General features: G+C 57.5%; 42 protein-coding genes, 2 tRNA genes and 2 pseudogenes. 20 read left to right on the forward strand and 26 right to left on the reverse strand.

Features of this window, described 5'->3' with window-relative positions; genetic code table 11:
- Positions 1-240: 240 nt before the first annotated feature.
- The 9 genes from trxB to rpmH all read right to left on the reverse strand — a co-directional run bounded on the left by trxB (position 241) and on the right by rpmH (position 7,157).
- The gene (gene trxB, locus BMAGN_RS06995; protein WP_022860231.1) at positions 241-1,224 is read right to left on the reverse strand and encodes a thioredoxin-disulfide reductase; all 984 of its coding nucleotides are present in this window, start codon (positions 1,222-1,224) and stop codon (positions 241-243) included.
- A gap of 62 nt (positions 1,225-1,286) precedes the next feature.
- The gene (locus tag BMAGN_RS07000; protein WP_022860232.1) at positions 1,287-2,759 is read right to left on the reverse strand and encodes a ParB/RepB/Spo0J family partition protein; all 1,473 of its coding nucleotides are present in this window, start codon (positions 2,757-2,759) and stop codon (positions 1,287-1,289) included.
- A 2-nt stretch (positions 2,760-2,761) separates the two neighbouring features.
- Complete coding sequence (locus BMAGN_RS07005) at positions 2,762-3,706, reverse strand: ParA family protein (protein WP_022860233.1); 945 nt, start codon at positions 3,704-3,706, stop codon at positions 2,762-2,764.
- A gap of 50 nt (positions 3,707-3,756) precedes the next feature.
- Positions 3,757-4,536, reverse strand: a complete 780-nt coding sequence (locus BMAGN_RS07010) for a 16S rRNA (guanine(527)-N(7))-methyltransferase RsmG (RefSeq protein ID WP_022860234.1) — start codon at positions 4,534-4,536, stop codon at positions 3,757-3,759.
- Positions 4,537-4,680: 144 nt separating this feature from the next.
- Entirely contained in the window at positions 4,681-5,214 is a 534-nt protein-coding gene (locus tag BMAGN_RS07015) for a Jag family protein (protein ID WP_022860235.1), read from the reverse strand.
- 104 nt (positions 5,215-5,318) lie between these two features.
- On the reverse strand, positions 5,319-6,329 hold the full coding sequence (gene yidC, locus BMAGN_RS07020; protein WP_022860236.1) for a membrane protein insertase YidC: 1,011 nt from the start codon (positions 6,327-6,329) through the stop codon (positions 5,319-5,321).
- On the reverse strand, positions 6,326-6,646 hold the full coding sequence (gene yidD / locus BMAGN_RS08175) for a membrane protein insertion efficiency factor YidD (protein WP_081640925.1): 321 nt from the start codon (positions 6,644-6,646) through the stop codon (positions 6,326-6,328). The genes yidC and yidD overlap by 4 nt, the downstream gene beginning before the upstream one ends.
- Positions 6,646-6,999 carry a ribonuclease P protein component gene (gene rnpA, locus BMAGN_RS08180; protein ID WP_081640926.1) on the reverse strand — a complete coding sequence of 118 codons (354 nt, stop codon included), beginning with the start codon at positions 6,997-6,999 and terminating at the stop codon, positions 6,646-6,648. The genes yidD and rnpA overlap by 1 nt, the downstream gene beginning before the upstream one ends.
- A gap of 23 nt (positions 7,000-7,022) precedes the next feature.
- Positions 7,023-7,157 (reverse strand): 50S ribosomal protein L34, encoded by a 135-nt coding sequence (gene rpmH, locus BMAGN_RS07025; RefSeq protein ID WP_026502121.1) that lies wholly within the window; start codon positions 7,155-7,157, stop codon positions 7,023-7,025.
- A 338-nt stretch (positions 7,158-7,495) separates the two neighbouring features.
- On the opposite strand from rpmH, the gene dnaA reads away from it, so the two are divergent.
- The 8 genes from dnaA (at position 7,496) to BMAGN_RS07065 (ending at position 19,438) form a co-directional block, all read left to right on the forward strand.
- Entirely contained in the window at positions 7,496-9,334 is a 1,839-nt protein-coding gene (dnaA, locus tag BMAGN_RS07030) for a chromosomal replication initiator protein DnaA (RefSeq protein ID WP_022860238.1), read from the forward strand.
- 537 nt (positions 9,335-9,871) lie between these two features.
- Positions 9,872-10,999, forward strand: a complete 1,128-nt coding sequence (gene dnaN, locus BMAGN_RS07035; RefSeq protein WP_022860239.1) for a DNA polymerase III subunit beta — start codon at positions 9,872-9,874, stop codon at positions 10,997-10,999.
- Positions 10,999-12,210: a DNA replication/repair protein RecF gene (gene recF, locus BMAGN_RS07040; RefSeq protein WP_022860240.1), complete on the forward strand. Its 1,212-nt coding sequence runs from the start codon at positions 10,999-11,001 to the stop codon at positions 12,208-12,210. The genes dnaN and recF overlap by 1 nt, the downstream gene beginning before the upstream one ends.
- Positions 12,207-12,686 (forward strand): DciA family protein, encoded by a 480-nt coding sequence (locus BMAGN_RS07045; RefSeq protein WP_022860241.1) that lies wholly within the window; start codon positions 12,207-12,209, stop codon positions 12,684-12,686. The genes recF and BMAGN_RS07045 overlap by 4 nt, the downstream gene beginning before the upstream one ends.
- Positions 12,687-12,880: 194 nt before the next feature.
- Positions 12,881-14,926, forward strand: coding sequence for a DNA topoisomerase (ATP-hydrolyzing) subunit B (gene gyrB / locus BMAGN_RS07050; protein WP_022860242.1), 2,046 nt, complete (start codon positions 12,881-12,883; stop codon positions 14,924-14,926).
- Positions 14,927-14,964: 38 nt separating this feature from the next.
- Complete coding sequence (gene gyrA, locus BMAGN_RS07055) at positions 14,965-17,622, forward strand: DNA gyrase subunit A (protein ID WP_193345730.1); 2,658 nt, start codon at positions 14,965-14,967, stop codon at positions 17,620-17,622.
- 139 nt (positions 17,623-17,761) lie between these two features.
- Complete coding sequence (locus BMAGN_RS07060; RefSeq protein WP_022860244.1) at positions 17,762-18,277, forward strand: DUF3566 domain-containing protein; 516 nt, start codon at positions 17,762-17,764, stop codon at positions 18,275-18,277.
- 39 nt (positions 18,278-18,316) lie between these two features.
- Positions 18,317-19,438: a VanZ family protein gene (locus BMAGN_RS07065; RefSeq protein ID WP_022860245.1), complete on the forward strand. Its 1,122-nt coding sequence runs from the start codon at positions 18,317-18,319 to the stop codon at positions 19,436-19,438.
- 26 nt (positions 19,439-19,464) lie between these two features.
- On the opposite strand, the gene trhA is transcribed toward BMAGN_RS07065, so the two are convergent.
- From trhA to BMAGN_RS07080, 3 genes and pseudogenes are all read right to left on the reverse strand, one after another.
- A complete protein-coding gene (trhA, locus tag BMAGN_RS07070; RefSeq protein ID WP_051126664.1) occupies positions 19,465-20,178 on the reverse strand; it encodes a PAQR family membrane homeostasis protein TrhA in 714 nt (237 codons plus the stop codon).
- Positions 20,179-20,328: 150 nt separating this feature from the next.
- Positions 20,329-21,675: an NADP-specific glutamate dehydrogenase gene (gene gdhA / locus BMAGN_RS07075; RefSeq protein ID WP_022860247.1), complete on the reverse strand. Its 1,347-nt coding sequence runs from the start codon at positions 21,673-21,675 to the stop codon at positions 20,329-20,331.
- A gap of 100 nt (positions 21,676-21,775) precedes the next feature.
- A pseudogene (locus BMAGN_RS07080) lies at positions 21,776-23,152 on the reverse strand (MFS transporter); the annotation flags it as partial.
- Between the two features lie 271 nt (positions 23,153-23,423).
- On the opposite strand from BMAGN_RS07080, the gene mscL reads away from it, so the two are divergent.
- Together mscL and BMAGN_RS07090 are read left to right on the forward strand one after the other, a co-directional pair.
- The gene (gene mscL, locus BMAGN_RS07085) at positions 23,424-23,906 is read left to right on the forward strand and encodes a large conductance mechanosensitive channel protein MscL (protein WP_022860249.1); all 483 of its coding nucleotides are present in this window, start codon (positions 23,424-23,426) and stop codon (positions 23,904-23,906) included.
- 337 nt (positions 23,907-24,243) lie between these two features.
- Positions 24,244-25,263 carry a glycoside hydrolase family 43 protein gene (locus BMAGN_RS07090; protein WP_022860250.1) on the forward strand — a complete coding sequence of 340 codons (1,020 nt, stop codon included), beginning with the start codon at positions 24,244-24,246 and terminating at the stop codon, positions 25,261-25,263.
- 116 nt (positions 25,264-25,379) lie between these two features.
- Here BMAGN_RS07090 and araA read toward each other — a convergent pair whose 3' ends face one another.
- The 4 genes and pseudogenes from araA to BMAGN_RS07110 all read right to left on the reverse strand — a co-directional run bounded on the left by araA (position 25,380) and on the right by BMAGN_RS07110 (position 31,054).
- Positions 25,380-26,897 (reverse strand): L-arabinose isomerase, encoded by a 1,518-nt coding sequence (gene araA, locus BMAGN_RS07095; protein WP_022860251.1) that lies wholly within the window; start codon positions 26,895-26,897, stop codon positions 25,380-25,382.
- 56 nt (positions 26,898-26,953) lie between these two features.
- Positions 26,954-27,646, reverse strand: coding sequence for an L-ribulose-5-phosphate 4-epimerase (locus BMAGN_RS07100; protein WP_022860252.1), 693 nt, complete (start codon positions 27,644-27,646; stop codon positions 26,954-26,956).
- A gap of 34 nt (positions 27,647-27,680) precedes the next feature.
- A pseudogene (locus tag BMAGN_RS07105) lies at positions 27,681-29,310 on the reverse strand (xylulokinase).
- Between the two features lie 313 nt (positions 29,311-29,623).
- Positions 29,624-31,054: a sugar porter family MFS transporter gene (locus BMAGN_RS07110; RefSeq protein ID WP_022860254.1), complete on the reverse strand. Its 1,431-nt coding sequence runs from the start codon at positions 31,052-31,054 to the stop codon at positions 29,624-29,626.
- A gap of 720 nt (positions 31,055-31,774) precedes the next feature.
- On the opposite strand from BMAGN_RS07110, the gene BMAGN_RS07115 reads away from it, so the two are divergent.
- Positions 31,775-32,737: an NAD(P)-dependent oxidoreductase gene (locus BMAGN_RS07115; RefSeq protein WP_022860255.1), complete on the forward strand. Its 963-nt coding sequence runs from the start codon at positions 31,775-31,777 to the stop codon at positions 32,735-32,737.
- Positions 32,738-33,147: 410 nt separating this feature from the next.
- Here BMAGN_RS07115 and BMAGN_RS07120 read toward each other — a convergent pair.
- From BMAGN_RS07120 to arfA, 7 genes are all read right to left on the reverse strand, one after another.
- Positions 33,148-33,220, reverse strand: a tRNA-Ala gene (locus tag BMAGN_RS07120).
- 25 nt (positions 33,221-33,245) lie between these two features.
- Positions 33,246-33,319, reverse strand: a tRNA-Ile gene (locus BMAGN_RS07125).
- Between the two features lie 120 nt (positions 33,320-33,439).
- Positions 33,440-34,474: a LacI family DNA-binding transcriptional regulator gene (locus BMAGN_RS07130; RefSeq protein WP_238548779.1), complete on the reverse strand. Its 1,035-nt coding sequence runs from the start codon at positions 34,472-34,474 to the stop codon at positions 33,440-33,442.
- Between the two features lie 180 nt (positions 34,475-34,654).
- Positions 34,655-35,548 (reverse strand): carbohydrate ABC transporter permease, encoded by an 894-nt coding sequence (locus tag BMAGN_RS07135; protein ID WP_022860257.1) that lies wholly within the window; start codon positions 35,546-35,548, stop codon positions 34,655-34,657.
- A 1-nt stretch (position 35,549) separates the two neighbouring features.
- Positions 35,550-36,464: a carbohydrate ABC transporter permease gene (locus BMAGN_RS07140; RefSeq protein ID WP_026502123.1), complete on the reverse strand. Its 915-nt coding sequence runs from the start codon at positions 36,462-36,464 to the stop codon at positions 35,550-35,552.
- Between the two features lie 139 nt (positions 36,465-36,603).
- On the reverse strand, positions 36,604-38,004 hold the full coding sequence (locus BMAGN_RS07145; protein ID WP_022860259.1) for an ABC transporter substrate-binding protein: 1,401 nt from the start codon (positions 38,002-38,004) through the stop codon (positions 36,604-36,606).
- A gap of 80 nt (positions 38,005-38,084) precedes the next feature.
- Entirely contained in the window at positions 38,085-39,617 is a 1,533-nt protein-coding gene (gene arfA / locus BMAGN_RS07150) for an arabinosylfuranosidase ArfA (protein ID WP_022860260.1), read from the reverse strand.
- Between the two features lie 313 nt (positions 39,618-39,930).
- On the opposite strand from arfA, the gene BMAGN_RS07155 reads away from it, so the two are divergent.
- Positions 39,931-40,596, forward strand: a complete 666-nt coding sequence (locus tag BMAGN_RS07155) for a M48 family metallopeptidase (RefSeq protein ID WP_022860261.1) — start codon at positions 39,931-39,933, stop codon at positions 40,594-40,596.
- A gap of 81 nt (positions 40,597-40,677) precedes the next feature.
- Here BMAGN_RS07155 and BMAGN_RS07160 read toward each other — a convergent pair whose 3' ends face one another.
- A complete protein-coding gene (locus BMAGN_RS07160; protein ID WP_022860262.1) occupies positions 40,678-41,163 on the reverse strand; it encodes a Dps family protein in 486 nt (161 codons plus the stop codon).
- Between the two features lie 297 nt (positions 41,164-41,460).
- Complete coding sequence (locus tag BMAGN_RS07165; protein WP_022860263.1) at positions 41,461-41,859, reverse strand: DUF3073 domain-containing protein; 399 nt, start codon at positions 41,857-41,859, stop codon at positions 41,461-41,463.
- Between the two features lie 129 nt (positions 41,860-41,988).
- Between BMAGN_RS07165 and trpS the strand changes: the two genes are divergently transcribed.
- Positions 41,989-43,086 carry a tryptophan--tRNA ligase gene (trpS, locus tag BMAGN_RS07170; RefSeq protein ID WP_022860264.1) on the forward strand — a complete coding sequence of 366 codons (1,098 nt, stop codon included), beginning with the start codon at positions 41,989-41,991 and terminating at the stop codon, positions 43,084-43,086.
- A 95-nt stretch (positions 43,087-43,181) separates the two neighbouring features.
- Here the strand turns inward: trpS and BMAGN_RS07175 are convergent, their stop codons facing one another.
- The gene (locus BMAGN_RS07175) at positions 43,182-44,684 is read right to left on the reverse strand and encodes a threonine/serine exporter family protein (RefSeq protein ID WP_022860265.1); all 1,503 of its coding nucleotides are present in this window, start codon (positions 44,682-44,684) and stop codon (positions 43,182-43,184) included.
- A 395-nt stretch (positions 44,685-45,079) separates the two neighbouring features.
- Between BMAGN_RS07175 and BMAGN_RS07180 the strand changes: the two genes are divergently transcribed.
- The 7 genes from BMAGN_RS07180 (at position 45,080) to BMAGN_RS07210 (ending at position 57,512) form a co-directional block, all read left to right on the forward strand.
- Positions 45,080-47,842: a phosphoenolpyruvate carboxylase gene (locus BMAGN_RS07180; protein ID WP_034250467.1), complete on the forward strand. Its 2,763-nt coding sequence runs from the start codon at positions 45,080-45,082 to the stop codon at positions 47,840-47,842.
- Between the two features lie 1,663 nt (positions 47,843-49,505).
- A complete protein-coding gene (gene malQ, locus BMAGN_RS07185; RefSeq protein WP_026502096.1) occupies positions 49,506-51,659 on the forward strand; it encodes a 4-alpha-glucanotransferase in 2,154 nt (717 codons plus the stop codon).
- Positions 51,660-52,170: 511 nt separating this feature from the next.
- Entirely contained in the window at positions 52,171-52,989 is an 819-nt protein-coding gene (locus BMAGN_RS07190) for an HAD family hydrolase (protein ID WP_022860149.1), read from the forward strand.
- 249 nt (positions 52,990-53,238) lie between these two features.
- A complete protein-coding gene (gene dnaK, locus BMAGN_RS07195; protein ID WP_022860150.1) occupies positions 53,239-55,101 on the forward strand; it encodes a molecular chaperone DnaK in 1,863 nt (620 codons plus the stop codon).
- The gene (grpE, locus tag BMAGN_RS07200) at positions 55,101-55,781 is read left to right on the forward strand and encodes a nucleotide exchange factor GrpE (protein WP_022860151.1); all 681 of its coding nucleotides are present in this window, start codon (positions 55,101-55,103) and stop codon (positions 55,779-55,781) included. The genes dnaK and grpE overlap by 1 nt, the downstream gene beginning before the upstream one ends.
- Before the next feature lie 76 nt (positions 55,782-55,857).
- Entirely contained in the window at positions 55,858-56,892 is a 1,035-nt protein-coding gene (locus tag BMAGN_RS07205; protein ID WP_022860152.1) for a DnaJ C-terminal domain-containing protein, read from the forward strand.
- Between the two features lie 5 nt (positions 56,893-56,897).
- Positions 56,898-57,512 (forward strand): heat shock protein transcriptional repressor HspR, encoded by a 615-nt coding sequence (locus BMAGN_RS07210; RefSeq protein WP_022860153.1) that lies wholly within the window; start codon positions 56,898-56,900, stop codon positions 57,510-57,512.
- The last annotated feature ends 159 nt before the right edge of the window (positions 57,513-57,671 follow it).

The following is a 57,671-nucleotide window of genomic DNA, read 5'->3' on the forward strand; positions in this document are numbered from 1 at the left end:
GCAAAACCAACACTCCACCGGCGTGTCGCACACAGCAAACCCGCACCAAAAACCCAGCAAACTTGGAGAAAAACGACCAGCTTCTGCATTTTGAGACACCAACCCCGGCGTGTCGGTCTCAAAATCCAGAAGGAGATGCAAAAGTACATCTCAATACGAGGCACACCTCAATAAAAGAAAACAAGTGTGCATCAATAAAGAGCAAAGGCGGAGAACCTTCCACAGGTTCCCCGCCTTTATCTACTCCAGATTGTTCAGCGCAGCCAGATTGTCCATATATGCCTGGGCATCAAGCGCGGCACGGCAGCCCATACCCGCAGCAGCAACGGCCTGCATGTACTCATGATCGGCGCAGTCACCGGCCGCGAACACGCCTTCAATCGACGTGCGCGTGGAAGCGCCGTCCACGGTAATGTATCCGCGATCATCCATCGCCAGACCGCTATCGCCCAAGAACGCGGTAGCCGGCTCGTGGCCAATCGCCACGAACACGCCCTGTGCGGGCAGCGTCGCGATCTCCTCGGCATGGTCTTCCCCGGACACGCCTTCCGGAAGCGTGCTTTCCAGCGTGACGGACGTTACCGCGGCGCCATCGCCGTTAATGGACGTCACTATGGAATTGAGCACGAAATCGATCTTGTCGTTCGCCATGGCGCGCTCCACCATGATCTTGGACGCGCGCAGCTCGCCGCGACGGTGCACCACCGTTACGGACGACGCGAAGCGGGTCAGGAAAATGGCCTCTTCCAAGGCGCTGTCGCCGCCGCCGACCACTACGACGGGCTTGTTGCGGAAGAAGAATCCGTCGCAGGTCGCGCAGTACGAGACGCCCTTGCCCGAATAGTCGATCTCGCCGGGCACGTCGAGCTTGCGATACGCGGCACCCGTCGCCACGATTACGGAACGCGCGGAGAACTCAAGTCCTCCCGAGCAGTACACCGTCTTTACTGGACCGTTCAGATCCGCGGACATCACGTCTTCATACAGGATTTCCGCACCGAAGCGCTCCGCCTGGCGCTGCATGTTCTCCATAAGGTCGGGGCCGAGAATACCGTCCGGGAATCCCGGGAAATTCTCGACTTCCGTAGTATTGATCAGCTGACCGCCGGCCGTGAGCGCGCCCGCGATGACCAGCGGCTTGAATCCGGCGCGACCCAGATAAATGGCGGCCGTATATCCTGCCGGACCGGATCCGACAATAATGACCTGACGTAATTCACTCATGGGACTTACAGTACGGAACTTTCTGAAAATAATCTGAAAATTCCGTACTGTTTTCTCACGGCCTATTCCTGGGGCATGAGCATGGAGACGATACGTTCCATCTCTTCCGGAGACGAGAACACGATTTCGATACGACCGTGCTTTTTCGATCCCTTAATCGAGACTTTCGTGCTGAATCGGCTCGACAAATGTTCCGGAATTGGCGATGCGGCCCACGGATTGTGACGATTCGCCTTGGGCTTCTTCGGCTGGTCGCTTTCCGCGGCCTTCATCGACACGATCTCTTCCACGGATCGCACGGACAGGCCCTCGTCAATAATGCGGGCGGCGAGCGCCTCCATGTCTTCGTCGGTAGGCAGTCCCAGCAGCGCACGCGCGTGGCCCGCGGACAGTTTGCCGGCGATCACGTCTTTTTGCACGGAAGCCGGCAGGTTCATCAGGCGTAGCGTGTTGGCGATTTGCGGACGCGATTTGGAGACGGATTTGGCGAGCTGCATTTGCGTGAGCCCGAATTCGTCGATCATCTGCTGGTATGCGGCGGCCTCTTCGAGCGGGTTGAGCGCTACGCGGTGCAGATTTTCGAGCAGGGCGTCGCGCAGCATATAGTCGTCGGCCGTGGTCTTGACGATCGCGGGGATCATGGTGAAGCCGGCGAGCTGCGATGCGCGCCAACGACGCTCGCCCATGACGAGTTCGTATTTGCTGTCCAGATGGTCGGTGTCGGCGTTGGCGTGCGCACGGGCCTGTTCAATTTGGTCGGCCGGGCGTTCCCGTACGACGATGGGCTGGAGTACGCCGACTTCCTTGATGGAATTGGCGAGTTCCTCAAGTTCGTCGGTATCGAAGACGGTTCGCGGCTGGTAGAGGTTCGGTCCGATGTCCTGTACGTTGAGTTCGACTAAATAGCCGCCTGCAACGGGTTGCAGTTCGGGTTCCTCATCCGAGTGCCCATCCTTCGATTTCGCGTCTTGTACGGCCTTCGGAGCGCTTGTGGCGGCGTGCTGGCCGGCGGCCTCGCTTTCGGTCGGCGCCGTAGCGATGCCCGCGCGCTTGAGATCTTCCTTGGTGAGCACTGGCGTACCGTCGAAGAAGACGTCGCTCGGGTGGCTCGCATTGTCGATGGCCGGCATGATGGCCCTATGCGAAGCGTGGTGTTCCGACTGTTCGACGGGGCGATGTTCGGCGGCTTCCGGCTGCAGCGTCATGGGACGCGCCAGCGTGGATACCGTGTCCGCATTGCGGCTCATGGTGCCCATGGAAGGGATCGTGGAGCTTAGCGGCGAGATCGGCCCTGCCGGGGCTTCCTGCGCGGCACCTTTCTTGGCGGCCGCGTTCTGCTGAACGGCCGGGACGGCCGGTGCAGGTTCGCGCACAATGGCGGTTTCCTCAACAACCGTACGTGCCGGCGTACGATCCACCTTGATTTCGGCTACCGCGGGCGCGGCCGGTTTCGTTGTCGGCTGCTTGATCTGTTCGCCCGGCAATGCCGGAAACAGTGCGCCCAGTCCCCTGCCTAAACGTGATTTTGTTGCCATGATCAGTTCTCGTTCCTTCTCATGTCAATGGTTTCGAGCACCACATTCGAACGGTTGTTGATTTCCAGCGCGGCCTCGCAGTATGCGAGCGCGCCCTTGCCTCGCGGATCGTACTTGATGACGCTTTGGAAGAAGCTCGGCGCTTCCGACACCTTGACCGTACGCGGAATGGTGGTGTCGAGCACGATGGACGGATAGTGGTTCTTCACTTCCGCATACACCTGCTGACTGAGCAGCGTGCGCTTGTCGTACATCGTCACGAGCATCGTGGAGACGAGCAGCGCCGGATTGAAGTTCTGCTGGACCAGTCCGATCGTGTTGATGAGCTGTCCCAAGCCTTCCAGCGCGTAATACTCGGCCTGGATCGGGATCAGCATCTCGTTCACCGCGCACATTGCGTTGATGACGAGCAGGCCGAGGCTTGGCGGGCAGTCGACGAACACGTAATCGTAATGCTTGTCCGACTGCGCGAGGAATTCATCGAGCTTTTCGCGCAACAAGTTGTTGCGGTTGGGCATGTCCGCAAGTTCAAGATCGGCGCCGCTCAAATCGATGGAGGCGGGCACCACGTCAAGATTGTCGTAGTCGGGGCACGGTTGCATGACTTCCGCGATCGTGTTGCGTCCTTCAATCACGTCGTATACGGACGGCACTCCGGAAGTGTGGTTCACGCCCAACGCCGTGGACGCGTTACCCTGCGGATCCATGTCGATCACGAGCACTTGCAGGCCGCCCTGCGCCATGGCAGCAGCCACGTTCACGGCCGTAGTGGTTTTGCCCACGCCGCCCTTCTGGTTGGCCACGGCAAGGCGGCGCGTGCTGGCCGGCTTGGTGAACACCGCTTGGCGCAGCTGCTCATAGCGCGACGATTCGTCTGCGATTTCCGCACCCAGCGTTTCCGTGTCGCCACCGAAAATGCGTTGAATGGTTTGTGCGGCACTTTCCATGCCGGAAACGTTTCCTTGTTCAGCCACGAACAGGCCCTCCTCTGTAATGCTTATTTCTTGTCCACAATCACCACATGCGTGGGTTCAAGCCCTGGAGCGACTTGCGCTTCCAGCACACGCGCATGCGTGCCGCCAGCCTTGGCAATTTGCTGAGCGGCCTTTTCGATTTCCGCGGGAGCGGAACGTCCTTTTAACGCGATGAGCTCGCCATGGGGTTCCAGCAACGGCAACGTCCAACCGGCCAGTTTCGTCATGGGCGCCACGGCGCGGCACGTCACGGCCGCGTACGGATGGCGGGCCACCTTGCGCACTTCCGGCGACACGGGCACATTGGCTTTGCCGCCACGGTTGTGGCGCTTGCCATGGGAAGGGCCACCATTGCGCGCTTCCTGCAGCGCGGCGATCACTTCATCGGAGCGGGCGCGCAGCACCGTCACATTTGACAATTCCAAATCGTCCACGCACTCCTGCAGCCACGCTACACGGCGTTCCATCGGCTCGATCAACGTAAAGGAGACGTCAGGCAGCATAATGGCCGCGACAATACCCGGGAAGCCGCCGCCGCTGCCGACATCGGCGACAGTCTTGAACCGGCGGTTCTCCACGGCTTCCTTGATGAACGGCACGACGGCCGCCGAATTGAGCAGGTGACGTTCCCACAAAATAGACATGTCGCGCGGGCCGATCAGGCCGCGAACTTGGCCTTCCTGTTCCAATTTCGCATGGAATGCGCGCATTTTGGGAAGACTGTCGCCAAAGACCTGCTCAAGCAGCGGCGACGCATCCAATTCGTCTTCCACAGGTTGGGAAGATTCGAGTTCACTAGTCATAAGCAGCTATCTTACAATGTTTCACAACAAGTTCCACACGCATGGCGCCATTGCAAATATCAATGCGTACGCAAAAGGGCCGCGACACGCATCGCGACCCTTGCATTGGTGCTTTCGGCACGGGCGCCGCCCACGGCGACCGCCTTACTCCTCGATGAAGTCCTCTTCGAACTCTTCCTCGGCGTCCTGATTCTGCTTCATGTACACCGTCACATAGCGGTGCGGCTCTTCGCCGTGCGAACGCGACTTGAGACCCTCGTCACGGACCACGTCATGCACCACCTTGCGCTCGAACGAGTTCATGGGCTTGAGATCCACCGCTTCGCCCGTTTCACGCACTTCATCTACGGCATCAAGCGCCATATCGCGCAGCACCTGGCGCTTGCGCTTCAGGAAGCCATCCACGTCCACGATCAGATGCGAACGCTCTCCCGTGCGCTGCTGCACGGCCAGACGCGTCAGCTGCTGCAGCGCGTCCACCACTTCGCCGCCGCGGCCGATCAGATGCTTGATATCGGTATCGTCGTCCGCGACAATCTGGACCATCGGGCGGCCATTGCGGATGCCCATCTCGATGTCACCCTCGTAATCGGCAATGTCGAGCAGGCCTTCCAGATAATCGGCGGCAATGTCAGCTTCTTCATTGAGCTGATCGACTGTCTTGTCTTCCTGAACCATACGTACTCCTTACGCGTCCTTAACTGGCCTCAAGTCTACGTCAGGAACGCGCTATACGGGAAGTGAACGTCCCATAATCTTCATTATGGGACGTTCGTGCTCACTTATTTCTTTTTATTACGATTCTTGCGCTTGGGCTGCTCGCGCTGGAATCCCTGGCTGGCCTTGCGTTCACTCTCTTCGTGGGCCTTCTCCAAGGCTTCCTCTTCGAGCGACGGACGGCCGGCCTTGGCGCGGCGGCGGTTCTCGTTTTCGTAATCGCGCTTTTCCTTGGCTTCCGCGGCCGGGGAACCCGGCGTCGGGAACTCGTGGATCTGCCACTCGGAACGGATCAGGTTGCAGATGTTGTTCGCAAGCCAGTAGATCAGCACTGCGAACGGCATGGCCACACCCGAGAAGATGTACATGATCGGGAAGATCCACAGCATCATCTTCTGCATGCGCTCCGTCTGCTTGTTGGAAGCGGCGGCAGCGGTGTTCTTCTTCATCATGTTGAACTGCATGTACCACAGGCACAAGCACATGAGCACCACGAACACCACAATAACGGCCTTGGCGCCGCCATGGGCCGTGACGAAGGTGTCGGTCACGCGCGTGCCGAACAGCGTGGTGGCGGAGAAGTTCTTCGCCGTTTCCACGTCAAAGGCGCCCAACGGATGGCGCTGGCCGCGCGCAATATAGGGGATGGCGCTCAGCACATAGAACATGCACATGAACACGGGGCCCTGGATCAACATCGGCAGGCACGAGCCGGCGGGGTTGACCTTGTTGTCCTGGTAGAGCTTCATCGTCTCGCGCTGCATGGCGTCGCGGCTGGCGGGATCGTTCTTGCCCTTGTACTTGTTCTGGATGCGCATCATCTTGGGCTGGATGGCCTGCATCTTGCGCATCGACTTCATCTGCTTGTAGAACAGCGGGAATACACACGCCTGGACCACAATCACCAAGAAAATAATGGACAGCACCCACGAAACACCTACCGCCGGCATACCCAGCAGCATGAGGAACTGGTGGAAGATGCGCATGACCCATGTCATCAACCACTCAATAGGGGTCAGAATCTTGTAAAGCCAACCCCAAAATCCACTGTCCAGCATGAAAGTCTGATTATTCATGGAGTGACGTCTTCTCCTTCGTCAGGTGCCACGAGCGAGGTGTAACGAGGCTCCTCATGAGCCTTCGACCACGAAAAACGGTATAGTACAGAAAAATGTTGGGGCACATCATCGACCCCACCCAAGCTCCATGGACGGCACCGCAGCACACGCAACAGCGCCAAAATACTGCCGCGCCATGCGCCAAATCTACGCACCGCCTCGATAGCGTAGTTGGAACAACTCGGATAATACTTGCAGCAGGCCGGCCTTCCAGCGGAAATATGACGCTGGTACCAGCGAATCATATCGATTGCCACACGGGCCGGCGCCGTCATCACTGTCGCTCCGACTTACGTTGCACCGCACTGAACAGTGCGGCGACTTGCGCATCCAATGATGCAAAAGAAGCATGAGCGGCGCTTGGTTTGGCGCGCATCACGAGATCACAGTCTTCAGGAAGCTCATGCTCATAGCGCTTCGCCAAAACGCGAAAACGACGTTTTACCATATTGCGCGTTACCGCATTACCCACGGCCTTTGAAACAGCTAATCCCATTCTGCGCTGTGGAGCCGTGTTGCCGCCGCGATCCGGATGCACCACATAATGCAGCACAATATTGCGATCACTCACGCGACGGCGATGTTTCAATACGGCCACAAATTCGCGATGGCTCGTTAGCCGTTCCACTGTAATAAATCGATCTCCGTAGATCAGGCGGACAGAACCTTGCGGCCCTTGGCGCGACGACGGTTGATCAGAGCGCGGCCGGAACGAGTGCGCATGCGCTCGCGGAAACCGTGCTTCATGTGACGACGACGATTGTTCGGCTGGAATGTCCTCTTCATAATTAATGCTCCCGGTTAATTTTAGCCATGCTGATGCACGGCTCCTCATGAGTCAAGCTCTACCAAACTACTATTACCCATCCCCTAGATTCAAATTTTGCGACACCATGTGGCGCCCGGAGGGGCGCATATGTCCGCGAGTTTCGGGCATGTCCTGACGGACATGGCAATCGTCGATCGGTGGAAAACAGCGGTATTCCAACGATTTTCAGCATGTGGACGAATAGCGTTGGCAAAAGTTTTCAACACGCACAGGTGTGGATAACTTCTAAGAATAAGAGTAAATATAATGTGTTACTTATTTCTTGAATGTTATCCACAGCAGCGAAGGATGAACCATGGCCGATGACATGCTCGATCCCGCCATAGCGGCCAATCATATCTGGAGCGACGCCCTGGCGTTCCTTCGTAGCGACCGACGCGCCAATCTGACCGAGCGCGACAAGGGCTGGCTTGAAGGCATTATGCCCGAAACGGCGTTCGGTTCCACGATCGTGTTGTGTGCCGAAAACACCACGACCATGGAAATGCTGCAATCCAAACTTTCCAAGCCGCTGTTGCAGGCATTGTGGATCGCCAACGGCAAGCCGATCACGCCGGCATTCAAGATCGTCTCGGACGAAGAATTCTCAAGGCTCAAGGCGTTCCGCGAAGAAACGTTGGAATCCAAGCCGCATACCCCGTCCACGCCTCCGGACACGTTGTCGTCCGTGCCAAATGAGACGCCGATGCAATCCATGGCTTCCATGCCATCGATGCCGGCCATGCAGCCGGTACAGCCGATGATGCCCATGATGCCGATGCAGGACTTCCAGCAAGTTCAAAATGTTCAGAATGTTCAAAACGGAGCGGCATTCGCGCCGGCCACGGCACCACAAGTTCAAAATCAGCAACCCGAACAGCTGACCTTCGCCAGCGCGCTTGAAGAGGAAGAGCCGGAGGAATCCCCGCTGTCCTCGGTGTACAAGGATTCCGCATATTCCAGCAAATCGTATGTGACGCGCCATTTGCCGAGCCCCATGCAGGGCGAATTGCCTATTGCGGCGGCCGGCCCCATGCCCGAACAGGCACGCCCGCGACCGATGGGCGCCAACAATTCCCAGATCCCGAACATGGATCCCGTGACACATTTGAACAAGTCGGCCACGTTCGACACGTTCATCCGTGGAGAGTCGAACAAGTTCGCCTATACCGTCTCTTTGGCCGTGGCCGAAGGCACGGGCCGCGCCGAGTTCAATCCGTTGTTCATCTACGGCCACTCGGGACTCGGCAAAACGCATTTGTTGAACGCCATCGGCAACTACGCGATCGAATGTGCCCAGGAAGCGGGCGAGGAACTCAGCGTACGCTATGTGACCAGTGAAGAATTCACGAACGAGTTCATCGAGTCCCTGCAGTCGGGCACGAAGAATTCAAGTTTGACGAGTGAGTTCAACAAGCGCTACCGCAGCGTCGACATCCTGTTGATCGACGACATCCAGTTCCTCTCCGGGAAGGAGCAGACGCTGGACCAGTTCTTCTATACGTTCAATTCCCTGCAGCAGGCGGGCAAAAACATCGTGATTACCTCCGATGTGGTGCCCAAGAACCTCAAGGGGTTCGAGGACCGCTTGATTTCCCGCTTCGAGCAGGGCCTCACCGTGGACGTGCAGCCGCCGGACCTCGAGACGCGTATCGCCATTTTGCAGAGCATTTCGGCGGGCAACTACATGAAGGTGCCCGATGAGGTGCTCTCGATTATCGCCGAGCGTTTTACGAGCAATATCCGCGAGCTCGAGGGCGCGTTGCGCCGTGTGACGGCGCGAGCCAATCTGAGCCATATGCCCGTGACGCCGGAGCTGGCCGAATTGGCACTCCAGGACCTGCGTACCAGCGAAGTGGAAGTGACGCCGGCCCAAATCATCAACCAGGTGGCCACATACTTCCATCTGACGTTTGACGACATCATGGGCAAGGCGCGTCAGCGCAACGTGGTGCTCGCACGCCAGATCGCCATGTATTTGACGAACGAGCTGACGAGCAAGAGCCTCAAGGAGATCGGCCGCGAGTTCAACAAGGACCATTCCACGGTCATTCATGCCCGCGACGTGATCAGCACGCGCATGGCGGATAAGCAGGAGATCTTCAAGTACGTCAACGAGCTGACCGCCCGCATTAAGCAGGAGGCCGACGCCTAGACGCTGCCGCCATCGGAATTTTTACGGTAGAAGTGCGCCCTGCGCACGCTCCGCATGCCTGTGCAACGCGTTGTGATTGCACCCCGTTTTGTGTCGTTTGAGGATAAAACCATGCCTTCTAAGATGTGCACACGACACTCCCGGAACAACTTTTTGAAGATTTTTTATCCACACGCTATGCACAAATGGCCACTTTTCGTGGGGATAACGTGTGGATAAACGGCCATTTACAGTGAACAACTTGTGTGAAAAACACGAAATGAGGTGCATAACTTTTTCAAGATTTTGAGGGTGTGAATAAATCGGCACTTTATGCACACGGTTTCCACCGTCTATGCACAATTGAAAGTTTTCCACCTTGTGTGTATTTTCAACGCCTCATCACGGTTTTCCACATTATCCACAGGCCTTATGATGATGATGACTTTACTTAACTTACGTTCATCAACATTCAGCCGAACGCAGCTTCCCGAACCATGTTTCTTACCAGCAGCGAACTTTGTAGAATAGCTCTAACAACACGACGAAAGAGGAATCATGAAAGTTGAAGTCAATTCCACCTCCCTTGCGGATGCGGTCGCATGGGCAACGCGCGCCCTTGACAACAGGCCAAACAACCCGATTCTGGCCGGTATCAAACTGGAAACCGTAGATGGATTGCTTCAACTCTCCACGTTCAGCCTCACCATGACCGCACGCGACCGCATTGAAGCGGGCGTCGATGAAGACGGCACCGTGGTCGTGCGCGGCAAGATGCTGTCCGACATCAGCCGCATGCTGCCTGGCGAAAAGACGTACTTGGCCACGGAAGGCTCACGTTTGCGCATCACGTCCGGCAAATCCACGTTCTCGCTGCAGCTCATGCCTGTCGAAGAATATCCGGATCTGCCCCAGCTGCCGCCGCTGGTTGGCGAAGTGGATGCCGCCACTTTCGCGCAGGCTGTGAACCAGGCCAATGTTTCGGTCGCGCCGATTGACGGCCCGCGTCCTGTGCTCAGCTGCATCCGCACGCAATTCGTGGGCAATACCGTCATCATGTCTTCCACGGACCGTTTCCGCCTCTCCCGCGCCATGGTTGAATGGGAACCGGCCGATGCCGAAGTGGACGTAAGCGCCTTGATTCCGGGCGACCGTCTGCGCGAACTGGCCCACTCCCTTGACATGCATACGACCGTGAAAATCAGCTTCGATCCTCAGAATCCGAAGCTCGTGGGCTTCGAAAATGGCGGCCGCGTCTCCACGCTGCAGCTTATTGAAGGCGAATTCCCGTCCGTCGACCGCCTGTATGCGGACGAATATCCGATCCACGCCGTGATCAACCGCCAGGATCTTCTGGACGCCATCAAGCGCATGTCGCTGGTCACGGGCCAGAACGAGTCGCTGCGCATGACGTTCACGAACGAGGAAGTGACGCTTACCGCAGGCAACTCCGAAGAGGCGCAGGCCAACGAAATCCTTGACGTGGATCTTGACGGCGAGGACATCACGCTCGCGTTCAATCCGAACTACTTGCAAAACGGTATCGCGGCTATCAGCGAGCCATACGTGCGCATGAAGATGACCACTCCGATCAAGCCTGTCGAATTCGACGGCCAGGAGAGCAAGGATAGCGACGAATCGATGCAGTACCGCTACCTGCTCGTGCCGATGCGCATCGGAAACTGATGGTCATTACAAAACTCGCATTGGACCACTTCCGGTCGTGGGATCACCTGCTTATCGATCTTGCGGCCGGAGTGACCGTATTCCAGGGCGCCAACGGACTGGGCAAAACGAATATTGTGGAAGCCATCGAAGTGCTCTCCACGGGTTCCAGCCACCGTGTCTCGAGCACGACGCCGCTTATTGAACGCGGGCAGTCCGTCGCCACGATCCGCGCCAATATCGTGGAGGACACTGATACGGAACCGGAGCCGGCATCATTATCGGCTCATAAAAGTTCCGAACAAACCGAAAATTTGCCGCAGACGACGCTGGAATTGTCGCTTCGATTAAAAGGCGCGAACCGCGGCCGCGTCAACAGTGGACAGTCCCTATATATGAGGGATATTGTGGGCCGCATTCCCAGCGTGACGTTCGCTCCCGACGACCAGCAGCTCATTAGTGCGGAACCGTCCAGGCGCCGCACGTTCCTCGACCAGGCCTGCGCGCTGCTCAATCGGGAATATGTGGGGCTGCACCAGCAGTTCACGAAAGTTGCGCGCCAACGCGCCGCCCTATTGAAAACGCTGGGATCCACGGATCCGGCCGATCCGCGCCATAGTGGCGCGCTGGGAACGCTGGAAATCTGGACGGGTCAGTTCATCGCGCTGGGCATGGAACTGACCAAACAACGCGCGGCCGTCATTGAACTCTTGAACCAGCCGTTCTCGCGCCTGTATACGCAATTGTCGAACGGCAACGGCGTTGCGGGACTGTCTTATGAGCCGTCTTTTGCGGAAGTGCTGGAATATGAGCAGCCCCAACCCGAGATCAGCCGCCATTTCCAGCGACTGTATGCGGGAGAAAGCGCGCGCGGCATCAATCTGATCGGGCCGCAACGCGACGACATGACCGTTACAATCGACTCGATTCCCGCCAAGGAATTCGCCTCGAACGGCGAAATGTGGACGCTCGCGCTCGCACTGAAAATGGCGCTTGTGGAACTCGTGGAACAACGATTCCAGACACGTCCCATTGTGATTCTTGACGATGTGTTCGCCCAGCTGGACGAGAACAGGCGGCAGAAAATCCTCGAATTCGCCTCGCGCCAGGACCAGGTGTTCATCACTGTGGCGGCGGCCAGCGATATTCCTGCCATAAGCGAGCTCGATCATGAAGGCGCTCCCATTCGCGTGATCGACGTAGAAGCGCTGAAAGAAGGCGAAGCGCAGTGAACAAGGCTCCAGTAGCGGACCTGCTGCATCTGGACGAGCGCAAACTGCCGGCCATGGTATTCGAACAGCTCGCGCAACGCGTCGATTTTACGGACCGTCTGCGCGAGCAGAACGAAGAGGCGTTCGAGAACTTTGGCAAACGCGGACGGGAGCCCAAAACTGTCGGTAGCACGCTGAACGCCATGTTTTCGGGCGAAGGATGGATGCAAAAGCTCGATGTGGGCGCGTTATATGGCAACTGGCCCCAGATTGCGGGACCGGACATCGCCGCGCATTCGCGCATCGTGCGCGTGGAAGAAGGAACGCTGACCATTCGCGCGGACAGTCCCGCATGGCAGCAGCTATTGCATAGCATGGAAACGCAATTCGTGGAGGCCTTGCGCACGGCGGTCCCCCATTTGAACATAGAACATGTGGTGGTGCTCGGGGGCCTCCAGCAGCGCCGTCGATCCCGCTACTCGTCGCGATTTTCGTAAAGCTAGCGCAGTGCCAAGGAGTCACCCCCTACGAGTAAGATCTTTAGCATACTAGTTAAACGCCTGTAGAGGGCGTTTATTTGCGTTTAAGGGCATATCGCCCACGTAAATGACCCTCTTGGGGATGCTTAACGCAGAAAGGAATCTCTGTGGCAGAATTTGCATCAGATCCTGTAGATCAATCTAACGATCCTATGGATCAGCTGAGCGAAACAGTTCAGAACGCCCAGCTTGACGATACGCTTTCCCCCAACCATTATGACGCAAGCGATTTGCGCGTTCTGGAAGGCCTTGAAGCGGTTCGTATTCGTCCAGGCATGTATATCGGCTCGACGGGCCCGCGCGGTTTGCACCACTTGGTCTATGAGATCGTGGACAACTCCGTGGATGAGGCGCTTGCCGGTTACGCGTCCCATATTGAAGTGACTATTCTGCCTGACAACGGCATTCGAGTAGTGGATGACGGCCGTGGCATTCCGGTCGATGAGGTGCCGGGTGAAGGCATTTCCGGCGTGGAAACCGTGATGACGAAGCTTCACGCGGGCGGCAAGTTCGGTGGCGGCGGCTACGCCGTGTCCGGCGGCCTGCACGGCGTGGGCATTTCCGTGGTAAACGCCCTGTCCACGCGCGTGGAAATTGAAGTGCGCCGTCAGGGCTACCACTGGACGCAAACCTATGTCGATCAGCATCCGGTGGCTCCGCTGGAGCGTCGTGAGCCCATGCGCGAAGGCGAATCCACGGGCACGTCCGTGACGTTCTGGCCGGACGCCAAGATTTTCGAAACGACGATCTACGATTTCGAGACGCTGCGTAGCCGTTTCCAGCAGATGGCGTTCCTGAACAAGGGACTGAAGATCTCCCTGACCGATTTGCGCCAGGAGGATCTGGCTGCCGATGAAATCGCCACGGAAGACGCCAACGACGCACAGGAGCTGCATCAGAGCGTCACCTACCAGTATGCCAACGGTATCAAGGATTATGTGGCATACATGGTCAAGGTGCGCAAGTCGCAGCCGATCGAGCCCGACGTTATCGATTTCGAGTCCGAAGACCTGGCTATTGGCATTTCCGCCGAAATCGCCATGCAATGGACGAACGCCTACTCCGAATCCGTGCACACCTTCGCCAACACGATCGCCACCACGGAAGGCGGCACCCACGAAGAGGGCTTCCGCGCCGCGTTGACGAGCATGATCAACCGCTACGCGCGCGACAAGGGCATCCTCAAGGACAAGGATGACAACCTTTCGGGCGACGACGTGCGTGAAGGCCTTACCGCCGTCATCTCGGTCAAGCTCACAAATCCCCAGTTCGAAGGCCAGACGAAGACGAAGCTCGGCAACTCCGAAGCCAAGGCCTTCGTGCAGCGCGTGATGAACGACAAGTTCGGCGACTGGCTCGATTCGCATCCCACCGAGGCCAAGAACATCATTCAGAAGGCCATGGAAGCTTCGCGTGCGCGCATGGCCGCCAAGAAGGCCCGCGAAAACACGCGCCGCAAGTCGATCTTCGAGTCCGCCGGCATGCCCGACAAGCTCAAGGATTGCCAGTCCAACAACCCGGCCGAGTGCGAACTGTTCATCGTCGAGGGCGATTCGGCAGGCGGTTCCGCCATCCAGGGCCGCAACCCGATCACGCAGGCCATTTTGCCGTTGCGCGGCAAGATTTTGAACACGGAGCGCGCAAGCTTCGAGCGCATGATGAAGTCGGACACGATTGAATCGCTGATCACCGCCGTGGGCGGCGGCTACGGCGAGGACTTCGACCTCGACAAGGTGCGCTACCACAAGATCATCATCATGGCCGACGCCGATGTGGACGGCGCCCATATCGCCACGTTGAACTTGACGCTGTTCTTCCGCTACATGCGTCCAATGATCACGGCCGGCTATGTATACGTGGCCATGCCTCCGCTGTATCGACTCAAGTGGACCAAGGGCGCCCACGACTTCGTGTATACGGACGCCGAACGCGACCGCGTGCTGGCCGAAGGCAAGGCCGCGGGCCGTCAGCTGCCCAAGGGCGAAGGCATCCAGCGCTACAAGGGCTTGGGCGAGATGAGCTATCAGGAACTGTGGGAAACGACCATGGATCCGGAACACCGCATCTTGAAGCAAGTCCATATTGAAGACGCGATTCAGGCCGATGAGACGTTCTCGATGCTCATGGGCGATGAAGTGGAGCCGCGCCGTCTGTTCATTCAGCGCAACGCCCACAACGCTCGCTGGATTGACGCCTGATTTTTGAACTATAAGGAAACAAAGTGGCAGACGAATCGATGAATAATAGCTCGAATGAGCAGTTCCTGCCCGACGGTTCGATGGAACCGTTGAGCCCGCAGGAAAGCGACAATACCGATTACGGCCTGATGAAGGGCGAACGCATTCAGCCTGTGGATCTGCAGGACGAAATGCGCCAGTCGTACCTTTCGTATGCGTTGTCCGTAATCGTGGAACGCGCGTTGCCGGATGTGCGCGACGGCATGAAGCCCGTGCACCGCCGCGTCATTTACGCCATGTATGACGGCGGATACCGTCCCGACCGCGGTTACAACAAGTGCTCGCGCGTTGTCGGCGACGTGATGGGCAAGTACCATCCGCACGGCGACTCGGCCATCTATGACACGCTTGTGCGTATGGCTCAGCCGTGGTCCATGCGTTCCGTACTCGTGGACGGACAGGGCAACTTCGGCTCCCCGGGCGACGACCCGGCCGCCGCAATGCGTTACACGGAATGCCGTATGGCGCCGCTCGCCATGGAAATGGTGCGCGACATTGACAAGGACACCGTGGACTTCGTGCCGAACTACGACGGCAAGACGCAGGAGCCGACCGTACTGCCGGCCCGCTTCCCGAACCTGCTTGTCAACGGTTCTTCGGGCATCGCTGTCGGTATGGCGACGAACATCCCTCCGCACAACCTGCGCGAAGTGGCCGAAGGCGTGCACTGGGCTCTGGAACATCCGGAAGCCACGCGCGAAGAGCTGCTCGAAGCGTTGCTGCAGCGCATCAAGGGACCGGACTTCCCCACCGCCGCAACGATTTTGGGCCACAAGGGCATTGAACAGGCCTACCGTACGGGTCGTGGCCTGATCACGATGCGCGCCGTGGTCAACACGGAAGAGATCAAGGGCCGCATGTGCCTAGTCATTACGGAGCTGCCGTACCAGGTCAACCCCGACCGCCTTGTCGCCTCGATCCGCGAGGCCGTGCGCGACGGCAAGATCCAGGGCATCGCCGATATGCGCGATGAAACCTCGGGCCGTACCGGCCAGCGCCTCGTGCTCGTGCTCAAGCGCGACGCCGTCCCGAAGGTCCTGCTCAACAACCTGTACAAGCACACGCAACTGCAGCAGACCTTCGGCGCCAACATGCTGGCGCTGGTCGACGGTGTGCCGCGCACGCTGAGCCTCGACGCATTCATCCGCCATTGGGTGACGCACCAGCTCGACGTGATCGCCCGCCGTACCGCATACCTCAAGCGCGAGGCCGAAGAACGCGACCACATTCTGCAGGGCTACCTCAAGGCGCTCGACATGATCGACGAAGTCATCGCGCTGATCCGCCAGTCGCCCGACGTCGACCGCGCTCGTACGGGTCTGATCGATCTGCTTGACGTGGACGGTGTGCAGGCTGACGCCATTCTGGCCATGCAGTTGCGCCGCCTGGCCGCGCTGGAACGCCAGAAGATCCTTGACGAGCACGAAGAGCTCATGCGCAGGATCGCCAACTACAACGACATCCTCGCGCGTCCGGAACGCCAGCGCCAGATCGTGGGCGACGAACTCGACGAGATCGTGGCGCGCTATGGCGACGAACGCCGCACGCGCATCCTGCCGTACTCGGGCGAGATGAACGTGGAAGACCTTATCGCTGAAGAAAACGTGGTAGTCACGCTGACGCACTCCGGTTTCATCAAGCGCACGAAGGCCGACGAATACCGTTCCCAGCACCGTGGCGGCAAGGGCATCAAGGGCGCCAAACTGCGCGAAGACGACGTGGTGGACCACTTCTTCCTCACGAGCACGCACAACTGGCTGCTGTTCTTCACGAACATGGGCCGCGTGTACCGCGTCAAGGCGTACGAGATTCCGGAAGGATCGCGTGATTCCAAGGGCCAGCACGTAGCGAACCTGCTGCAGCTGCAGCCTGACGAGAACATCCAGGCCGTGCTGTCCATTCCGAACTACGAAGTGGCCAAGTACCTCGTGCTCGCCACCAAGTCCGGCAAGGTCAAGAAGACGCGCCTGTCCGAATACGACTCCCCGCGCCAGGGCGGCCTTATCGCCGTGCGCCTGATGACCGACGAGAATGGCGAGAATGCCGACGAACTCATCGGCGCCACGCTGTGCAACGTGGAAGACGACATCATGCTCGTCTCCAAGCACGGCATGAGCCTGAAGTTCAAGGCCGACGACACGCAGCTGCGTCCTATGGGCCGCCAGACCGCCGGTGTGCAGGGCATGAAGTTCCGCGATGGCGACGAATTGCTCGCCATGGACGTCATTCGTGACGACATGGACGACGAGGATCTGCTCGTCGTGACAAGCGAAGGCTTCGCCAAGCGCACGGCCGTGGACGAGTACCGTCTGCAGGGCCGTAACGGTTATGGTGTGAAGGCCGTGCAGCTGACCGACGAGCGCGGCGAACTTGTGGGCGCGCTTGTGGTCCGCGAAGAGGACCAGGTCATGGCGATCATGAAGTCCGGCAAGGTCGTACGCTCCGACGTGGCCGAAGTCCACAGGACCGGCCGTACCACGCAGGGTGTCACGTTTGCCAAGCCCGATGCAGGGGACGAAATCATCTCCATCGCACGCAACGCCGAACTGGACGACGATTCCGAAGAGTCTGAAGAATCCGAGAAAAACGCCACGCCGGAAACGGCGGCCGTGACGGATTCCGCGACAACCGAATCGACCGCGGCAGCGGCCGAATAAACCGGCTGCGTTTGTAACACCGCGGCCATATCACATAGAGCGCCTCTGTGGCAACGCTGAGGCGCTCTATTGCGCTCGTTGTACAATCAACGCATGACTGTAACGCTGGGACCCCAGTAAGCGATAAGGAGCAGTACAGATGAGTGAGAACCTGGAACATAAGTCGGCTGACGCCCACAACCATCCCCGAGTGGCCCGTTCCGCCTCAAATCAGCCATTGATTGCGGACAAGGACCGTCCAGAAGAGAACAAGCCGATCCGTTCCGCGGGTCGTTCCTCGCAGAAGAAGCCCCATGCGCGCCGTATGAATCTTTCGATTACGCGCTTCGACGCGTGGTCCGTGGCCAAGGTGACGTTCATGCTTACGTTGGCGGGCGCAATTATTCAGATTGTGGCGGCGACGTTGCTCTGGTCGCTGCTGAAAATGGTCGGCGTATTCGACCAGGTGTCCCAGATCATTTCGTCCGCCGGCCTTGATTCGGCCGGACTCAATCTTGCGAACGTGTTCTCGCTCCCGACAATTTTGAGTGTAGTGACCATTTTTTCGATTGCCGAAATGGTGCTGATCACGATTTTGGTCACCATTTTTGCGCTGTTATATAACGTCGTGAGCAATTTGGTGGGTGGCGTGCATATGACGCTTGGCGATGACTGAGCCTTAGTTATCCACTAATACTAAATACTGAAATATTTCATGATTGCGTATGTGGAGCTGTTTAGCTCGTCATTCAAGCTGGCGCTGACGCTGTGGCCCATTATTTCGTTGGTTCTCACACTGCCGATTCTCGCGTTTATTTACCACCGGAACCATGTGTTGAGCTGGGGTTCTATGGTTACTGCGTACGTCAGTGTACTCTATGGGGTGGGCCTGCTGACCTTTACGCAGTACCCCATGCCGGACGATCCGACGCTCTACTGTTTTACGCATCATAAGCCGCCCCAGCTCAACATATTCGCCTTTATTCCGCAGATTCTCTACGGCGGCATGAACGACATTTTGCAATTGCTGCTCAATGTGATGTTCTTTCTGCCAATGGGATTCATGCTCTACCGCTGGGCCAAATGGCGCTGGTGGATCGCGATCCCGTTCGCATTCGGATGTTCGGTATTCATTGAAACGACACAGCTTACAGGCGTATGGGGGTTGTATCCATGCGCGTACCGGCAGTTCGATGTGGACGACATGCTGACCAACACGCTGGGCGGTGCGCTTGGCTACGGCATTGGCACGATCTATACGAAGTTCGTGCCGCAGCGCATTACGGCCACGCCGGGAACCGTGACACAGCCCGGGTTCATCCACCGCATGGTGTCGCTGATTATCGATTACCTGTTCTGCTTTATCACGTACTTGGTATGCAGCTACGGCTTTATCTGGGCGTTTTTCGAATGTGCGCGCAATAACCTGGACGGCACCTACTCACTCGGACCGCTGCTGGTTGACTTGAGCATTACGCGCAAGGGCGCGATTGGCGTGGCCATAGTCGCGTTCCTGATATTTGAAGTATGGATTCCTGCCGCCCATCGCGGAAGGTCGTTGGGCGCCATGTATACGCATATGACGTTCGAAACGAAGGAACGGCACGGTTGGACGCGCGTACTGTTCTATGTGATTCGTTCGATTATCATGGGCGCGTTGTTCGTGCTGGCCATGATCGGCAACCATTGGTTCTGGACGGTGTGGCTGTTCCTGCTCGTGTTCTATATCTTCGCGCGCAAAATGCCATGGGATTATGTTCCCGGAACAGTGCTTCCCGAACCTCCTACCCTGCACGAAACGGTGGAAACCTCCCCAGTGGAGTCCACGGAAGAATAGTGCGGGCGCAATAGCGCGGAAACACGTCACCTCATGGCGCATACGACCATGAACAACGCGATCACATGGCATGCGTAACCGGCCACCGTACCCAGATGGAACAGCTCATGGTAGCCGAACCATGCGGGCACAATATTGGGCTTGCGAATGGCGAAGCACACGGCTCCCCCAATATAGGCGGCGCCGCCGCAGACCACGAGAATCGTCGCGACGGGACCGATGTAGGGCGAAGTCCAGAACAGGTTCAATATGGTGACAGGCGCAAGTCCCAGCACGCAATACACAATCGTGAACAGCCAGTCGAGTCCGTCCGGCCAAATCAAGTGGGCGATAACGCCCACGCCTGCAACAATCCAAATAATCAACAGGTACGTGATGCGTACGGTACGGTTCGTAATCGCGAACAAAAATGGCGTGATCGTACCCGCAATAAGCAAGAAAATATTGGAATAGTCGAGCCGTACGAGAATACGGTCGGCCTTGACGGGAACATGGCCATGCGTCATATGCAATGCGGCGCTCGTACCGAACAACAGCATCGCCGTGGCCGCATATATGGAAATGGCCGCTTTCATGGCGCCCGCCGGCGCCAAACAGATCAGTACAATCGACGCGCCAATGCACAACGGGAATGTGCACAGGTGGATCCAACCGCGCATTTTCGGCTTTTCGTCGCGCATGGCCTGGAGTTCGCGTTCTTCTGCGGTCGCGGGTGTTGCATTATTCGTAGTACGTGCCATGCAAGCAAGCATATGAACGTTGCCTGAGTGCCGTCTGGTTTTTCATTCTGGGAAAATTGCCAAGAAAAAACCGGATGGCGCAGATTGTGATCCGTGCCATCCGGCTGCCTTATCGGTTCAATATGTTTCGATAATTCGCAAATATTGAACTCAGATAATGCCTTCCGCGACCATCGCGTTGGCCACCTTGATGAAGCCCGCGATATTGGCGCCCATCATGAGGTCGCCCTCATGGCCGTACTGCTTTGCGGCGGCCAGCGATTCGGCCACAATCGATTCCATGATGCCCTGCAGACGCTTGTCCGTTTCCTCGAAGGTCCAGGAAAGGCGGTAGGAATTCTGGCTCATTTCCAGTCCGGAAACAGCCACGCCACCCGCGTTCGCGGCCTTGGCCGGGCCGTAGAGCACGCCGTTGTTCTGGTAGACGGCAATGGCTGCAGGCGTGGACGGCATGTTCGCGCCTTCGCACACCACCGTGCAGCCGTTGTCTACGAGAGCCTGCGCATGCGGCTCGTCGATTTCGTTCTGTGTGGCGCACGGCAATGCGATATCGCACGGCACGGTCCACACTTCGCTGCAGCCCTCGTGATATTCGGCGCTCGCCACACGGTCCGCATATTCCTTGATGCGGCCGCGGTGCTCGAGCTTGATGTCCTTGACAATGTCGAGGTCGATGCCGTTCGGGTCGTAAATGTAACCGTTGGAATCGGAGCACGTCACGACGTTGGCGCCCAGTTCTTGGGCCTTTTCAATGGCGAAGATGGCCACATTGCCCGAGCCGGACACCACTACGGTCTTGCCGGCGAAGGAATCGTTGCGCAGTACGCGCAGCGCTTCCTGCGTGTAATAGCACAGGCCGTAACCCGTCGCTTCCGTGCGGGCCAGGGAGCCGCCGAACTCGAGGCCCTTGCCCGTCAGCACGCCGGCGAACTCGTTGCGCAGACGCTTGTACTGGCCGAACATGTAGCCCACTTCACGCGCGCCAACGTTGATGTCGCCGGCCGGAACATCGGTGAACTGGCCCACATGGCGCTGCAGCTCGGTCATGAAGGACTGGCAGAAGCGCATGACTTCGGCATCGGAACGGCCCTTCGGATCGAAGTCGGAACCGCCCTTGCCTCCGCCCATCGGCAGACCAGTCAGCGAGTTCTTGAAGATTTGTTCAAATCCGAGGAACTTGATGACGCTTTCCGTGACGGTCGGATGGAAGCGCAGGCCGCCCTTGTACGGGCCGATCGCGGAATTGAACTGGATGCGATAGCCGCGGTTCACTTGTACATGACCCTCATCGTCAATCCACGGCACACGGAACTTGATCACACGTTCCGGTTCAACGAGGCGCTCCAGTACGCCGGACTTCTCATATTCCGGGTGATCCTTGAACACGGGTTCAATGGTTTCAAATACTTCCATAACAGCCTGCAGGAATTCCGGCTGTTCCGGATCGCGTGCCTCGACCTGGGCGTATACGCGCTTGACATACTCGTCAGTGAGCATTGCTCCCCTTTTCTATAGTGGTAGCCGATTTATAAACCAGCGCCATTGTAAAAAGAAAAGCTGGGATTCACTAGCGATTTCCCGAAAAGGAAGTAAAGATCTAGTGGTGGTGGACCACGTGCACGCTGCGGATCGGATGCTTGTCAATATTGATAATCGAGGAGAAGCACGCGAAGATGATCCATGCAACAGGCATTGTGACGAGCATGATCATGTAGAACATCGACATTGGCGCCACGGCGAACAGTACGCCGCCGATCAGCGGGCCGATGGACATGCCCAAATCGATACCCATGTAATACGTGGTGTTTGCCATGCCGCTGCGCGCCTTGCCGGCCACAAGCACGGCTTGGGACTGCGTGACGGAACTCATGATGCCGTATCCGAACGCCATGCCGATCGCGGCGATCAGCATGATCCAGTCGTTCTTCATCACCGTCAACGCGAGCAGCATGACCACGTCGCCGATACTCGACATGATCAGGAAGAACAGGAACGACTTGGTGTCGAACCAGTTGCGCATCAGCACACGCAACATCAAAATGGCGATGGCGTACAGCGGGAAGAACAGGCTGGCGGACACGGGCAGATGGCGGCCCGCGCAATATTCCACAAGGAACGCCTGGTTGGCGAAGTACGGAATGGCGAACATCATGAAGATGACGGCGATCGGAATAACGCGCGTTTCCACGAAACGGTTGAGACCGCGCGGCTGGGCGGCAGCGGCATCCGCAGTGTCAGTAGCTGCCGTATTTGCTGCGGCGGAACCGGGTTTCGTAATCGTAATGGGACGCTCGGAAGGCGGATTGTCAAGGAACTCGCGCGTCACATCTTCCATGGCCGTCTTGAGCGGCTCGGGCTTCGTAATGCGTTTGAGCAGCGGCTTGCCGGGATCCTTGACAAATATTACGGAAACAACCATGAACGCGGCCATGACGGCGGCGATGATATACGTCCACCGGAAGCCGATCGTCTGCGAGCAACGGATGCCGATGGCAGGTCCAATGGCCTGCGCGATGGCGTTGGTCATGCCATACAGGCCCATGCCGGCACCCATGCGCGAAATCGGCAGCAGCATGCTGAGCCATGTGGCCAGGCATACGGAGCCGCAAGCGAAGCCCAAGCCGTTGAGCACACGCGCGGCCATAAGCACGCCTTCATTTGGCGAAAACGCATACGCCAGATCGGCGACGGCATAGAGGATCGCACCAATAAAAGCGAGGCGGCGTTTGTTGGTTTTGTCGGCGAGATTGCCGGCAATTGGACGGCAGAACAGCGAGGTAAGCGACATCAATGCCGCGATCAGGCCCATGACGAATCCGTTGGCGCCCATGGACCCCGCATACCCGGCGATAATGGTCTGGCCGAGCATGTTCGAGCACATGAAGAAGAACGTGGCAATCATAATGAACACCACGTCATGGCTCAATAATTTTTCTTGCGGGGTTTCTGTAGCTGTTTTCGTGGCAGTCTCCTTGTTCGCAACATCTCCTTCTAACGTAAAGTTCTTGGCGGACGACTATCCATCAACATTCAGCCGCGTGTTGCAACAGTAGGCCAATACTTGACTAAAGACATATTTGCTTCGCATTGCGCTCTAGGCGTGATTTTGCTTGATTTTTGGGACTTTCGTCACATGAGACGCGCAAACGAATTACACTATTCAACAATTCCCTCAAAGCAAAGTTCTGTGCTGAACTCTGCTGTCGCACAAGCGATGTGGGTTACATACAAGAAGAGAGATTCTCATGTTTGACGGATTTAAGAAGTTTATTGCGCGCGGCAACATGGTGGATATGGCTGTCGGTGTTGTCATGGGCGGCGCGGTCACCGCTGTGGTCACGGCCATTGTGGAGGGCGTCATCAACCCGTTCATCGCTATGATTTTCGGCAAGCCGAACATGGACAACCTGCTGGCCTTCACGTTCAATGGCGCCACGGTGTCCTTCGGCAAGGTGCTCACCTCCCTGATCAACTTCCTGATCATCGCCGTCGCCGTGTATTTCTGCATTGTGATGCCGATCAACAAGCTGCGCGACATTACCGAGCGCCAGATGGCCAAGCTGCGTGGCGACAAGGGCGATGTGGCCGCTGAAGAGCCGGCCATCAGCCCTGAAGAGCAGACCGTTATCCTGCTGCAGGAGATCCGCGATTCGCTGGCTGCCCAGCAGACCGCTCCGGCAGACGTTCCGTCCGCTGTGCAGAACGCGGTAAAGCCCATCGAAAAGTGATGTAAGCACCTGCTGTTGTTTTCTTGTTCAGTCCCGTTTTCGAGCGGGACTTTTTTATTGGGATTTTGCAGGGGATATATTGGTGCGACCCCCTATCCCCTTCTGCATTTTGCGACAGACACGCCGCGGTTCATGTCTCAAAATGCAGAAGGAAAAGCAAAAGGGAACGCAGAAGAGGCTCCCAATCGGTTGAACGCGCTCGATTCGACACTTAGTTCAACGTTGTATATGATACTGAGAGCGCTCACAGTTGAAGTGGCGCACCTATTTTGGTGTCAATTGTCTCAACGATGAGCAGTCGGCAAATGCACATCGTTGTCGAATATAAGGAGCGACCGTGAGTCTTCTTCCCAACCCGATCGTGCTGCAACGCGCGGATCCGTATGTCTATAAAGACGGATCATCCTACATTTTTACGGGGTCCTACCCCACTTATGACCGTATTGCGTTGCGCCGCAGCGACACACTTTCCGGACTGCAGCAAGCCGAGGAAGTGACAATTTGGCGCAAGCATGATTCCGGACCGATGAGCCACCTGATCTGGGCTCCCGAAATCCATCGTGTGCACGGACAGTGGGTCGTCTATTTTGCGGCAGCCCCCAGCGCGGATACACACGCCGACCATGGCACGTTCCAGCATCGCATTTTCTGTCTGACTTGCGACGACGAGGATCCGCTTACGGGAACGTGGACGGAACGCGGCCAAGTGGACACGGGAATGGAAAGTTTCGCGCTTGACGCCACCTGTTTCGTTCATCGCGACGGTCATGAATATTTGATCTGGCCACAGAAAGATCCGCAGATCGAAGGCAATTCGAATCTCTATATCGCACGTATGGCCAATCCATGGACGCTCGATTCGGCGCCCGTCATGATCGCGCAACCCACATACGACTGGGAAAAAGTGCGATTCACCGTAGAAGAGGGACCCGCGGTACTGCGGCACGGCAATCGTATTTTTGTCACGTTCTCCGCGTCAGGAACGGGCCCCGAATATTGCATGGGACTGCTGTCCATTTCGCAGGACGACGATCTGTTGGATGCTGGAAACTGGCGCAAATCCGCCACTCCCGTCTTCAGTTCCGACGAGACGGTACGGCAATTCGGTCCCGGCCACAACTCGTTTACGCAAGATGAGGACGGCAATGACCTGCTGATTTACCACTGCCGCAATTATGTCGAGATTCTCGGCGATCCCTTGTTCGATCCGAATAGGCACGCCTATGTGGGGCGCATCAGGTGGCGCGAAGACGGCACTCCCGATTTCGGGTCCCCATTGATGGCGACGCGCTGGACGCCCGCGACCACGCAAGTGCTGCCGCCCGACGGCGTGCTGGAAGTGGACGATTCGATCTAACGCCTATTGAAGGCAATACGGGCAATATAAAAGGGGAAGCGACCTGCGGACTGCCGGCGCTTCCCCTTTCGACTATTCAGTTATATTGAGCTGCAGCTACTGATATCTCGTGGCGATCAGTGCTGGTTGTTGAGGCGGTGGAAGATCTCGTTGATCTCCAGGTCGCGCTCAAATGCGGCAGGAGTGGTGTCCTTGTCGATCGTGGCAAGTTCCACACCGGCGATGCGGGCGAAGTCTTCCCAAGCCTCGCGGCCGACGGAAGTCGTCATGCAGGTGTGGTGCGAAGCGCCCGAACGCAGCCAGCACTCGGCGGAAACCTTGAGGTTCGGTTCCGGAGCCCACAGTGCGCGTGCGCACGGCAGTTCCTTGAGCTCGCCGTCAGGCTCGACCACGTTCACCACGTTCATCGTCAGGCGGAAGCGCTCGCGCACGTCGGCCATGGACACGACCACGGCGTCGTCCTTCGGGGCGGCCGTGAACACGAGGCGAACCGGATCGGCCTTGCCGCCGATGCCCAGCGGGTGGATCTCCAGCTTTGGCTTCTCGATGGTGCCGATGGACGGGGAAACCTCGAGCATGTGGGAGCCCATGATCTTCTCGTGGCCCGGCACGAAGTTGTAGGAGTAGTCCTCCATGAGGGAAGCGCCACCCTCAAGGCCGTAGCCCATCACGGCGCCAATGCGTACGAGCACGGAGGTCTTCCAGTCGCCTTCAGCGGAGAAGCCGTAGCCATACTCCGAAGGCAGACGCTGTGCGCCTACGCCCGGCAGCTGCGGCAGCGTGCCAAGATCCTCGAAGTTGTCGACGGCGGCCGTGCAGCCGTTGGCCTTCATCATGTTGATCATTGCGGCCTCTTCCTTGGCGGCAATGAACAGCGAATCGTAGTCTTCGTCGAGCAGACGCGGTTCCACGTCGTACTTGGCCTTGTAGTCCTCGATGATGGCCTTGACCTGATCATCTTCCACGGCGTCGTATGCGGCGCACAGGTCATTGACGGACCACGTGTTGATGGAGGCGCCGAACACGCGCTCGGCTTCGGTCTTGTCGCCTTCGGTCACGGCGACGTTACGCATGTTGTCGCCCCAACGCATGACCTTCATGTTGTTCGAAGCGTCCCAGCCGGCGCAAGCGCGGGCCCAGGTGCCGATATGCTCGGCGACTTCCGGATCCGTGTAGTGGCCGACGACGACCTTGCGCGGAATGCCCAGACGGGTAAGGATGTAGCCGAACTCGCGATCGCCGTGAGCGGCCTGGTTGAGGTTCATGAAGTCCATGTCGATGGTCTCCCACGGAATCTCGAAGTGGTGCTGCGTGTTGAGCTGCAGTAGCGGCTTCGTAAGGACTTCAAGGCCGCGGATCCACATCTTGGCCGGGGAGAACGTATGGCACCAGGCGATCACGCCGATGACGTTCGGGTTGGCCGAGGCTTCGATCATGAATTCCTTGACGCCGTCGGAGGACTTCAGCGTCGGCTTCAGCACGATCTTGACGGGGATGGAATCCGAAGCGTTGAACGTGTCCACGATCTCGGCGGTCTGCTCGGCGACCTGGCGCAGGGCCTCTTCGCCGTACAGATCCTGGGAACCTACTCCAAACCAGATTTCCTTGCCTTCAAATGGGTTTTCCATTGCCATGATTTGGCTCCTTACTTTCTTTTTCTTTTTCTTCTTTGAAAAAAGTTGCATGCGGCTCAGTGCTGGCCGTATACGTTCTGGTAGCGGTCGTTGAGCTTGTCGATGTCCTCTTGCGGGATCGGGATGATCTCGCCCAGCTGGCGGGCCGCCCACATCGTGTGCGCGACCTCCTCGGTCATCGCCGCGGCCTTGACCGCGCCCTCCGCGTCCTTGCCGATCGTGAACGGGCCGTGGTTCTGCATGAGCACCGACGGGGACTTCGGATACTTCTTGAGCGTCTCGACCACGCCCTCGCCGATCGCCTCAGAACCGATCAGGCGGAACGGGCCCACCGGCACCGGGCCGCCGAACTCGTCGCCCATCATCGTCAGCCCGCACGGGATGTTCTGGCCCGTGGCAGCCCACGCCGTCGCGTATGTGGAATGCGTGTGCACCACGCCGTACACGTCGGGCATGTGGCGGTAGATGTACGCGTGGGACGCGGTGTCCGAGCTGGGCGCTTCCGAACCGTCCACGACGTTGCCGTCCAGATCGCACACGACCATGCTCGAGGGGGTCAGGTACTCGTAGCGCAGCCCGGATGGCTTGATGACCATCAGGTCGGCGGTGTGCAGGCGCTGGGACACGTTGCCCGCGGTCCACACCACGAGGTTCCACTTGATCAGCTGCTCGTGAAGCGTGGCCACGACCTCGCGCACCTGCTTGACCTCGGCGCGCACCTCGGGACCGTAATCAGCCAAAGTTGCCATAATGTTCTCCCTTTCGGTCGGTACTAAATTGCTCTTACTTGCTTTCGAGATTGATGGAGCGGATAGCCGTGCGCTCAATATCCAGACCCGTCTGGAAACGGCCGAAGAATTCTTCGAAACCGGCCACATCGCTTGGATCCGGATCCTCGGTGGTGGACTTGGCGTCCTTGAACACGCGCTCGTCCAGGTAGTCGGCCAAATCCCACGGCGCATGCCACAGGTAATCGGCGAGTACGGCCATGCCCCAGGCGCCACCCTCGGCCGCCGTTGCCATGACCTTGATCGGGGTGTTGAACGCCGCGGCCAGAATCTTCTGCGCCACCTTCGGAGTGGTGAAGATGCCGCCATGGCCGATCAATGAATCCACCTGTACTTCTTCGTCCTTCGTCATGACGTCCATGCCGATTTTGACGGGGCTGAACGCGCTGAACAGCTGCGTACGCATGAAGTTGGCCAGGTTCATATGGGCTTCAGGGCTGCGTACGAACAGCGGGCGGCCTTCTTCCAATCCGGCCAGGAACTCGCCCGAACGGAACGGGTAGTTGAGCAGACCGCCGCAGTTGGAATCGGCCTTGTCGCTAATGGCCATGTTGAACAGCGTGCCGTAGAGCTCGCCCGTGCTTACAGGGCGTCCAAGCGCCTCGGCGAATTCCTTGAACAGGCCAATCCAGGCGTTCAGGTCGGAAGTGAAGTTGTTGGCGTGGCTCATGCCGGCCAGGTCGCCGCATGGCGTGGTGACCAAATCGACCTGCGGGTGCAGGCGCGCAAGCTTGTGCTCCAGTACCACGGTGGCGAAAATCGACGTGCCCGCGGACACATTGCCCGTGCGCTTGCGCACGGAATTCGTGGCCACCATGCCCGTACCGGCATCGCCTTCCGGAGGAGCTAGCACAATGCCGGCCTGCAGCGTGCCCGAAGGATCAAGCAGCGCGGCGCCCGCCTCGGTCAGCTCGCCAGCCGGAGTGCCCGCGACCAGCGGAACGGGCAGCAAATCTTCAATCTGCCATGGCTGGGCCGCGACTTCGGGAAGCGCGTTGAACTGCTTGATAAATCCGGCCTCATAGGTCTTGGTTTCCGGATCAATCGGGAACATGCCCGAAGCATCGCCAATGCCGAGCACTTTTTCGCCCGTAAGCTTCCAATGCACATAGCCGGCCAGCGTGGTCACATAGTTGATGCGAGACACATGCGGCTCATGGTTGAGCACGGCCTGGTACAAATGCGCTACGGACCAACGTTCAGGAATGTTGTACTGGAACAGCTCGGAAAGCTTCAAATGGGCTTCATGCGTATTGGTGTTCTGCCAAGTACGGAACGGAACCAGCAGCTGGTTGTCCGCATCGAAGGCCATATAGCCGTGCATCATGGCGGAGAAGCCGATGTGGCCGATCTTCGTCAGTTTTTCGCCGTATGCCGTGTATACGTCGTTGGCCATGGAAGCGTAAGCGGCCTGTACGCCCTTCCACACTTCGCCGATCGAGTAGCTCCACAGGCCGTCCTCCAAATGGCTGGCCCATTCATAGTCGCCCGCGGCAATGGTATGGTATTCATCATCAATAAGCACTGCCTTGATGCGAGTGGATCCGAATTCAATGCCGAGTGACGTCCGTCCCCCCGCGAATCTTTTCGGCAATCTGTTCTGGACTCAGATCATGTGTAGTCATAACAGTGCTCCTTTGCACATGGTAGACAGGTGGTTCCTTCTCAGTCGTACGCACACGCTGTTGTGAACGTTAACAACTCTACTTATAGCTTATCGTATCCCGACGCGCAACGCATCGGTGATTCGAATTTTTGGGCGGGGTCCTTTTGAAATGTGGTCACGTGCAAATCCTCATTCCACAAGGACTCCGCGCCTGTTGAATTATGTTCAGTTATCGATATTCAGTTATTGGTATTGGATGGAAGGTTTCTTGTGGTGGCCGGAACCCGATCTTCGGTCCCGATCCCGGCCACCGGCCCCTTAAGCGCGGATGCTCAGGCGGCCAGGTTGTGCTTGTCGGAAGACTTCTTGACCCAGAAGCTCTGGATCTCTTCCAGCGTGCGGCCCTTGGTTTCCGGAACAAGGAACTTGACGCCGATGAAGGCGATGAAGTCCATGACGGCCCAGAAGATGAACGTGCCGCCGCCCCAGTAGCTGAACATGACCGGCGTGAACTGGGCCACGAGGAAGTTGGCGCCCCACAGGAACACCGTGCAGATGCCCGATGCGCGGCCGCGCATGTAGGTCGGGAAGAGTTCGGAGATCATGACCCACGTCACCGGACCCATGGAGTACGCGAAGAATGCGATCACGAGGCAGGCGAAGATCAGCGTGGTGATGCCCGGCCACTTGGCCATCATCGAGATGCCCATCAGTGCGTAGAAGACGCCCATGCCGAGCGCGCCCGACAACATCAGCGGCTTGCGGCCGATGCGGTCAATGAAGTACATGCCGACGAACGTGAAGATCAATTCCACAAGGCCGATAATCGTGGCGCACAGGAATGCCGTGTTGCCGCCCGGGAAGATGTCGGCGAAGATCGTAGGACCGTAGTAAGAAATAGCGTTCTGGCCGACCCACTGGTTGAACAGGGCCAGGAAGATGCCGATCATCAGCGCGTAGGACAGCGGCTGGCGGAACAGGTCCTTGATCGAACCCTTGGCGTTGTCTTCAATGGAAGCTTTGATTTCCACAAGTTCACGGTCTGCAGAGTCGGTGCCGCCAATGCGTTCCAAGATGGCGTAACCCTTTTCGGTCTTGCCGACCTGCATAAGGAAGCGCGGAGATTCCGGCATTACCAGAAGGGCGATGAGCAGAATGAGGGCCGGGGCGGCGCCAATGCCGAGCATGAGGCGCCATGCCTTGTTGGCGAAGTCGGAGTGGATGCCGCCAAAACCGGAAATCCAGAAGTTGATGAGGTTGGTCAGGAAGATGCCCAGAATCGTGAGCAGCTGGTACATGGACGACAGCGTGCCGCGGTACTTTGCGGGAGCGCATTCGGTGATGTAAGTGATGGAAAGCGAGGAAGTCAGACCGATGCCGAGACCGCCGATGATACGTGCCCAAATCAGGGACGTCGGATCATTGACCGCTGCGGACCACAGGGCGGCCACAAAGAAGCATGCCGCACCCAGAATCAGCACCGGACGACGGCCGATGCGGTCGGAAATGAAGCCCGAAACGCCAACGCCGATTACGCCGCCGATCATAATCGAGGAAATAATCAGGCCTTCAATCGTGGCGCTCAAGTGCCACAGCGGCGTCAAGTACGTAATGGCGCCAGAAATGCTCACGGTGTCGTAACCGTACAGCAGACCGGCCAGACCCGCGCTGAATGCCAAGATGGCCACATATTTCATTGAGCCTTGGCGTTTGGTGCGAGGCTGCTCCACCTCCACCTCAAGGTGCTCCGTCTTGGAAGTCATGATTCTCCCTCGAATGTAACTTTCGTTCCTGTACCGCGGAAACTTTCGTAGTCTCGTACGGCTCTCTTGTGTGTGGCGCGCGGCGAAACAACTACATCGATACGTTTCCCGTTCGCGGCCAACACCGAATGTTAGCGTTCACGAAATAAACATCAATTTCTCTGCGGGAAAACGTTTGTTAGATGGTTTAACGTTTTATCAATTGAAATCCCGCCGATTGTCACTTTCACGGCGAACGTTGTGGTGTGAACGTAAACGGGGGCACGTTCCCCAACCCCCTACTTGCGTTGTTCGCTTTGTAATATCAATAGTTTTGCTACTAAAGTTTTATAAATATATTTACTAAATACGGGGTTCTTAATACCGGTAATAAATTGTTTGATTTATGGGTGTGTTTGTTACTTTCTGTCTAATTACCGATGTGAGGCGCGTAACGTCCTCTTGTTGGCGCTTTTATGTGTGGTATCCAGTAATGCGACATATGCAATACATCCGACTTGGATCCGGCCTGGTTTGGGTAAAAATCCGCAGTTTCCTTGTTGATTGCATATTTTTACGCATCGCAACATGCAATCTCCTCTTTGCCGAATGCAAATTGTCTAGCGATGATACGGAACCCGGCCATAGAGTCGAGGCAATACTTATACGACTTATACGCAACCTATAAAGAACGCATAGGTGCTCCGGGCAAGGAACAGAAATGCGGGTAAGGAGCGGAAAATGAACATTGTGATGTTGCAAGACATTCATGCCGCACAGGATTTCATCGACGAGCAGCGAGCGCAGCTGGAAGCCAAAGGCCATACATTGACTCTGGCCAAATATATGACATCTGAACATGCGGCCCCCACTACCGTCGACATTGCGGATGCATTGAAAGATGCGGACGCGGCGATTGTGGCGGATATGGTTGTGCCTGCGCAGGCCGTGCAACAGGCGAAACAGCTGAAATTTATTGACGTGGCGTTCACTGGCGTGGATCATATTCCGATGGACGTGTGCCGCGAGCGCAATATTACGGTGTCGAATGCCGAGGGCTATGCGACGCAGTCCGTGACGGAACTCGTGCTTGAGTATGCGCTGTCCATGTTGCGCCATGTGGATGAGGAGCAGTCCCGCCTTCGCAATGGTGAGGCTGCCGGTCCTGTGATGGGACAGACGTTGCAAGGCAAAACCATTGGTATTGTTGGCGCCGGTCATATTGGTCGTGCGGTGGCGCATGTGTTCCATGCGTTGGGCTGCCGTGTACTGGCGTTCAATCGTTCCACAGTGCAGTGCGCCGATATTGATGAGCAGTGCGGTCTTGATGACGTGTTGCGCCAGTCGGATATTGTTACGATCCATTTGCCGATTACCGATGGAACGAGGGGCATGATTGACGCGGAAAAGTTGCGTTTGATGAAGCCTACGGCGCTGCTTATTAATGCGGCGCGTGGTCCGATTGTGGATACGGATGCGCTGGTTGATGCGCTCAAGTCCGGTTCCATTGCGCAGGCCGCCGTTGATGTGTTCGACCAGGAGCCGCCGCTTCCTGCGGACGCTCCCCTCTTACACTGCCCGCACACGTTGCTCACCCCGCATATCGGGTTCCGTACACAGCAGGCGATGGACTTGCGTGCGCATATTACATTCGACAATTTGTGGGCTTGGCTGGGTGGCCATCCGACGAATGTGTGCCGGTGAATCGTCAGAGATATAAAAAGTGGTGCCGACCGCTCCGTTGCGATCGGCACCACTTTTACACAAGAGGAAAATAGGAGACAAAAGATAAAGATAAGAGAGAAAGATTTATCTATTGTTCTAAGGTTTCTGTGTGCCGACTGCCTTACAAATAATTAGGATTTGATGCATTATGGATTGGCTCGCGCTCGTTGCCGTGAGCGATAACACAAACGTATGCAAATCAAGGCGTCTGTTCAGGTCTCGAAAACAACACTCCGAAAATTTTTGCCGAAAGAAAAGGTAACAAAATCGATCGTAAAAATTCAAAAATCGAAAGAAGATATGAAGGTGCATCTGTAGCTTGTAAATAAGCAGAAAAATCCAATGGAATTGAAGGAAAGCGGAAAAATTGGAAAATGCAGATGCACTTGTGGAGCTAGCCGGGTTCGAACCGGCGACCCTCTGCTTGCAAAGCAGATGCGCTACCAGCTGCGCCATAGCCCCAATTGTTTGAATCAGAGATCCAGTGTGGGCCCGGAAGGACTTGAACCTTCGACCTCATCCTTATCAGGGATGCGCTCTAACCACCTGAGCTACGGGCCCAATCACCGCTGCGCCTAGGCGCAACAGAAGAAAACAATACCACTCTGCAATCACAAGTCAAATTGAGAGGGGGTTTCGGCGTGTTGCGTGTAATGGCGCGGAATATGCGGCAAACACCCGCTACTGCTCCACAATATGCATGGAATTGCGCTCCACAATTGTGAAGTCGGATGTATACGTACGCGGAGCTCCGTCATAGCCCTGCAGACGGTCCAACAACATATCCACGGCATGCATGGCGTATTCGCGCACATGCGGGTCAATCGTGGTCAAGGACGGGTTTGAGAACTGTCCTTCGGGCACATTGTCGAATCCCATGACTTGCACGTCCTCGGGCACGCGAATGCCGTGCGACTGCAATCCGTGCAGCACGCCAAGCGCCACGGCGTCGTTCAAGCACACAATCGCGTCGGGCTGTACGCCGCGATCGAGCAACTGCCCTACCGCTTCCACGCCTTCCGTCATCGACAGCCACTGGCATGGCACGAACAGCCGTGGGTCGGGTGTGAGATTATGGTCTGCGAACGCCTGCAAATAGCCTTTGACGCGCAGTTCCTGCGTGCCTTCCTTGGCGTCAAGATACTGGCGAAAATCGGTAATGCCGGGCGTCGTGCCACACAGCGCAATATCGCGATAGTCGACGTCGAGCAATTTGTTGATGGCCGTGCGACAGGCCTGCTCGTTCGGCATCGTCACATAATCCACGCGTCCGTAAGCGTCATAATCGCCGGCCATCACTACGGGAATGGACTGGACCAGCGAGGCGCCCTCGTCGGTGAGCGGCTCGTCGACAAAAATGATCCAGCCGTCCGCCGGCAGGAATCGTACATTTTCAGAAATATTGGCGACGCGCTGCGTTCCCTGGCCGTACGTATGCACGATCACGCTATATCCGAACTGGCGCGCGTAATAAATGACCTGGTCCGTGAAATATGACGAAAACGGCTGAGAGAAGTCGAATATGGAAAGTCCGATAATTTTGGTTTCGCCCGTCTTCAACGTGCGGGCAGACGGATTGCGGACGTACCCCAACTTTTGTACCGCATCCATCACCGTCTGCTTGGTGGAGTCGCGGAAGCTTCCCGTACCGTTGAGTACATTGGAAACGGTCTTGAACGAGACCCCCGCTTCCCGCGCCACATCTTTGATAGTCACTCGTCTAGGCATCGCTTGTACTCCATTTCCACGTTCCCATAACGATTGTGCATCATAAGAAAGATAAATATAGGACGATTCATCGATGAATCGTAATGAAATCGGCGCATACCGCGGAACGATGAATACAGTATGCGCCGACTCCGGAGAGGAGAGGAAAGAAAGTGAAGTGAAGAAAAATTACGACTTTACTGAACCGGCGGTCAAACCTCCTACCCAATACTTTTGCAGGAACAGGAACGCGAGCACCATCGGGATCACGGAAATCAGCGAACCCGAAGTGACAAGATTCCACACTTGTTCGGAAGCGGCGCCCGCCTGGGACTGGGCCTGCCATTGCGTCAGACCCACAGTGATCGGGTACAGCTTGCTGTTGGTCAACACAATCTGCGGCAGGAAGAAGTTGTTCCACGCGCCCACCGTGGACAGCAAATACACGGTGGTGATGGCCGGCGTCATGATCGGCAGCGACACCTGGAAGAAAGTGCGCAGTTCGCCGGCGCCGTCAACGCGGGCGGCTTCGATCATTTCGTCGGGCAAGGATTCCTGGCAGTAGATGCGCATGAGGTAGACGCCCATCGGGTTGAGCAGTGCGGGCAGCAATACGGCCCACATCGTGTTGACCATGCCGATCTTGCTCATGATGAGGAACAGCGGGATGACAAGCGCCGTGCTCGGGATCATCAAAGCACCCAGCACAAGGTTGAAGAACGCCTTCTTGCCGCGGAAGTGGAACTTCGCGAAACCGTAGCCGGCCAGGATCGAGATGGCCGTGGACAGCAGGCCGCCGATCAGCGCGTAAATGAAGGAGTTGAGCAGCCAGCGCCAGTAAATGCCGTTCTGGTATGTGCACAGCTGCTTGATGTTCTCCCACAACGCGAACTTGTTGGCGAACCATAGCGATCCGTGTTCGCCGAAGAACAGGCCGCTGTTGGATTTCGTGGAGGCCACGATAAGCCACCACACGGGCAGCAGGAAGTACACGATGGCGACAATCAGCACCACAATCGTGAAGATCTTCTTATTGCCGCGGATTTTGTTCGGCTTCACCGCCGATGTTGCCGTGCTCGACATGTCAGTTCTCCAATCCGGACTGACGCTTCGTCAGACGCATAAAGATGATGCTGAACAGGACCACAATGAAACCAAGCGAGAACGAGATCGTCGCCGCGTAGTTGGGCTGGTTGTAGCTGAACGCCAACGCGCCCGCATACATGTTCGGTGTGTAGGAAGTGTCGATAACCGTAGGCGCCTGGTTCCTGAGCACCGTAGGTTCGGTGTAGAACTGCAGTGTGCCGATCAGCGAGAAGATCGTGACCATGACAAGCGAGCTGGCGCACATCGGGATCTTGATGCTCCATGCGATGCGCAATTCCGAAGCGCCATCGATACGTGCGGACTCGTAGAGGTCGGGCGAAATGGACTGCAGCGCCGAGTACAGGATGACCATGTAGTAGCCCGTCCACTGCCATGTGACCACATTAACCAAGGCGCCGAAAATGCCGCTGGAAGTGAGGAACGCGGGCGCTTGCATGCCGAACAGTTCGAAAATCGTGGTGAACGGGCCCATGTTCTTCGAATACATGAAGCCCCACATAAGCGCGCCGATCACGCCCGGAATGGCGTAGGGCAGGAAAATGACGAGGCGTGAGAAGGAAGCGAACTTGTTCTTGAACGCGTCAAGCAACAGCGCGAAGATAAGTGCCAAACCAAGCTGGATCGGCACCATCACCACGGTGTAGAGCAGTACCCTGCCGAGGCCGCCCAGGAAAGCGGGATCCGTGAATGCGCGTACATAGTTGGCGAAACCCGTGAACTTCGTGCCGAAAACGTTCGTCGTGTACATGGACATGTAGAACGCGTACACGAGAGGAATAACGAGGAAAAGAAGAAAGACAATGCCGAAGGGGATGGTGAACGTCCAGCCCCAGATATTGCCACGCCGGGCCGCCACGCGGTCCCTGTGGGCTGCTGCGGATTTGCTAGCCATGGGTGACCTTCCAAAATCGTAAAAAGGGCATGAAAGGGCAGGCCAGCGGTCGGAGCGTCCGCCGACCTGCCCTTTCCTATGAGTGAGCTACTGCTGGGGCTATGGCCGAGTTGCCGCTGAAGCCATAGCCGTTGCGCGATTACTCGGCCGTGTAGCCCTGTTGGGTTGCGTAATTCTTGAGCGTGGAATCGATCTTGGCGAGCGCATCATCCACGGAGGTGCCATCGGTGAAGATGCTCTTGAGCATCTTGGCCTGCTCGTCGTAGGCGTAGGTCTGGAATGGCAGGAAGTCGGAGCCCTTGTAGCCTTCGGCCACAGGGATCGTGATCGTGTTCGGTTCCTGGTTGCCGAGGAATGCCACCTTCTCCGTCTTGAAGAAGTCGGAGTTGAGCATGTCGGTCCAAGCCGGGAACAGGCCGCCGTCCGTCACGCCGATCTTCTGGGCCTCTTCGGAGCCGAAGAGTTCGCGCGCCACCTTGTAGGCTGCTTCGGTGTCCTTGGCCTGGTCGGTTACGGCCCAAGCGGAGCCGCCCTGGTTGACGTCCGGCGTGGAGTCGTCCCAAACCGGGGCCTTGTGGATGCGGAAGCCCGAATCGGCGTTGGCGTCGTCGGAGCTGGAAGCGAGGTAGCCCGTCTGCCAGGAGGCTTGGATCCAAGTGGCGTACTTGCCGCTCAGGATGTTCGTAGTCCAGTCGGTGGTGTTGGCGTCCGTGGTGTCCACATATCCGGCGTCAATGAGCTTCTGCCAGTAGTCGAGCACCTTCTTGGCTTCGGGGGAATCGTAGTTGACCTTGACCTTGGTCGGGTCGGAAGCGGAGTAGGTGTTGACCTTGGCGCCGGCCTGCTCGAAGAACGCGATGAGCATGGCCGTCTGGTTGAGCGGGAAGTCGGAAATGTAGCCGTCGTAGCCTGCGTCCTTGAGCTTCTTGGCCGCGTCCGCGAACTCGTCATACGTGGTCGGAACGTCCACGTTGTACTTGGTGAAGATGTCTTCGCGCACATACATCACGAACGGGCCGAGATCCACGGGAACCGCGTAGGCCTTGTCCTCGGTGCCGAGCTTGACCATGTCCCAGGAACCTTCGGTGTAGTCGTCCTTGTGGTCGTTGAAGCCGAACTGCGAGAGATCCACGAGATGCTGCTGCGTGCCCGTCATGAACTGCGGCATGGCCTCGTACTCGAGCTGGATGACGTCCGGAGCGCCGGAGCCGGCCTTGATCGCGTTCTGGAACTTCGTGTATTCGCCGCCGCCCTGGCCGCCGTTGTTCCAGCACACCTGCAGATCGTCGTGCGTTTCGTTGAACTGGTCCACAACCTTTTCAATGGCCGGATACCAGCCCCATACGGTGACTTTCTGCACGCCCGTCTTCTTGACGGTGTTCGTGCACTGGGCGCCGTCGTTCGCCTTCTTGTCGGTGTTGACCTTCGCGGCCGCGCCCGAATCGGAAGACGCGGAATCGGAGCCGCCTCCGCATGCTGCTACGGAGACGATCATGGCGCTTGCCGCAAGCAGCGACAGAGCCTTGGTGAGTGCCTTCATGGTTCCTCCTTGGATCCCTCACTCTGGTTGACTTCATTGTCAATAACTTGTTCAGCCGGTTGCGGCCGAAGCGGACAGGACTAGTCGAGTCGGATTGCCGTCCAACTGACCGGGGGCAGGACAACCTCGACGGACGAGCCGTTGAGTGTTGCCGTGTCGTTGATGTGCGGAGTCACGCGGTTCTGGTTGTCCAACGTGTTGCAGGCCTCGAGATCGTCTTCGTGCATGGTTTGCGCGCTGACGTTCGTGGCTTGGAACTGCGCCGGTAGATCAATCGTGAAACGCTGCGGCTCCGTAAGAGAGCGGTTGGTTGCGAAAATGTTGAGCGATCCGTCGGCGCCTTGTACGGCGACGGCGTTGATGACGGGAACGTCGCCATACTTGCGCGTGGCGGTGGTCGGAGACGCCAGTTTCGGTTCGTATACGGTGCCGCCCTTCGTGGCGGCCGCCGTAATGGCGAACGGATAGAAGGTGGTCTGGCGCCAGGCCGGTCCGCCCGGTTCCGTCATGATGGGCGCAATGACGTTGACGAGCTGCGCCAAGCTGGCCGCGCGCACCACGTCCGCGTTCTTGAGCAGCGTGATGAGCAGGTCGCCTACGACCACGGCGTCCGCGGCGGTATAGATGTCTTCGAGCAGGCGCGGAGCGACGGGCCAGTTGCCGATGCCTTCAGGATTCTTGCTCGTCTCCTCTTGCGAGTACCACACGTTCCATTCGTCGAAGGAGATGTAGACGTCGTGGTCGCTCTTGAGGCGCGCCTTGGTGGCAGCGATGCCGGCCGCCACATCCTTGATGAAGCCGTCCATGTCCACGCCCGAAGCCATGAAGCTCGCGTAGTCGCGCGAACCGTCCGCATTGTATTCAGGGAAGTAGTAGGCGTGGCAAGACACGAAGTTCACGGCGTCGAAGGCCTTGGACAGTACGGTTTCTTCCCAAGTGCCGAAGGTCGGCATGTCATGGGCGGAAGATCCGCACACCACAAGTTCCACATCCGGATCCACCATGCGCATGTCGCTGGCCGTTACGGCGGCGAGGGCCGCATATTCCTCGGCGGTTTTATGTCCCGTCTGCCATGGGCCGTCCATTTCGTTGCCAAGGCACCACATGCGGATGTTGAACGGTTCGTCGGCGCCGTTGACGCGGCGCTGCTCGGACAGCTCCGTGCCTCCCGGAATATTGGCGTATTCGAGCAGGTCAAGCGCCGCCTCCTGGCCGCGCGTACCCAGATTGATGGCTTCCATGAGTTCGTTGCCGCCGAGCTTTTCGAGCCATGCGGCCATCTCGTGCAGGCCGAACTGGTTGGTTTCCGTGGAATGCCATGCTAAATCGAGGCGGCGCGGGCGCGTTTCCTTGGGACCCACTCCGTCTTCCCAGCGGTATCCGGAGACGAAATTGCCGCCGGGATAGCGGATCGTAGTGGCGCCAAGCTCGTGGACAAGGTCGATGACGTCCTGGCGGAATCCTTGTTCGTCGGCGGTCGGATGATTGGGCTCGTAAATGCCCGTATATACGCAACGCCCCAGATGCTCTACAAACGAGCCGAATACGCGGTCTTGGACGCGGGCGAGCTGGAAGCCGTCATCGATGACGAGACGCGCGGTTTCTTCCGTCATGACACTCTCCTCGTGATAGGTGTTGGTCTCAGGTAATACAACGTTGTATTCGAGAGGGTGTGAACGAACAGCAGAGCCCGCACGGGCCCTGCAATAGCACAAATATGATGTTCGAATCTCTCTGGTAAGTACAACCTTGTACTTTGCGTATCTAAAAGATACATCGTTGTACTAGCATTGTGCAAATTGGCAATTCAACGTTGAAGTCGGATGGCTAGAAAATATTGGCAACACGCCGTATCGCAGACTTTGTTACCGTTCACACACGCCTGTTCGAATGCGCGAATTTCCAATGTGTGATGTAATGGCGGCTATGTCTTTCCGCTCTATTCCTCGTGGCGCCTATACCGTTACGCGCCAGAAGTCACGACGCATTTGCGCTCCCGTCATTCCCGCACGCCACAGCGTGATGGATGTGGACGGGCTGCAGGTGTATGTGACGCATAAGAACAACCGCAACATGTATGTGCGCGTGAAACCTCCATACGGCCAGGTTGAGGTCACGGCGCCATTGCGTGTTTCGGAGCGCACGATCGCCGACTTTATTCGCGAGCGCATGGATTGGATTGAATCTTCGCAGCGCAAGCTCAAGCAAGCGCGTGAAACATTGCCGCAGGGCAAAGGTTTCACATGGAACACGGAATTGGAACAGAAGGCGCGCGAGTCGCTGAACCGCCAGCTGCCGGCCTTGCGCAGCCATTGGGAAGAAGTGATCGGCCGCTCCCCCACGCAAATCACGTTGCGTGTCATGACTTCGCGCTGGGGTTCATGTACGCCGTCTACAGGACGTATCCGCCTGAATCTGCAGCTCGGTCTTATGGATCCCAAGTTTTTGGAATATGTGCTCGTGCATGAAATGACGCATTTGTGGGAAAGCGGGCATGGCGAGAAATTCCAGCAACGTATGGACCTGTATTTGCCCAAATGGAAGCAGCTGCGCAAAGAAATCAACATGCAGCCCGTGATGAAGAAGGTATAACAACTAACAACAATGGGGACTGGGCCTTAGCCCAATCCCCATTTCGCTATATGACGTCTCTTAGCGCCGTCGCGTACCTGCTCAGTCGCAGATCAGGTGGGAACGCATGAACCACTGGAATTTCTCGAGGTTCTGCACGTGGTCCTGGATGATGTTGGAGCTCACGAAATCAAGATCGTCGAGCTGCTTGATGGCGTTGCGTTCGTCGGTGATGAGCACGTCGTAGTACTCGTCAAGCGCGCGCAGATAGTCGAGCGTGGAAGCGCGGCCTTCCAGTGCGAACTTCGGCCACGTGCGGAAGCGCGTGATATCGTCCGGACGGCCCAGCGCCGTGCCGCCAAGCTGCACGATGCGTTCGGCGGATTCGTCGGCCATGTTGAGTACGTCGTCGACCTGCGGATCAATCATTTCGTGAATCGCAATGAAGTTCGGTCCGGCCACGTTCCAATGGGCGTGCTTCAGCACAAGCGCCGTCTCCTGCTCGTGGCTCAGGCATTCTTGCATAATGCCAATAATTTTCTCGCTTTCCGCTTCGCCGAGACCCGGAACCAAAAATTCGAGTGACATATGCGTCCTCCTTAGGTGGTGCATGGCAAGCTGATCGTCGCCCGCCCGCACAAAATCGGTGTACATAATGTGAATATAAAATGCGATACTGAATGATTCATGTATTTGGCTGGAAGCTAATTTTTTCCTGTCGAAATCGAATATAAAAATCAGATTAAAAACGATAAAAATAATGTTTATTTTATATAAAAAATAACGATAAAAATATATAAAAAACGGACGCAATATTACTAAATAAATAGTAGTTGCGTCCGTTATAGAAGTGTTGAGAAGTCGCTAAAAACACTCGATTATGGCTCAGTGCTCGAATTTGGTGTTCCCTGCATTGTGCTTCCAAGCCCCTGGCACTGGCATCGGAATCGGCTTATGCGCTACAGGCTTGGCTTGCTGCGAGGTGTGTTCCGTCGCTCGCGCCGCGGCTTCCGCCGCCCACTGCGCGTATTCGTCCAGCTGATCGTCGCTCGTTGCTTCGGAAGATTCCTCGTCGCTCTCATACTCTTCATATGCATGCTCGTCGGCATACGTATGGTCACGCTCGTATTGAGATTCCGCATCGGCAATCGGATCGTAAGAACCGGTACCTGGTTCCTGGGAATTCAGCTCCTTGGCGAGCTCGTCATAATCCGTGTCAGTGGTCAGGTACTTGAGCTTCCTAGCGATCTTCTGCTGTTTGGCTTTCTGACGTCCGCGGCCCATCTGACCCCCTGGGTTATGCAATAGATTCAATTCATCACCTAAGAGAGTACCACTTAGTTTGTCTTATGTGCTTGTCTGCTCAGATTTCTACGATGAAAACCATTGATTTTGCACTAGTAAGGACTCTTCATGACTGAATCACAAGACCGTCAGATTACTGCCGTAGGCAATGAAATGAGTGACAGCTTCCTTGCTGCAAAACAGCGCTCAGACAACACGTTGCGCAAGATCGAAGAAGATCCGAGCAAATTCACTATGCTGACAGGTGATCGCCCGACGGGACGCCTTCACCTCGGACACTACTTTGGCACGCTAAAAGAGCGCGTTGCTATGCAGAACAAGGGTGTGAACACGAACATCGTGATCGCCGACTACCAGGTCATCACTGATCGCGACACCACCGAGCACATTCGCGACAATGTGATGAACATGGTGCTCGACTATCTGGCCGTGGGCATTGACCCCACGAAGACGATGATTTTCACGCACTCCGCCGTTCCGGCCGAGAACGAGCTCATGCTGCCGTTCCTTTCGCTCGTGACGGAAGCCGAGCTGCACCGCAATCCGACCGTGAAGTCTGAAATGGAAGCTTCGGGCCACGCGCTGACGGGTCTGCTGCTCACCTACCCTGTTCACCAGGCATGCGACATTCTGTTCTGCAAGGCCAACATCGTGCCCGTGGGCAAGGATCAGCTTCCACATATTGAACAGACGCGCAATATTGCCCGTAAATTCAACGAGCGCTACGCCAAGAAGCACCACGTGTTCCCCGAGCCGTCCGCAATCCTGTCCGAAGCGCCGGAAATTCCGGGCCTCGACGGACGCAAGATGAGCAAGTCCTATGGCAACGCCATCTCGCTGAGCGCCACGGCCAAGGAAACGGAAAAGCTCATCAAGAAGAGCCAGACCGATTCGGAACGCCTCATCACCTTCGACCCCGTCAAGCGTCCTGGCGTGTCCGCACTGCTGACCACGGCAGGCCTCGTCACGGGCCGCGATCCGGCAGAAATCGCCGCCGAAATCGGCGATGGCGGCGCCGGCATGCTCAAGAAGTACGTGATCGAGTCCGTCAACGAATATTTAGCGCCGATCCGCGCTCGCCGTGAAGAGTACGCGAAGGATCTCGACTCCGTACGCGACATTCTGCACGACGGCAACCGCAAGGCCAACGAAATCGCGAACGAGACGCTGGACCAGGTCCGCGAAGCGATGGGCATGATGTACTGACGATCGTCATATATATATCGTCATATATAAAGAAAGCCGACCATAGTGAGCACATCTCACTTGGCCGGCTTTTTATATGCGATATATCGACTATCTCACTCGTCGTGGCGCCACGAACGGTCCGTAATAACGCGCGCCATGATCAGGCCCAACGGCAGGCACACCACCACCATGAACGCCTTGAACCCCCAGTCCAGCGCGCCCAAGGTGTTGAGCTGGCCCAGGTAATACATCGACCGGTACATATACAGGCCGGGCACCATGATCACAATCGACGGCACGCTCAGGCAGATGCGCGGGTACCCCAAATGGGACGGCAGCTTGCCGTGCCGCACGAGCGAGCGCCACGCGGACGCGAGCAGGCCCGCCAACAGCGCGGCCAGGAACGCGCCAAATTCCATCGGCAGTCCCACATCCACGAATTCAAGACGCAAGGTGTCGGTGATCAGGCCGATCAAACCGGCGATGCAGCACATGCGCTGCGGTGAATTGAACAGCACCGAGAAGCCCCACACGCCACCAAACGCGCACGCCATGCGCAACAGGCACAGCACCACGGGATTGAGGCCTTGCGGCTCGAATCCTTGCGGATTGAGCTGAATGATCTCCGCGACCATCCAGCCCGCGAGCGTGGCCATCAAAATGATCGTCAGCACATACATGATGCGTTGCACGCCCGATTGCACGTCGACCTTCGCCAAATCCATGCCGCCCGTGATCATCGGGAATCCGGGAACCACGAACAGCATGGAACCGATGTAGGCCGTGCTATGCAACAGCGCGGGTGGATAGAACGTATGGCCCGCAAGCTGCAGCAGTCCCGTACAGGCGAGCGCCGCTATGGATACGGCGATAAATACGACGACGAACTGGTTGATATGCCGTCCCATGAGCTTGCGGCGCACGTATTGGCCGAGCCCTGCGCCTACGAACGCGCCCAACATGTCAAACAGGGCGCCCCCGAGCAGGAACACAAAGCATGCGCAGGCCACGGCGGACGCGAGCGCAGAGAACCATGGCGTATACAGAGGTTTGCGCCGTTCAAGCAAATCGAGATGGTGGTGCACTTCGGCCACGGTCAGCGGCTTTTCGCTGGGCATATGGATGCGCGTGCCGTGTTTGGCGGCCTGCGCCGAGAGTTTCGCGGCATTGTCGGTGGTGGCCAACTCGTTGATAATCGTATTGGAAATGTGGCCTTGCGAATGGTAGATCGTGCCGACGCCCAAGCGCATGTTGAACCAGTCGATGAAATGTTCCAACAGCCAAATGCGTTCCGTATTCACGCCCGTGGAAGGCAGATTGATGACTTCCGTAATGCGTTCTTTGCCATCCGTGCAGGTGGCTTCAATGTCGGTGAGATTCACGTCCGCGCGCACATGCATGTGCAGCGGGTACGCCATGCTGTGCATCATGTCCCTTACGTGGAAACCACTGGAGCCCGCGCTTAACGCGAGCATGCCCACGCGGACGATGATGCTTGATTTTGCGGCGATCCCGGCCTCCCGGACGGGAGAGTTCCAGTCGCGTTCAATGTCTTCCATATCTAGCGGAATGTCATGAGTATGGAACTGCCGGACGGCCTGCTGGTTCTTTTTCAACTCGGTATATACCGAGTTATGACGAAAGTTGGCTGAAATACTCACATCTTTACTAGTACACCTACATGCAGTCCGCAAACAGTACGGAATATGCCCCCGAAACGGATCACAATCGGTCCTGAAATTCAACAGGCGAGACGGAAATGATAAAAATTTTGGTCACTATATGGTCAAACTGGCGGGATTGCCCATAATCTGTCGGTTGAGCCGACCTACAATAATCGAGCAACTTGAACTGAACACGGGCTGTGGGCTCGCAACGAACGGTGGCAAATAAGTGCGGAGGAGCCGCACAGAACCGTTAGACCGAGCAACCCGCTGTTGAGTTAGGAGGAGGATATATGGCCGACGCAATCGACCAGATCCAGCCAACGCAAGTGCCCACCGAGGTGCCGTTGGCTGATGAACAACACAGCAATCCTGTTAATCCCGCTGATTTTTCGATCCTGACTGCTGGGTTGGGTAGCAAGGGTCCAGAAGAACAAGCGCTTCCCGCATCACTGCAAGACAATATGGATTTGTGCTTGAGTATTTTGCGTGATATTCTGCGGGAATTCGATGAAAATCTGCTCACATCCTTCGACACCGTGCGTCAGTACACGGAAGAGGCAAGTAGCGAACGCTTTTCCGGCATTCTCAACGACGTGTCTTCGGAAAGCAACTATCTGACCCTCGCGGCGAAGACGATCGACAGCATGAACTTGCACAACGCGCAGCTCGTCGCGCGTGCGTTCACCACGTACTTCCACTTGGCCAACTTGTGCGAAGAGAATTACCGTGTGAGCGTGCTGCGTGAACGCGAAGCGCACGTCGGTGAAGAACAGGCCATTGATCCTGTCAACGAAATGACGAAGGCCTACCACCAGCTCATCGTGGAGATGGGCCCGGCCAAGGCTAAGGAACTGCTGGAACGCCTGGAATTCCATCCGGTGTTCACCGCGCATCCTACCGAAGCGCGCCGCAAGGCCGTGGAAGGCAAGATCCGCCGCATTTCGCAGCTGCTGTCCATGCACAAGCATTTGGGCGGTTCCGACAAGCAGGAGAACCTGCGCAGGCTGCACAACGAGATCGACGCGCTGTTCCGCACGTCCCCGATCGCGTTGAAGAAGCCGACGCCGCTCGAGGAAGCCAACACGATCCTCGACATCTTCGACAACACGTTGTTCCGCACGATCCCGCAGGTGTACCGCTGTTTCGACGCGTGGGCGCTTGGTGAGAAAACTGGCTTGGTGGAGCCTGTGTGCCCGCCATTCTTCCAGCCCGGCAGCTGGATCGGCTCCGACCGCGACGGCAACCCGAACGTGACCGCAAAGGTGAGCCGCCAGGTGGCCCGCAAGTTCAGCGACCACGTGCTGGCAGCCCTTGAAGAGTCGACGCGCAATGTGGGCCGCAATCTGACGATGGAAGCGGGCACCACGCCGCCCAGCGACGAGCTGCGCGCGCTGTGGAGCCAGCAGAAGGAAATCAGCGAGCGCCTGACAAGCAAGGCTTCCCTGATTTCCACGAAGGAACTGCATCGCGCCGTGCTGCTCGTGATGGCCGACCGCCTGCACTACACGATCAAGCGCGACGTGGATCTCATGTACGCCACGTGCGACGACTTCATTGCCGATCTGCGCATTGTGCAAAGGTCGCTGGCCGCGGCCCATGCGCCGCGTGCCGCTTACGGCCCGCTGCAAGACTTGATCTGGCAGGCGCAGACCTTCGGCTTCCACATGGTGGAAATGGAGTTCCGCCAGCATTCCGTGGTGCACACGCGTGCTCTCGACGACATTCGCGAACACGGCCTGCACGGCGAACGCGGCGATCTGCAGCCGATGACGCACGAAGTGCTCGACACGTTCCGCGCCTTGGGCTCTATCCAGAAGCGCAACGGTTTGAAGGCCGCGCGCCGCTACATCGTGTCGTTCACGAAGTCCGCACGCAACATTCGCGACGTGTATGAGCTCAACCGCCTCGCGTTCGCAAACCCGCAGTCCGTGCCCGTCATCGACGTGATCCCGCTGTTCGAGCAGCTCGAAGATCTCGAGAACGCCGTGAACGTGCTCGACGACATGCTCAAGATTCCAGAAGTGCAGGCGCGTCTGAAGGCCACAGGCCGCAAGATGGAAGTCATGCTCGGCTACTCGGATTCCTCCAAGGACGCCGGCCCGACTTCCGCGACGCTCGCCTTGCACTCGGCGCAGCAGCGCATTGCCGACTGGGCGGAACGCAACCACATCGACCTGACGCTGTTCCACGGCCGTGGCGGCGCCGTAGGCCGTGGTGGCGGTCCTGCAAACCGCGCCGTGCTCGCGCAGCCGGCCGGTTCGGTCAACTGCCGCTTCAAGCTCACGGAACAGGGCGAAGTTATTTTCGCGCGTTACGGCAACCCCGTGCTGGCCATCCGCCACGTGGAGTCCGTGGCCGCGGCGACTTTGCTGCAGTCCGCGCCAAGCGTTGAGAAAATCAACACGGACATGACCGAGAAGTATGCACCGATGGCCGCCGTGCTCGACAAGGCGTCCCATGAGCGCTATCTGGATCTGCTCAACACGGACGGCTTCGCACCGTGGTTCTCCACGGTGACGCCGCTGACCGAAGTCGGTCTGCTGCCGATCGGTTCGCGCCCGGCCAAGCGTAGCCTTGGCGCCAAGTCGCTCGACGACTTGCGTACGATCCCGTGGATCTTCTCTTGGGCGCAGGCGCGCATCAACCTCGCCGCATGGTACGGCCTGGGCAGCGCGTGCGAAGCGTTCGGCGACCTCGAGACGCTGCGCAAGGCCTACGAAGAGTGGCCGCTGTTCTCCACCTTCATCGACAACATTGAAATGTCGTTGGCGAAGACGGACGAGCGCATCGGCAAGATGTACTTGGCGCTCGGCGACCGTGACGACCTGCGTGACAAGGTACTCGACGAAATGGAACTCACGCGCCGCTGGATCCTGAAGATCGTGGGCGACAAGTGGCCGCTGCAGCACCGTCATGTGCTCGGCCAGGCGATCCGCGTGCGCTCGCCGTATGTGGACGCGCTGTCCGTAACGCAGGTGCTCGCGTTGCGTTCGCTGCGCAAGCGCGTGGACAAGGAAGAGCTCTCCGAAAGCCAACAGGCCGGGTACATATACCTCATCCTGTGCACGGTTTCAGGAGTCGCCGCCGGCCTGCAGAACACGGGCTGATGTTCGGTTCTATTTTTAGTCCTGCTGGACGGTCGTACGCGGTTGCTGTTGCGGCCGTCTCGCAGAACACCGCCATTATGCGGGCGGGTGCCGGTAGCCAATCGATGAAACGCTGGTAACCGGCCAAGACACGTCAGGCGGGTCTTTCGATCTCGGATGTGCAATGCCGATTTCGAGGGATCCGCCTTTATATTGCTTGATATTGCGTAAAATTTTGCGGTTTACGTCTTACTTGCGTAAAAATACGCAGGTTTTTCTTTATCCGCACTTTTTGTGCGTGAAAATCTGCAATTTACTAGTTAGACGACGATTTTTCACGTGAATTTTTGCAGATTACTAGTTAGTTGCGGTTTTTAGTCGAGACACGCCGCGGAACGCGAATGAAAAGCGCGGCTAAGGCGTTATTTGCAGTTTTTCACGTGAATAATCGTAGGTTTATGAATAATCCGCGTATTTTTACGCAACTAACGAGGAAACCGCAAATTTTAACGGTCGAAAAGTGCAGATAAGACGTTAACTGCGTATTTTTACGCGGGTAAGTAGCAAACTGCAAAATTTAACGGTCAAAAAGTGCAGTTAACGAGTAAACCGCGTATTTTTACGCAACTAACGAGAGAACCGCGGATTTTAACGGTTGAAAACTGCAGGTAACGGGTTAACCGCAAATAGTCACGCACAAAAAATGCGGTTTAACTATAAACTGCAGATTTTTACGCGCACCATGGTGGCGAGATGGCGGGCGGCACCCAATAAAAGTGAGATGGCAGACGGCACCCAATAAATGGATGACTCTGTATAAATGGATGACTCTGTGCGCGAACACAGGAGAGTCTGGCTGGCGTCATAATGGAGTGTGAACGGGAGCGTAATGGAGCGCGACCGAGATCATGCCGGAACATAATGAAATGAAGTCGAATCATGCTATTGCAGCGGCGAAATCGGGACGTCAGCTGAAAGAGTCTGAAAGAACAAAGTGAGAGCACGCAATAGCAGGGTATGAATTCGTGAAATCGTAATGTTTGCAAGTATTGCAAACGTTTGAATTAAACAAAAGAATCATATGAGACAAATTTCATAAAAATGGCCATATCTCAGCGAAAAGAGCATTTTAAAAGTAATTGCAAACGATAGCATTTCACGGTACTATGAATTATGACGAAGACGTCGGTCGCACGGATCCGTATGTGAATTGGAAACAGACTGAGTTGAGTCGCACCGGACTATGGCGTTGGATTTTGCCGGATTCAATGGGATTCAATGATCGGTCCTGCGGACTTGACACAGCAGGCATTCGTGCAAAGAACCGTGCGTAGGCCGTGAATTACCGTGATCGAACTGTTGAAGGAGCGCAACGATGCCCGAACAAACACAACCGGTTCAGCCCGAACAAACTGATGCGCAGACGAACGCGACGCAAGCTGCGGCTGCCGCAAACAAGGCCGCAGAAACGGCGGCGACTATTGCGGACATTGCAACGCAAGCATCGGAGACCGCAGTAAGCACCGCAGAAGGAACCGCACCTGCGGCCACCCCGGCAGTCACCACCGCCGCGGCCGGCGGCAGGGAGCTGGGCACCGAGTCCACCGAGGAAACCCCGCAGTCGGTAGTGGAAACCGCAAAGCACACCAATGAGGCCGAGGTTGCGCAAGCGCCGACCACGCAGATGGAAGAGTCGGCGGAACGCTTGGCGCGTCCGCTGATCCAGTTGGCGAAGTCGTGGGGCGTTTCCACCTCGTACATCGACCAGATGGGCGCATATGTGGAAATCACCGACTTTGCTCTCGTGCATGTGCTCAAGGCGCTGGGCGTGGATGCCAGCAGCGACGAGAAGATCGACGAGGCGCTCGCTGCCGTCAAGGCGAGCCAGCATGAGCAGCTCGTGGCTCCGACGATCGTGAAGTTCGCCGGCGTGAGCCAGCCTGTTGAAGTGCGCTCCAAGGCGGGCGAGCCGACGCTGAGCCTGCACTTGGAAAATGGCGATATTGACAACGGCCTTGTGCATCTTGAATTCCAGGCCCGCGACAACGATGTGGACGTGTATTCGCTTGTCATCAGCGACGAACTGCCGGCCGGCTACCATACGCTGACCGTCAGCGACGGTCTGCGCACCGTGGACGCAATGCTGCTGTGCGCGCCTGATCGTATTCCGGTTCCGGACGCCGTGGCTGAAAAGCAGCGCTGGGGCTGGATGGCGCAGATGTACTCCGTGCGCTCCGCGGATTCGTGGGGCGTGGGCGATTACGGCGATCTCAAGACTTTGCTGCGCGATTCGGCAGACAAGTCGGGCGCCGACTTCATGCTTATCAACCCGATTCACGCCACCGCTCCGGTTTCGCCGCTCGAGCCGTCCCCGTACCTGCCGGAATCCCGCCGTTTCATGAATGTCACCTACATTCGTCCGCAGGATATTCCCGAATACAAGGAGCTGTCCGAGAAGGATCTGGCCGAAGTGGACGAGCTGCACGCGCAGGTCGCCAAGGACAACACTGATCCAGATCCGATCAACATCAACGACGCTTGGCGCGCAAAGCGCAAGGCGCTGCAGATCATCTTCGACCAGCCGCGCTCCGAGAAGCGCCAGGCCGAGTTCGACGCGTTCAAGAAGGCCGCGGGCGAAGACCTTGAAGCCTTCGCATTGTGGAGCGTGGCGTTCCAGATCTGGGGCGCTCCGTGGGAGGCCAAGAACGATTGGTTCCACACGATGGGCCGCGATTCCGAAGCCATCAAGGAACTCAAGGACGAACATTCGGAAATGTTCGAATTCGAATGCTGGCTGCAGTGGATCGCCGACCAGCAGGTCAGCGCCGCGCAGCACGAGGCCAAGGACCACGGCATGGTGCTGGGCCTCATGCAGGACATGGCCGTCGGCGTCCACTCCTACGGCTCTGACGTATGGTGGAGCCCGGAGCGCTTCGCCGTCGGCGACGTGACCGTGGGTTGCCCGCCGGACTTCTACAACCAGCAGGGCCAGGATTGGGGCCAGCCGCCGTTCAACCCGAACTATATGGAAGCGACGGGCTACCGCGTCTACCGTGACATGGTGCACAACATGTTCACGCATGCGGGCGCCATCCGCATCGACCACGTGCTCGGCCTGTTCCGCCTGTGGTGGATCCCGGCCGGCGAAGGCCCGCGCAACGGCGCCTATGTGGCTTACAACTATGACGCGATGATCGCCATCCTCACGATTGAGGCCATGCGCGCCAACGGCATGGTGATCGGCGAGGACCTCGGCACCGTTCCGGATTACGTGCGCAAGGTGCTGTCTGACCACGGCGTACTGGGCGCGACCGTGGAATGGTTCGCCCGTGTGGACGATTCGCCGAACGCAGGCGACCCGTATGCGGATCCGAAGACGTACCGCAAGTACTCGCTGGCTTCCGTTACCACGCACGACCTGCCGCCGACCGCCGGCTACCTGCAGTACGAGCACGTCAAGCTGCGTGACGAGCTGGGCCTGCTCAACGAGCCCGTTGAGGAATTCCGCAAGACCGCCGAGGCCGAGATTCAGGCCATGCTGGACCGCCTGGTTGAAGGCGGCTGGCTGAGCAAGGAAGCGGCCGAAGACGTGCCGAACCACGTGCAGGAAGTGGTGGAAGCCATGCACAAGATGCTCAAGGCTTCGCCGTCCCTGCTGCTGCAGGCCGCGCTTGTTGACGGTACGGGCGAACGCCACTCCCAGAACCAGCCGGGTACGTCCACGGAATACAGCAACTGGCGTATGCCGTTGACGGATGCCGACGGCAAGGTCGTTCCTACCGACAAGGTGTTCGATCAACCGCGCGTGCAGTCGCTTTCCAAGATCATGAATGCCTGATCTTGTAGCGATTGCATAGGAGGGTGCGCCGCGCGCCAAGTGTGGCGCACCTCCTCTTTCATGTTGTTGATCCGGGTTATGTTCTGCTCGTCTGTTGCCGGTTTTCGGAGCAGTCGAGTTCGCCGTTTTTGAACAAAGTTGTTGGGAAATGACGACACGCCGCAATCCATGGAGAACGCTGAACGAATCGGCTCATTCGGACTTCAAAGCTGAACGTCCGCTGTGAGCGCACTCGCAATCTTCGATGAATATTTGCGGCGAGAACTGGGAAATCATGCGCTGTGCGCAATCGTTTTCAAGCGCATAGCATTGATAAGTAGATACCACATACGCCTTGCGGCACACGATTTGGGGACGCTTGCAAGACGCATGTCATAGAACTTTTGAGGATATTGCAAATATCCCCCCGAAAACGGCCCTACACAGTGTTCTTGCAACCATATTTCCGTTACATTTACTTGCTGGTGATGAGTCACGGGAGGACATGTATGGATAGGGGGCTTGGGTCGTGATGTCACAGCGTAAATATGATGTAGTGTTGTTCGATTTGTATGGCACGTTGGTGGATTGCCATGTGGATGAGTCGTCGGACGACGCGTGGACGGCATTGCGCAACGCCCTGTACCGGGAAGGCGCCAATTACGTGACCAACGACCGGTTGCGTGAGCAGTTCGAGAAGGCCGCGAATCGTGAGCTGGGCCTGTGTGGCGGCCAGGATGATTTGCGCGAACCCGATCTGTTGGGCGCTTATGAAGAGCTGTTCTCCGATTTGTGGATTCAAGCCGGCAAAGATCTGTCCGGAAAGATGGCGTGGGCGTTCCGCAAGGCCGCGTTGCGCAAGCTTGCGCTGTATCCTGGCGCCCTCGACATGTTGCGTACGCTCAAAGGCCAGGGCATGCGCATTATTCTGCTGAGCAACGCCCAGTCCTGCTATACTCGTCCCGAACTCGAGGCGCTCGGTTTGGATGATATTTTCGACGATGTCATTCTGTCGAGTGACGAGGGCGTGCGTATGCCGTCCCCGTCCATTTTCCAGTGCGCGTTGCGTGCCGCCAATGTTCCGGCCGATCGTGTGCTGATGGTCGGCAATGATGAACGTTGCGATGTGCTGGGCGCTAAAGCCGCCGGCATCGATGCGGTATATTTGGATACGCGTGGCGAGTGGATCGATTCCCATGGCAATGTCACCGACGTGGAGCACATTACCAAGGGCGACGTGGACGATCGCCCCGCTCCTGAGGCCGTCAAGTCCTTCCGTGGCGCCGATTATCGCGGATTGTTGGACTTCATTCTCGAAAACGGCACTTCCGCAGTTACCCAACAGATCTGAAAAATATCTGGGTAAGCGGTTCCAATTTGCTTAATGAGCTGCAAGATCGTTGAAATTCCAACGATCTTGCAGCTTTTTTAAGAATATTATTTGCAGTTGGAATAAACGCGCACCTCAAATGTTGAGTGATGTAGACTCAAGTTTCAGAGTGGTTCGTGAGTGACCCGCTGGCCGCTTCCCGGGCGGCAGATTACGAGCGAACCATAACGAGCTTGCAATGAAAAGCGAACCTTAGAACAAAGGAGAAATATGGGACGCGCAGTAGGTATTGATCTGGGTACGACTAACTCCTGCATCGCCACGCTTGAAGGCGGTCAGCCGACCGTTATCGTGAACGCCGAAGGCTCTCGTACCACGCCGTCGGTAGTGGCATTCAGCAAGTCCGGCGAAATCCTCGTCGGCGAAGTCGCCAAGCGCCAGGCCGTGACGAACGTTGACCGCACGATCAGCTCCGTCAAGCGCCACATGGGCACCGACTGGACCGTCGACATCGACGGCAAGAAGTGGACTCCTCAGGAGATTTCCGCACAAATTCTTATGAAGCTGAAGCGCGACGCCGAAGCTTACCTGGGCGAACCGGTCACCGACGCCGTGATCACCTGCCCTGCATACTTCAACGACGCACAGCGTCAGGCCACCAAGGACGCGGGCACCATCGCCGGCCTGAACGTGCTGCGCATCATCAACGAACCGACTGCTGCGGCTCTGGCTTACGGCCTTGAAAAGGGCAAGGAAGACGAGCGCATTCTCGTCTTCGATCTCGGTGGCGGCACCTTCGATGTCTCCCTGCTGGAAATCGGCAAGGACGAAGACGGCTTCTCCACGATCCAGGTCCAGGCCACGAGCGGCGACAACCACCTCGGCGGCGACGACTGGGATCAGAAGATCATCGACTGGCTCGTCACTGAAGTGAAGAACAAGTACGGTGTGGATCTGGCCAAGGACAAGATCGCCCTGCAGCGCCTCAAGGAAGCTGCCGAGCAGGCCAAGAAGGAGCTGAGCTCCTCCATGAGCACCACGATCTCCATGCAGTACCTGGCCATGACGCCTGACGGCACCCCGGTGCACCTCGATGAGACGCTGACGCGCGCCCACTTCGAGGAAATGACCGCTGATCTGCTCAACCGTTGCCGCGCTCCGTTCAACAACGTGCTGGCCGACGCAGGAATCTCCGTGTCCCAGATCGACCACGTTGTGCTGGTCGGCGGCTCGACGCGTATGCCGGCTGTCAAGGAGCTCGTCAAGGAACTCGACGGCGGCAAGGAACCGAACCAGTCCGTGAACCCGGATGAAGTGGTGGCCATCGGCGCCGCCGTGCAGTCCGGCGTCATCAAGGGCGACCGCAAGGACGTGCTGCTGATCGACGTGACGCCACTGTCCCTGGGCATTGAGACCAAGGGTGGCATCATGACCAAGCTCATCGACCGCAACACCGCCATTCCGGCCAAGCGTTCCGAGATCTTCTCCACGGCTGAAGACAACCAGCCGTCCGTACTGATCCAGGTCTACCAGGGTGAACGTGAATTCGCTCGCGACAACAAGCCGCTGGGCACCTTCGAGCTGACGGGCATCGCTCCGGCTCCGCGTGGCATCCCGCAGATCGAAGTCACCTTCGACATCGACGCCAACGGCATCGTGCACGTGTCCGCCAAGGACAAGGGCACGGGCAAGGAACAGTCCATGACGATCACGGGCGGCTCCGCACTGCCGAAGGACGAGATCGACCGCATGGTTCGCGACGCCGAAGCCCACGAAGCTGAAGACAAGAAGCGCAAGGAAGACGCCGAAGTGCGCAACCAGGCCGAATCCTTCGCCTACCAGACCGAGAAGCTCGTCAACGACAACAAGGACAAGCTCTCCGACGACGTGGCCAAGGAAGTCACCGACAAGGTCAACGCGCTCAAGGAAGCTCTCAAGGGCGAAGACATTGACAAGATCAAGTCCGCTCAGGAAGAGCTCATGACCGCCGCCCAGAAGATCGGCCAGGCCCTGTACACGCAGCAGAACGCCGAAGGCGCTGAAGGCGCAGCCAACACGGGTGCCGCCGACAACGGCGACGACGACGTGGTGGACGCCGAAGTCGTGGACGATGACGATAAGGACAACAAGTGATGTCCGAGTTCAACAAGGACGACTACCTGAACGACCTGCCTGATTCGGCGGACTTCGCGTCCGCCGACGGGCAGGCCGCCCAGCCGGAACAGTCGAACGCTGACAACGCCGATCCGGCGCAGCAGCTGGAAGACGACATGGTTCGCGACGCCGCCGTCGAACAGTCCGACGACAAGTCCGACGCCTCCGAGAAGGCCGACAAGGCCGAAGGCGACGCGGACGCGGATGCTGACGATTCGCTCACTCCGCTTGGCAAGGCCAAGAAGGAAGCCGCGGATTACCTCGAAGCGCTGCAGCGCGAACGCGCGGAGTTCATCAACTACCGCAACCGCATGAAGAAGGAAATGGATCGCGCACGCCAGCAAGGCATTATTGATGTGCTCACCGCCATGCTTCCCGCCCTTGACGACGTGGACCGCATTCGCGAACACGGCGGCGAGATGAGCGACTCCTTCAATGCAGTGGTGGCCAAGATCGACAAGGCTTTTGAAAAGTTCGGCGTGGAAAAGTTCGGCTTGAAGGGCGAAGAATTCGACCCGACCAAGCATGACGCCATTTTGCACAAGCCTGACTCCAACGTGGACAAGCCCATGGTGGACACCGTGGTGGAAGCCGGATACCGCATCAACGATCGCGTGATCCGCCCAGCCCGCGTAGTGGTAGCGTCACCGCAAGAGTAAATACGCATAACCAAACTGGCCGTGAGCATGCGCGTTCACGGCCAGTTTTGTAAGGCCTTCAGAAAGGAGGCACGGCATGGCCGAAAATGAATGGCTGAACAAGGATTTTTACAAGACCCTCGGTGTCTCCAAAGACGCCACGGAAAGTGATATCACCAAGGCGTACCGCAAGCTCGCCCGCAAATATCACCCGGATATCAACAAGACCAAGGAAGCCGAAGAAAAGTTCAAGGACATTTCCGAAGCGTATGACGTGCTGAAAGACAAGGACTCGCGCCAAAAGTATGACGCGATCCGCCAGTTCAGCATGGGCGGGGCGCGCTTCGCGGGCGGCTCGGGCGACGGCGGCTTCGACGCGTCCGGATTCTCCGACATCTTTGGATCCATGTTCGGCGGCGGCGCCAACATGGGCGGCAACGGCTCCCATATCCGCTTCCAGAACGGTGGCGGCGCCAGCAACCTCAACGACATCTTCTCCATGTTCTCGGGCGGTCACGGCGGCGGTTACGCCGGCGCGGGCTACGACGACTACGGTGAAGGCGCATACGCCGGCTACCGTCCGACGCCAGCTCCGGAAGACGGCGCCGACCGCACGTCCAAGATCAAGCTCACGTTCCGCCAGGCGGTCAAGGGCGCCACAGTGTCCCTGTCCGCGGACGGCAAGAAGTTCAAGACGCATCTGCCGGCCGGCGTGAAGAACGGCCAGAAGATCCGCCTGTCCGGCAAGGGCAAGCCCGGCCAGCATGGCGGCAAGAACGGCGATCTGTACTTGAACGTGACCGTGGAACCGGACAGCAAGTTCACGATGGACGGTCTCGACCTCGTCATGAAACTGCCCGTTACCGTGGGTCAAGCGGTGGATGGTGCCAAAATTGAGGTAACCGACCTCGACGGCAACACGGAAACCTTCAAGGTGCCCGCCGGCACCTCGAGTGGCGAACGCGTGCACATCCATGGCAAGGGCGTGCACACTACGCAAAAGAAGGGCGACCTCGTCGGCATTGTGGAAATTCACGTGCCGAACAAGCCGAGCAGCGCCGAAAAGAAGGCCGCCAAGGCCTTCGACGAAGCCTGCGGAACCTTCGCGGAAGAACTCAACAAGGATAGGTGATCACTATGGCGCGCGTAGCCCAGCAAATCCGCAGGATCTACGAAATGTGCGCCATAGCACTCGTTGCGGGCAGGGCCGATCTTGACGGTGCCGCACACGCGGGATTCGATGTGGACCTGCCCGTATTCGCCGTAGGACAGGCGGCGGAACTCGCCAATGTGCATCCCCAAACCTTGCGCCAGTATGACCGCATGGGCATGGTGGTGCCACAGCGCACGTCGGGCGGTGCTCGCCGCTACTCGCTGCGCGACATCGACCAGCTCAACCAGACCCAGCATTTGAGCCAGGATGACGGCATCAATATCACGGGCATCATGCGTATTCTGGCGCTGGAAAAGGAGAACCGCGAACTCAAGGCGCAGCTTGAACAGCTGTCCAAGCCTGCGGAGTCGAAAGTGTTCGCGGCCAATATGGACGGCGATATCGTCCAGGTCCAGCGCACACGCCATATGAAGCACTGGCGTGCGCAACTGAAAACGGAACCGCGCGAACTGCCGGCCGGACCGACTTACCGCAGCCAGGAAGCTTCAGACCGCGACCGCCAGTCGACGGATGTGAACGGCACCCCGACCAGCCGCGCGATCACGCTGTGGCGCGCGCACGAACAGCCGTACCGGTAGCCGTATCGATCGTTAGATCGACAGCCGGCCGGTATGCGCGGCATAATCGAACAGTCGAATTCGGCCAGCGTTTCATGAATGTCGGATTTGTCATGCGTGAGGAATATGACTGAATACTTGTGTGCAAAACGGACGTGAGCACAGCAGTGCCGTCCCCGG

The organism is Bifidobacterium magnum, from assembly GCF_000741255.1.
Taxonomy (GTDB): Bacteria; Actinomycetota; Actinomycetes; order Actinomycetales; family Bifidobacteriaceae; genus Bifidobacterium; species Bifidobacterium magnum.

Coding starts and splice junctions, on each gene's coding strand:
- trxB (WP_022860231.1), bottom strand. CDS start 1,224: ATGAGTGAATTACGTCAGGTCATTATTGTCGGATCCGGTCCGGCAGGA.
- BMAGN_RS07000 (WP_022860232.1), bottom strand. CDS start 2,759: ATGGCAACAAAATCACGTTTAGGCAGGGGACTGGGCGCACTGTTTCCG.
- BMAGN_RS07005 (WP_022860233.1), bottom strand. CDS start 3,706: ATGGAAAGTGCCGCACAAACCATTCAACGCATTTTCGGTGGCGACACG.
- BMAGN_RS07010 (WP_022860234.1), bottom strand. CDS start 4,536: ATGACTAGTGAACTCGAATCTTCCCAACCTGTGGAAGACGAATTGGAT.
- BMAGN_RS07015 (WP_022860235.1), bottom strand. CDS start 5,214: ATGGTTCAGGAAGACAAGACAGTCGATCAGCTCAATGAAGAAGCTGAC.
- yidC (WP_022860236.1), bottom strand. CDS start 6,329: ATGAATAATCAGACTTTCATGCTGGACAGTGGATTTTGGGGTTGGCTT.
- yidD (WP_081640925.1), bottom strand. CDS start 6,646: ATGACGGCGCCGGCCCGTGTGGCAATCGATATGATTCGCTGGTACCAG.
- rpmH (WP_026502121.1), bottom strand. CDS start 7,157: ATGAAGAGGACATTCCAGCCGAACAATCGTCGTCGTCACATGAAGCAC.
- dnaA (WP_022860238.1), top strand. CDS start 7,496: ATGGCCGATGACATGCTCGATCCCGCCATAGCGGCCAATCATATCTGG.
- dnaN (WP_022860239.1), top strand. CDS start 9,872: ATGAAAGTTGAAGTCAATTCCACCTCCCTTGCGGATGCGGTCGCATGG.
- recF (WP_022860240.1), top strand. CDS start 10,999: ATGGTCATTACAAAACTCGCATTGGACCACTTCCGGTCGTGGGATCAC.
- gyrB (WP_022860242.1), top strand. CDS start 12,881: ATGGATCAGCTGAGCGAAACAGTTCAGAACGCCCAGCTTGACGATACG.
- gyrA (WP_193345730.1), top strand. CDS start 14,965: ATGAATAATAGCTCGAATGAGCAGTTCCTGCCCGACGGTTCGATGGAA.
- BMAGN_RS07060 (WP_022860244.1), top strand. CDS start 17,762: ATGAGTGAGAACCTGGAACATAAGTCGGCTGACGCCCACAACCATCCC.
- BMAGN_RS07065 (WP_022860245.1), top strand. CDS start 18,317: ATGATTGCGTATGTGGAGCTGTTTAGCTCGTCATTCAAGCTGGCGCTG.
- trhA (WP_051126664.1), bottom strand. CDS start 20,178: ATGGCACGTACTACGAATAATGCAACACCCGCGACCGCAGAAGAACGC.
- gdhA (WP_022860247.1), bottom strand. CDS start 21,675: ATGCTCACTGACGAGTATGTCAAGCGCGTATACGCCCAGGTCGAGGCA.
- mscL (WP_022860249.1), top strand. CDS start 23,424: ATGTTTGACGGATTTAAGAAGTTTATTGCGCGCGGCAACATGGTGGAT.
- araA (WP_022860251.1), bottom strand. CDS start 26,897: ATGGCAATGGAAAACCCATTTGAAGGCAAGGAAATCTGGTTTGGAGTA.
- BMAGN_RS07100 (WP_022860252.1), bottom strand. CDS start 27,646: ATGGCAACTTTGGCTGATTACGGTCCCGAGGTGCGCGCCGAGGTCAAG.
- BMAGN_RS07110 (WP_022860254.1), bottom strand. CDS start 31,054: ATGACTTCCAAGACGGAGCACCTTGAGGTGGAGGTGGAGCAGCCTCGC.
- BMAGN_RS07115 (WP_022860255.1), top strand. CDS start 31,775: ATGAACATTGTGATGTTGCAAGACATTCATGCCGCACAGGATTTCATC.
- BMAGN_RS07135 (WP_022860257.1), bottom strand. CDS start 35,548: ATGTCGAGCACGGCAACATCGGCGGTGAAGCCGAACAAAATCCGCGGC.
- BMAGN_RS07140 (WP_026502123.1), bottom strand. CDS start 36,464: ATGGCTAGCAAATCCGCAGCAGCCCACAGGGACCGCGTGGCGGCCCGG.
- BMAGN_RS07145 (WP_022860259.1), bottom strand. CDS start 38,004: ATGAAGGCACTCACCAAGGCTCTGTCGCTGCTTGCGGCAAGCGCCATG.
- arfA (WP_022860260.1), bottom strand. CDS start 39,617: ATGACGGAAGAAACCGCGCGTCTCGTCATCGATGACGGCTTCCAGCTC.
- BMAGN_RS07155 (WP_022860261.1), top strand. CDS start 39,931: ATGTCTTTCCGCTCTATTCCTCGTGGCGCCTATACCGTTACGCGCCAG.
- BMAGN_RS07160 (WP_022860262.1), bottom strand. CDS start 41,163: ATGTCACTCGAATTTTTGGTTCCGGGTCTCGGCGAAGCGGAAAGCGAG.
- BMAGN_RS07165 (WP_022860263.1), bottom strand. CDS start 41,859: ATGGGCCGCGGACGTCAGAAAGCCAAACAGCAGAAGATCGCTAGGAAG.
- trpS (WP_022860264.1), top strand. CDS start 41,989: ATGACTGAATCACAAGACCGTCAGATTACTGCCGTAGGCAATGAAATG.
- malQ (WP_026502096.1), top strand. CDS start 49,506: ATGGAAGAGTCGGCGGAACGCTTGGCGCGTCCGCTGATCCAGTTGGCG.
- BMAGN_RS07190 (WP_022860149.1), top strand. CDS start 52,171: ATGTCACAGCGTAAATATGATGTAGTGTTGTTCGATTTGTATGGCACG.
- dnaK (WP_022860150.1), top strand. CDS start 53,239: ATGGGACGCGCAGTAGGTATTGATCTGGGTACGACTAACTCCTGCATC.
- grpE (WP_022860151.1), top strand. CDS start 55,101: ATGTCCGAGTTCAACAAGGACGACTACCTGAACGACCTGCCTGATTCG.
- BMAGN_RS07205 (WP_022860152.1), top strand. CDS start 55,858: ATGGCCGAAAATGAATGGCTGAACAAGGATTTTTACAAGACCCTCGGT.
- BMAGN_RS07210 (WP_022860153.1), top strand. CDS start 56,898: ATGGCGCGCGTAGCCCAGCAAATCCGCAGGATCTACGAAATGTGCGCC.